The sequence below is a fragment of the Streptomyces sp. Ru72 genome, assembly GCF_002920635.1.
Classification (GTDB): Bacteria; Actinomycetota; Actinomycetes; order Streptomycetales; family Streptomycetaceae; genus Streptomyces.
Genome location: NZ_PQSR01000020.1, coordinates 1 through 55763 on the forward strand (window position 1 = coordinate 1; position 55763 = coordinate 55763).

Here is a 55763-nt window from a genome sequence, read left to right on the forward strand (position 1 = left end):
GCGTCACGGTGCCCTTGTACGGGGCTGCCTCGTCCACGCCGCTCCTCCAGTCGCCGGGTGCGTCGCAGTGTAACCACCAAGGTGGTCGGACCACAGAGGCCCGATGGCGCGAAAAACTGCCGTCAAAGGGTGTTCCGCTGGGCAAGTGGTCTGATAAGTATGCGGGCATCTGCTCGAACACCTTGAGCGAGGAGATATGAGATGCCTGGCAGAAGACCGAGGAAGCGGAACAGTCCCCGGATCATCGGCGCGGCCGTGTGACGGGACGCGGTCGCCTTCGCGGTGACCGGGCTCCGAGAAGGGCGTGATGCACATGGCGATCGGCGCGGTCGTCAACGCGGTCTGGGACCCGGCCGCCCGGCACGCCGGCCGGCCGCTGTGGCGGCGGCTCGCCGAGGCGGGCCCCGAGGAGCGCACCGCCCACCTGCCGGCCCGGGGCCACCCCGCCTGCACCGCCTCCGCCGGCCGGCTACGGTGCGCCGACGACAAGCTCACCCGTCTCGCCGACTTCGTCGTGCTCTCCGGCACGGACGAGGACCGGATGATCGAGTACGTGGACCATGTGCACGAACACTTCCTCGACCCGGTGGTGATGCGGGAGGGTCACTGCACGGCACCCGCCGAGCCGGGCTTCTCCGCCGCGATGCGGCCCGAGTCCATCGCGGAGTACACGTTCCCCGGCGGCACCTTCCGGGCCGCCGACCTCGAGGGCAAGAAGGGGCAAGCTGCATGAGCGACTTCGAGGGCCTCCGGGCCGTGGTGACCGGCGGGGCCTCCGGCATCGGGCGGGCCACCGCGGAGCTGCTGGCGGAGCGGGGGGCCCAGGTGGCCGTCCTGGACCTCGACCCCTCGCAGGTCGGCAAACCGCTGCTCGCGCACCGGGCGGACGTCGCCGACGACGCGTCCGTACGGGCCGCCGTGGCCGCCGCCGTCGCCGACCTCGGCGGTCTGGACGTGCTGGTCAACAACGCGGGCATCGGCGCCCAGGGCACGGTGGAGGACAACGACGACGAGCAGTGGCGGCGGGTGTTCGAGGTCAACGTGCTCGGCATCGTCCGGACGACCCGCGCCGCGCTGCCGCACCTGAGGAAGTCCGCCCACGCGGCGATCGTCAACACCTGCTCCATCGTCGCAACGGCGGGCCTGCCGCAGCGGGCCCTGTACAGCGCCAGCAAGGGTGCCGTGTACTCGCTGACCCTCGCCATGGCCGCCGACCACGTCCGCGAGGGCATCCGCGTCAACTGCGTCACCCCCGGCACCGTCGACACGCCGTGGGTCGGCCGCCTCCTCGGCGCGGCCCCGGACCCGGCCGCCGAACGGGCGGCGCTGGAGGCCCGCCAGCCCACCGGCCGCCTGGTCACGACCGGTCAAGTGGCGGGCGCCATCGCCTACTTGGCGAGTCCCCTGTCCGGCGCGACCACGGGCACGGCGCTCGCCGTGGACGGTGGCATGCAGGGCCTCAGGTTGCGGCCGGTGGGCCGGTGAGCGCGCTCGGCGGGAGCGGTGTCGAGGTCAGCCCGCTGGCCTTCGGTGCCGCCGGCATCGGCAACCTCTACAGCGAGGTGAGCGAGGAGCAGGCGTACGACGCCGTCCAAGCCGCCTGGCAGAGCGGGATCCGCTACTTCGACACCGCCCCGCACTACGGGCTCGGCCTGTCCGAACGCCGCCTCGGGGCGGTCCTGCGCGAGCACCCCCGCACGGCGTACACGGTCTCCACCAAGGTGGGCCGCCTGCTTGAGCCCACGGACGAGGGCGGCGACGACCTCGCGAACGGCTTCGCGGTCCCCGCCACCCACCGCCGCGTCTGGGACTTCAGCGCGGACGGCGTACGACGCAGTCTCGAGGCCAGTCTCGACCGGCTCGGCCTGGACCGTGTCGACGTGGTCTACCTGCACGACCCGGACGACCACGCCGGGCAGGCGTTCCGCGAGGGCTACCCGGCGCTGGAGAGGCTGCGCTCGGAGGGCCTGGTGGGCGCGATCGGCGCCGGCATGAACCAGGCCGGGATGCTGACCCGCTTCGTGCGCGAGACGGACGTGGACGTGGTGCTGTGCGCGGGCCGGTACACCCTGCTCGACCAGCGCGCGCTGACCGAACTGCTGCCCGCGGCGGCTGAACGCGGGGTGTCGGTCGTCGTCGGCGGCGCCTTCAACTCCGGTCTGCTGGCCGATCCGCGGCCGGGCGCCACGTTCAACTACGCGACGGCCCCCGAGGAGCTGCTCGACCGCGCTCTGCGCCTGAAGACGCTGGCGGAACGCCACGGCACCACGCTGCGGGCAGCCGCCCTGGCGTTCTGCTCCGCGCACCCGGCCGTGGCGAGCGTCCTGGTGGGCGCCCGTTCGGCCGGCGAGGTGCGCGACTGCGCCGAGCAGTTCGCGGCGACGGTACCGGCCGGATTCTGGCAGGAGCTGAGAGAGGCCGGCCTCCTGCCCCCGCACGCCCCCGTGCCCACCGAGGAGCCGTGACGACTACTCGGCCGAGGGCGCGGACGCGGGTCTGCCGGTGATCTGGCGGCTGTCATGAGCGTGTCGCGGACGTCGGCCTCGTCTACGACCCGCCGGCACCGCCCACCAGCTCCCGGCGTGCGTTGATGCGGAGCCGGCCCCCGACCTGATCGCCGAGACGGTCGTGGAGCTGCTGCCATGTCGCTGACTGCTCGATTGCAGACCTCCGCCGGGGGGCATCCCGAGCGGGGGCACCCTCCCTCCTCGTGGCGCGGGCGGCCTGGAGCCACCGCACCCTGAGCCCCCGCTGCCTTTGGGCGGCGAAGGGCGACGCCTCGCCGTGCTGCCGGTAGCGGCCACACTTCGAGATCACTCAGCCGTGCCGTCCGTCACCGTAGGCCACCGGCGCGGCCAGCCGGGTCGGTGGCAGGAACTCCCGGACGTAGGTGCGGTGCCAGCAGGCCCCGGTCTCCCGCAGTTCACGCCACGTCGTGTACCGGTAGCGGAAGAGGCGGGCCCGGACGTAGCGCGGCGGCTCGTCCGGGGGGAAGGGGGAGCGGCGCAGGAGCTTCAGGGTGTGGCGGTCGTTCTCCAGGAGACGTTCCACCAGGCCGCCGAACCAGGACCCCGCGTACGCGGGGGAAAGCGCCGCGAACCACATCAGCCAGTCGAGCCGCAGGTGGTACGGGGCGAACTGGCGCGGCCAGTGCCGTGGATCGCCCGGCTTTCCCTTGAACTCGTACTCCCGCCACTCGGAGTCCTCCCGCGGCACGTCGTCCGCCGTACCCTCCACCACCACCTCGTACCGGATCCGGCTGACGCTGCCGAACGCGCCGTAGGTGTTGACCAGGTGCAGCGGGTCGAAGGACCGGTTCATGATCTGGCCGCGGGAGATCATGTTGCGCACCGGGTGGTAGCCGAGGGCGAGCAGGCCCGCGCCGACCGCCAGGACCAGGACCTCGTACCACAGGGGAGCAGCGGGGACCTTCGGGGCCGTGGTGGGGAACAGGACCGCCGACAGGCCCAGCACGATCGTGATCCAGTTCAGCCAGGAGAAGTTGCCCGAGAGGACCAGCCACAGCTGCGTCACGATCATCAGGGACGCGGCGGCCGTCGCGACCGGCTGCGGGGTGAACAGCAGCACGGGGACGACCAGTTGGGTGACGTGGTTGGCCGCCACCTCCACCCGGTGCAGCGGCTTCGGCAGGTGGTGGAAGAACCAGCTCAGCGGCCCCGGCATCGGCTGTGTCTCGTGGTGGTAGTCCAGACAGGTCAGCTTCCGCCAGCAGGCGTCCCCGCGCATCTTGATCAGCCCGGCGCCGAACTCCAGACGGAACAGGATCCAGCGCAGCAGGAACAGCACCACGATCGGCGGCGCCACCTCGTCGTTGCCCAGGAACACCGCCAGGAAGCCGACCTCCAGCAGCAGCGACTCCCAGCCGAAGGAGTACCAGGTCTGGCCGACGTTGACGATCGACAGGTACAGCAGCCACGGGATCAGCCACAGCGCCATCCCCGCCCACAACGGCACCAGCGAGTCGGCCCCGGCGACCAGCGCCGCCGACACCGCGCACCCCGCCCAGGCCCAGGCGGCGAAGAAGCGGTCCGAGTAGTGGAGGTGGAAAACGCTGGGCGCCAGTCTGAACGGCACCCGGGCGACGTACCGCGGCACCGGCAGCATGCCGCGCTCCCCGATCAGCGCCCGGAACTGCAGAGCGGCGGTCAGGAAGGCGACCAGGTACACCACCGCCAGAGCCCGCTGGAAGACCAGCCGGCTCAGCCAGTACTCCGGTGCGACGAACCAGTCCACGGCAACCGCTCCTCTCCCTCCAGTGTCACCGGTACCCCCGGCCGAACCGGTCAGCCCGTCACACCGTGTACACCCCGGCTCGGGCTGTGTAACCCGGCGACGCGGCGGCGCCCCGGCCCACTCGGCCGAACCGCACCGCCGGGCCGGGGCCCTGGACGACCGAGCCGGCAGAAGTCGAAGAATCCGGCAATCCCTGGCATGGTGGCCCCATGGTTGATCGGGGAGGGAGCACCCTGTCACTCCCGAAGGACTGGCCCGCCCACCCGGATCCGATCCTGGCGCTCAACCGCATGGGCAGCTTCGACTGGGACCTGGACACCGGGCTGTTCCACATGGACGCCCGGGCCCACGAGATCTTCGACGTACGCCCCGAGGAATACGACGGCCGCCCCGAGAGCCTGCGCTCGCGCGTTCCGCAGTCCGAGGGCCGCCGTGTCGACGCCCTGGTGGCCCGGGCCATCAAGGACGGCAGCGAGAACTACGGCACCTACTTCCGCATCCGCTGCCGCGACGGCACCCTGCGCTGGACCCACACCCAGGGATACATCAGGCGCGACGAGACGGGCCGCCCGCGCCGGATCATCGGCATCGTGCGCGACGCCACCCAGGAGCTGCGCGACGGCCTGGCCCACAGAGAACAGCTGGCCCAGGAGGAGGCGCTGCGCCGGCAGACGAACATCGTCGAGTCCACCACCGCCGCGCTCGCCCACGCCCGCACCGTCCAGGACGTCATCGACGTCCTCAAGGACAGCCACGGCCTCACCCACCTGGGTGCGGCCAGCCTCGTCATGGGCCTGGTGGAGGCCGGCCGCATCCGCATCGTCGCCGAGGGACCCGCGGGCAGCTCCGTACCCGGCACCCAGGTCACGCGCGTCGACGAGCCCTACCCGATGAGCGAGGTGGTCCGCACCCTCCGCCCGAGGTTCATCGAGTCGCCGGAGGAGTTCGCCGAGCGCTACCCCATCCTCTGGCCGCACCTGACGGACCTGCGCGTCACCTCCGCCGCCTATCTGCCGCTCGTCGCGCAGGCCCGCCCCATCGGCGCCATGGGCCTGCTCTACGACGACCGGCGCGGCTTCACCCCCGACGAGCGCAACGTCCTCGTCGCGCTCGGCAGCAGCATCGCGCAGAGCCTGCAACGCGCCATGCTCTACGAACAGGAGAAGGACCTCGCCCAGGGCCTCCAGCAGGCGATGCTGCCGCGCTCCATCCCCAGCGTGCCCGGCGCCGACGTCGCCGTCCGCTACCGCTCGGCGTCCCTCGGCCGGGACATCGGCGGCGACTGGTACGACCTGATCCCGCTGCCCGGGGACCGGGCCGGCGCCGTCATCGGTGACGTACAGGGCCACGACACCCACGCGGCCGCGGTCATGGGCCAGCTGCGCATCGTCCTGCGCGCCTACGCCGCCGAGGGCCACCCGCCCGCCACCGTGATGGCCCGCGCCTCCGTCTTCCTCAAGGAACTCGACACCGAACGCTTCGCGACCTGCCTGTACGCCGAGGCCGACCTGGCCACCGGAGTGGTGCAGCTGGTCCGCGCCGGCCATATCGATCCGCTGCTCAGGCTGTCCGACGGCGGCTGCCGGCGGCTGCCCGTCGAGGGCGGACTGCCGCTCGGGCTGTCCGCCGAGTTCGACCGCCTGGAGTACCCGGTCACCACGATGGAGCTGGACCCCGGCCAGACCCTGGTGCTGTGCACCGACGGCCTGATCGAAGAGCCGGGCGCCGACCTCGACGAGGGCGTGCACACCCTTCAGGAGCTGGTCTGCGCCGGCCCGAGCGATGTGCGCGACCTCGCCGACCGGCTCATCGACGTGGCCGAGGAGCGGGGCGGCGACGACGACGTGGCCCTGTTGCTTCTGCGGCGCCGGGGGCTCGCCAAGCGGTCCGGCGACCGCCTCCGGCAGCACGTCCCGCCCGGTGACCCGGAAGCCCTCACCGCCGCCCGGCACATGATCCGCGCCGCCGTCCGCGCATGGGGCGCGGGCGAGCGCTCCGACGAGATCGAACTGGTCGCCGACGAGCTGATCACCAACGTCCTGGTGCACACCGAAGGCACCGCCGTCGTCACCCTGCGGGTCCACACCGGCCACGCCCGCCGCTTCCGCGTCGAGGTCGAGGACGCCTCCAGCGCCCTGCCCCGCCGCCGCGACGCGGGAGAGTCGGAGGTCTCCGGCCGGGGCCTGCTCCTCGTCGACCGGCTCGCCGACGTGTGGGGCGTGGAGGCCCGCGGCGGCGGCAAGGTCGTATGGGGCGAGTTCACCGTCCGGGAACGCGGCTGACGGATGCGACCGGTGGCGATGTCGGTGGCGGGTGGCACCCTGGACACATGCCGGAACTGCCCGAGGTCGAAGCGCTCAAGGAGTTCCTCGCCGACCGTCTCGTCGGCCACGAGGTGGTCCGGGTGCTGCCCGTCGCGATCAGTGTCCTGAAGACGTACGACCCACCGGTCACCGCCCTCGAGGGACGCGCGGTGACCGCCGTCGCCCGGTACGGCAAGTTCCTGGACCTGGACGCGGGCGGACTGCACTTCGTGACGCACCTCGCCCGGGCCGGCTGGCTCCAGTGGAAGGACCGCCTGCCCGACGGCGCACCCCGCCCCGGCAAGGGCCCGCTCGCGCTGAGGGTGGCGCTGGAGACAGGGGAGGGCTTCGACCTGACGGAGGCGGGCACCCAGAAGCGGCTCGCGGTGTACGTCGTCAGTGATCCGCTCCAGGTGCCGGGCATCGCCCGCCTGGGTCCCGACCCGCTGGCCGACGGCTTCGGCGAGCAGCGCCTCGCCGGACTCCTCGCCGGCGAGCGGCGCCAGATCAAGGGCGCGCTGCGCGACCAGAGCCTGATCGCGGGCATCGGCAACGCCTACAGCGACGAGATCCTGCACGCGGCCCGGATGTCCCCGTTCAAGCTGGCCTCGTCACTGTCGCCGGACGATGTGCACCGCCTGTACGAGGCACTGCGCACGACGCTGACCGAGGCGGTCGAGCGTTCGCGCGGCCTGGCCGCCGGACGTCTGAAGGCGGAGAAGAAGACCGGCCTCAGGGTCCACGGCCGCACCGGGGAGCCCTGCCCGGTGTGCGGCGACACGATCCGCGAGGTCTCCTTCAGCGACTCCTCGCTTCAGTACTGCCCGACCTGCCAGACGGGCGGCAAGCCGCTGGCGGACCGCAGACTGTCCCGGCTGCTCAAGTAGAGGGCGGGGCGACCGGGCGGCCGGTCAGCGGACGCGGCGACCGCGCACTCTGCCGGGCGAGGGGTCAGCCGGCCGTCCCGGACCACGGCCGCAGCTTCTCCGGGTTGCGGACCGCCCAGATCCGGGTGACGCGCCCGTCGGAGACGTCGAACGAGGCTACGGTCATGACGACGCCGGCACGCCGGGCCACCAGGCCCGGCACGCCGTTGACCGACCGCTCCAGGAGTTCGAGCCCCGGAGCCTTGTCGGCGATGGCGACCATGTACTGGGCGATGCGCGCTCCGCCCTCGACTGGGCGCAGGACGGTGCCGACCATGCCGCCGCCGTCGGCTGTCATCACGGCGGCCGGGTCGAGGAGACCGACGAGGGCCGCGATGTCCTTGGTCTCCCATGCCTCTTTGACGTGCCTCACCACGTCGGCCCGGCCGGTCGCCGTCACCGGAGCGCGCGCGACGCCCACCCGCCGCCGGGCGGAGGCCGCCAGCTGCTTGCAGGCCGCGGGGGTCCGGCCGAGCACGTCGGCGATCTCGGCGAACGGGTACCGGAAGACGTCGTGCAGGACGAACGCCACCCGCTCGGCGGGCGTCATCGACTCGAGGACGACGAGGAAGGCCATGGTCACCGACTCGTCCAGGACGATCTGGTCTGCCGGGTCCGCGGAGGCTGCGGTGCCGGTGGAGCCGGTGGCGCCCGCGTGGTCCCACTCGCTGCGGTCGGGCAGCGGCTCCGGCAGCCACGCGCCGACATAGCGTTCCCGGCGGGCCCGCGCCGAGCCGAGCAGGTCCAGGCAGATGCGGCAGGTCACCGTCGTGAGCCAGGCGCCGGGGGACAGGATCTCCTCCTGCCGGCTTCGTGACAGCCCGTACCAGCGTGCGTAGGCATCTTGTACGGCGTCCTCGGCCTCGGTCACCGAACCGAGCAACCGGTAGGCGACGTTGATCAGTTGGCGTCGCTCGCCGGCTATGTCGTCTGCGCCGCTCCCGGCAGTCCCCATGCTTCCGGCCGCCCCCTCGCCTTACCTTTCGCGGGCCCGCGTCGTCGGGCTGGTGAGACCTTATCGATCCACTGCCCGAGGGCATGAAAAGGGGACTGTGACATGGCCACTCAGGTGACGACGACGGCGAACGCGCGGCGCGGCTCCTCGTTCCTGCGGTTCGCGATCGCCCTGCAGACCCTGACCATATTCCTTCAGGCGGTCTCCGCCGGGCTGCTGCTGACCTCGTCCTACGGAGAGACGCTGCACAGTGTCGGCGCCCGTGTGATGTACGGGGCGTCGATGCTGTACGTGCTCGCGGCGGTGCTGGCGTGGAAGCCGGGCGGCGGCTCGCCCCGGCCTGTCCGGCACGCGTCGGGTTTCCTCGCACTCGCCTCGGTCCAGGTCGTGCTCGGCATCGCGCACGTCCCGTCGGTCCATCTCCCCCTGGGTGTGCTGATGTTCGGTCTGAGTGTGCTGGCGCTGGCCCGGCGCTGAGGTCCGACACGGGACCCGAGGTGTTTCCTTCAGCGACTCCTCGCCGCAGTGCCGGCGGCCTGCGGACGGGCGGCAGGCCGCCGGCGGACCGCATAGCGTTCCGGCTGCTCAAACAGAGGGGCGGGGCAGCCGGGCGGCCGGTCAGCGGGTCTTCAGCGTGACCAGGCGCTGCCCGCTTTTGGTACGCACGTCGAAGTGGTCGATCTGGTCAGAGCGCATGCCCGTGCCGCCCTGGAGCGTGGTCGGCTCCCCGTCCTCCGCGGGGACCATCCAGCTCGCCACCGTCTGCTCCGAACCGTCCTTGCCGACCGCGACGAGCCGGCAGGGATGCGGTCCCGACCGGTCCTTGACCGTCACGTCGATCTGGCTGCCCCAGACCTCGTCGTGCGCGGTGATCCGCGCCCATACGCCCGTGTCCGGGTCGGTCGCGGTCATGGCCGTCGTGGTGGCGGACGTCGAGCCGTGCCCGGTGACGAGCGCCGTCGTCGGCCCTCCGACCGCGAACACCGCGGCCGCCGCGACCGCGTACAGCCACCGCCTGCGTCCGCTGCGGTGCTTGGTCGCCACCTCGTCGAGCAGCCGCTCCAGCAACCGGGGCCCCGGTGCCGCGAAGGGGTGCACGGACCGTGGGGTCGCCCTCCGGTAGAGCATCAACTGACGTGCGGCGGGGCGGAACTCCGTCACGTGCGCCGCACACGTCGGGCACTCCATGAGGTGGTCCTCGAAGCGGAAGGCTTCCGCCTCGTCCAGCACGCCCAGCGCGTAGGCGCCGACGTCGCGGTGGCGTTCCAGGGACCTCATACCAAATCCTCAGGCCGGTGGGCGGGGTGGGGGTGGTGCTGCTGTTGCCCACCGGTACGGACCAGGCGGCCGAATCACTCAAGGCCGTTACCGAATCGCGGCCGAGAAAGGTGTTCGGAGCCGCCGGGCCGGCGGATTGGTCGTCCCGGGAGACTTCTTCAGAAGAGATGGATGGCGAGATGTCCCAGGGGCAGCCCAAGCTGCCAGGCCGGCGTCCACACCTTGGGGCCGTCCTCCTCGCCGACCACCGGGCCGCCGCCGGGCACCGCGTCCAGATCGGGGGCGAGCAGCTCGGTCTCCTCCAGCCAGCGCCAGGCCGCCGCGGCCAGCTCGAGGTCCGGCGCCGGGCCGCCGGAGCGGGCCGCTTCCGCGGACAGCTCCGCCATCCGCTCGCACACCCAGTCCTGCCAGGGCTGGTCGTACGCCGTCAGCGAAAGCCAGGTCTCCAGCTGTGAGACGACCCGGATGCGGGAGAGCTCGCCACCGGTGTCGGACAGGAAGATCGTCAGCGCCAGGGCGTCGCGCCCGGCGCGGAACTCGAAGGACGTCGGCGGCATCAGGTCGCCGGTCCGCAGCAGTTCGTCCGCGATGTACTCGGCGTACAGCCATGCCATGGGGACGGTCAGTTCACCGCCGTCGGTGCCGTCCGTGCTCTCGTGGCCTCTGTGCAGCATCCCTTCCTGCCTTCCTCCGGTGCGTGCGCGTCGCCCGAGACTCGGGCCCCAGTCCGCAACACGGATGAGGCAAGCCCATTGCTCAACCATGGTCCGCAGCAAGGCGCTTTACGAAGGCTTGACTCTGACTTCGGTTTCACCGCAGGTCCGCCGCGTATCCCGGAAGGACCCGGCGCAGGGCGCGCAGGGCGTAGTACGCACGGGACTTCACAGTACCGGGCGGAATACCCAGGGTTCGGGCGGCCTCCGCCACACTGGCCCCGTGGAAGTACACCTGCACCAGGACTTCTCTGTGCTCGGGAGTGAGTGTCTTCACAGCCTGCCGTACGTCGAGCGTCGCGACGGCCCGTTCGGCGTGGTCGGTGATCACGCGGGCGTTCTCCGGTACGGCGTCCCCGACCTCGGCGGGTCGGGCCTGACGCGCCCGCTTGGCGTCGATGGCGAGCCGCCGGCCCACGGTGAGCAGCCAGGGGCGCACGGAGTCGAAATCGGGCGCGCGCAGCGCTTCGGGGTGTTGCCAGGCGCGTACGAACGTCTCCTGGAGCAGGTCCTCGGCGCGCTGTCGGTCACCGTCCGAGAGCCTGAGCAGCAGCGCGAAGAGGGGACGACCGTGCTCGCGCTGCAGCTCGGCCAGCTCGTGCTCGGCGGTCGTCCCGGTGGCGGGGGTGGTGCTTGCGGCCGTCATGGGCGTATGGCAACGCGCCTTGGCCCGCCGGGACAGGGCCGGGACGGCGCGGTGCGGTGGGCGGTCGCTGTTCGTCGGTGAACGGTGCGGTGAGCGGTCGACCGGAGAGGCGTACCCGGCTTCCCGGTGTCGGTTCAGGGGTGGTGCGGGGCCTTGGCCAGCTCGGACCGCCGGTAGGAGTAGCCGAAGTAGACGATCTGGCCGATCAGGAACCACACGGCGAACCGCACCCATGTCTCCCACCGCAGGAACGTGATCAGCCAGAGCGAGAAGACCACACCCATCGCGGGCAGGAACGGCATCCACGGCGTCCGGAAGGTGCGCGGCAGGTCCGGCTGCCGGTAGCGCAGCACGATCACCGCCGTGCACACCACGACGAACGCCAACAGGATCCCGATGTTGGTCAGTTCGGCCACCTGTGCGATCGGCAGGAACCCGGCGATGAGGGCCGAGGCGATCCCGACGATCCATGTCACACGGGTCGGGACGTGACGCGTGGGATGCGTCTTGGCGAACCACGAGGGCAGCAGTCCGTCGCGCGACATGGAGAACCACACCCGGGTGACGCCCAGCATGAACGTGAACATGACGGTGAGGATGCCGATGATGGCCCCGACCGCGATCACGTCCGCGAGCCCGCTGAGGCCGACCGCCTTGAACGCGCTGGAGAAGCCGCTCTCCTTGTCGATGTGCTGGTACTTCTGCATGCCCGTCAGGACCAGGCAGGCCGCCACGTACAGCACCATCGAGATCGCCAGCGAGTAGACGATCGCCTTCGGCATGTGCCGCTGCGCGTCCTTGGACTCCTCCGCGGCGGTCGACATGGCGTCGTAGCCGAAGACCGCGAAGAACACGGTCGCCGCACCGGTGAACGCGCCGCCGACGCCGTAGGGGAAGAACGGGTGGTAGTTGCCGCCGTCGATGTGGAAGACGCCGACACCGATCACCAGCAGCACGACGAGGATCTTCAGCGCCACGACGAACGTCTCGAAACGGGCCGCGTTGCGGATGCCGAGGTTCAGCAGGTACGCGATCAGCAGGCACAGCACCAGCGCGAACAGGTCCACCCGGTGCCCTGCGCCCGTGCCCGGCGCCCCCAGCATCCACGCCGGCAGGTGCGCACCCGTCTCGCCCACGAGGAAGCCGAAGTAGCCGGAGATGCCGATGGCGACCACCGAGACGATCGCCGTGTACTCCAGCAGCAGGTCCCAGCCGATGAACCAGCCGGCGTACTCGCCGAGCACCGCGTAGCCGTACGTGTAGGCCGATCCCGCCTTCGGGATGAGCCCGGCGAACTCGGCGTACGACAGGGCGGCGGTCGCGCTCGCCAGGCCCGCGATCAGGAACGACACCAGGACCGCGGGTCCTGCGGTGCCGTTCGCGACCGTGCCGGCCAGGGTGAAGATTCCGGCGCCGATGATCCCGCCGACGCCGATCGCGGTCAGCTGCCCCAGGCCGAGCGAGCGCTCGAGCCGGGTGCCCTCGCCGACCTCCGTCTCGTCGATGTGCTCGATGGGTTTGCGGCGGAGAATTCCCTCGCCCTTGCGGAGTCCGGCCATGAGCCTCACCTCTTCGCGGACGTCTTCGCGGACGGCAATGCGCTGGCCGGATCATGATGGCGCAGCCCCCACCGGGGAGGGAAGACGGCGACGTCCCTACGGTACGACTGTCACGGGCCAGCGGCCCGCCTTCACCAGGCGGATCGCCACCGAGCCGATGATGCGGTGGCCGGCCTGCTCGGAGGCGCCGACCACGACGGCGTCCGCCTTCAGCTCCTCGGCGGCCTTGACCAGGCCGTTGTACGGGTCGCCGCGGAAGGTGTGGAACTCCCAGCGCACGTCGAATATGCCCTTCAGCCGCTCGGCGGCCTCACGGATCTGGGCGACCAGTTCCTCGGCGATCTGGTCGGTCGTCTCCGCCACCGGAGCCCCGAGTGCCGCCCCGGCCGCCATCACCGGCTGTACGTACACGGCCGCGAGGAGCGCGTGCTGGCGCCGGGCGAGACCGCCGGCGTAGGCCGCGGCCCGCAGCGACGAGTCGGAGCCGTCCACCCCGACGAGGATGACCTTGGGCCCGTCCGTGCCCCGCTCGAACTGGTGCGAGTGCTGTTCCGTCACATCGGCGAGGCTATCGGAACCCGCTGGCCCGGGCCGTTGCGGCCAGGGATCACGGGCCGGACGTCCGCTCAGGTCCGTACATCCCGGTACGTGGGTCCCATGGGGTGATCTCCGCCGCCGTGGTCGGTGTTGCGCGGACGCGGGCTCACCGATCCGCGCCACTGATGAATCATGAGAAAGGATCAGCTGCTCTCACGGCGCCGCCTGCTGCTCGCCGGAGCCGCCGTCCTGGGCGCGGCCGGGGCGGCCGGGGCGGCCGGGCTGCTCCTCGAGGACGATCCGGTACGGCCGGCCCGCGGCGCCCTCGCCGCCGCGGGCCCGGGGGCCCGCGGCCCGCACGAGTCGTCCGCCTTCCGGCTGCGCCCCATGACCGGGTCCTGGCCGGCGAGGCGCACACCGGTGCGGACCGCCGTGCGTCGTGAACCGATCCTGCGCATGCCGGACCGCGGCAGGAGCATGGTGCTGACCTTCGACGACGGCCCCGACCCCCGCTACACCCCCGGCATTCTGCGTACCCTGCGCGAGTACGACGTGCGCGCGATGTTCTTCGTCTGCGGGGAGCCGGCCGCGGACCACAGGGACCTGCTGCGCGAGATGGCCGACGACGGTCACATCGTCGGCAACCACACCTGGACCCACCCGCTGCTGACCCGGCTGACCCGCCCCGCGATCCGCTCCGAGATGGAACGCACCTGCGAGATCGTCCAGGAGGCGTACGGAGAGGCGCCGCTGTGGTTCCGCGCGCCGTACGGGGCCTGGAACCGGGCCGCCTTCGAGCTCGGCGCCGAGCTGGGCATGGATCCGCTGGCCTGGACGCTCGGCAGCGGCGACTGGACGACCCCGCCGCCGGAGGCGAAGGCCATCGTGGAGCAGGTGGAGGGCGGCGCCGCTCCGGGCGTCATCGTCCTCTCGCACGACGCCGGTGGCGACCGTACACAGACGGTGGCGGCGCTGCGCGACTGTCTGCCGTTCCTGCTGGACGCCGGCTACCACCTCACCGTGCCCAGGAGGCGGCCGACCTGAGCACCCTGCCGGGCATGTACGCCGATCCCGGCCGTCCCCCGCTCAGCGCACGGCGATCATCCGGGCGAAGACCACCACGTTCCCCGCGTAGTTCCCGTCGACGAACTCTCCGCCGCAGGTGATGACCCGTAGTTCCGGGGCGCCCTTGCTCCCGTACACGCGGTCACCGGGGAAATGGGCCTTGTCGAAGACCTCGTTGCCGTAGACCTCGAACACGGCGGTCCTGCCGTCCTGGCGCCGGACCTCGATGTGATGGCCCTTTCCCAGCGCACCGAGCCCGTAGAAGACGGCCGGCCCCTCATGGTTGTCGACATGGCCCACGATCACGGCCGTGCCCTTCTCGCCGGGTGAGACCGCGCCGGTGAACCAGCCCGCCAGGTTCGGATCCTCAGGTGGCGGGGCGGCGACCCAGCCGGACGTGTCCAGGCCCACCGGTATGACGGGGGCGTCGATCTGGAGCGCGGGGATGCGGACGCGCCCGACCGCGGAGTACGGCAGCGGATCGGGCGTCTCCGAGACAGTGGAGCCCGAGCCCGAGCCCGAGCCCGAGCCCGACCCCGAGCGGGAGTCGGGGGCCGCCGCCCTCACGGGCTGGGGCGGGCCCATGGGGGACTCGCCCGAACCGTTCCGCACCAGGGCGAGACCCGTCAGCAGCGCCAGCGCGATCACACCCCACGGGGCGCGCTTGCGCTGGCGCCCCTCTCCTCCGTCGGCCGGCCCGGAAGCAGACATTCGCCATCCCCTCCCGGCGCCGCCGTCTCGCCGCGCCGTTCACGCTGTGACGGTCAGGAGGTGCTGCCGCGGCCACGGCGGCGCGTGAGGTGCCAGGCCGTGCCGACCGAGACCAGGACGAGGGCGGCACCGAGGCCGGTCTTCTTCAGGTCGAAGCCGCCGATGCTGCCACCCTCACCGGCGTGCACTCCGTGCTGTGGCCGCTCCGCCTCGCCGCGTCCGTTCCCACGGCCCGAGCCCTCGTCCCGCGACTCCTCGTCGCGGTCGTTGCGCCCGGAGGTCATGACGAGCTGCCGGTGGCCGGCCTGGTGGCCGCACTGGAACAGCACATCGAACGTGGTGCCCGGCAGAGCGTCCCGGCCGACCGTGGCCGTGGCCGAGTTCCGGCCCCGGGGAATGGTGACGTCGTCGAAGGCGCCCGAGAAGACCTTGGCGTCCTGGTTGCAGCCCCGCACCGGCAGGTTGACCCGCCCACCGGGGGCGACCGCGGCCGGTTCCAGGTTGTAGGAGAAATTCGAGTGGCCGGCGCCGGCCTCCCCGCCTCGGGCGACGGCCGTCGTACACGCCGTGAGGGCCAGGGCACTGACGCCCAGCATTGCGGCCGAAGCGAGGCGAATCGCGCGCATGGTGAGCCTCCAGGTCTCCGAGGAGCCGTGCCGCGGACCTGTTCCGCTTGCTTCGGAAATGCACCTCGTTGCCCGAAACGCTAAGAAAAGGGGTCGCCGGGCGCGATCGCAGTAGAGCGAATGGGGTACGGGTGTGTGCCGCACAGGGGAGGCGGGGCCGTACGGGGGCGGGCGCGGAGGGCGCCCGCCCCCGTGAGGGCTCGCTGTGCCCGCGGCCTCTTGAGGCTCGGTGGGCACACCCGCTTGAGGGCCGGGTGGGCCCGCCCGCCTCCTTGAGGCTCGGGACCCGTCAGCCGTGCAGCTGCGGGAACAGCGCCAGGAACGGCTCCGAGGAGGCCGAGACGCCCCGGCTGTAGGGCGCGTCGAAGTCCCAGATCAGGAAGAGCAGGAAGGCGATCAGCGCCGAGAAGAGCCCTGCCAGGAGGAGTTCGCGCGCCGTACGCCGGATCTGCAGCGCGAACACCATCCCGATGGTGACCACCGCCCCCGCGATCAGCCCGAACCACACCACCGGCGGCATCGTCGAGCCGGTGGAGCCGGCGCGCGCGTTGCGCGCCGCGTCGGCCGCCGTCACCTGGTCCACGAGCGGCTGGTAGGCCTGCGCCTCGTAGTCCGTCTTCGGGTGGTAGTCGGTGACGTCCTGACGGATCCGCTGGAACAGCTCCTGGCCGCGGGCGGTCACCTCGCCGTGATCGGCCATGGCCTTCCACTCGGTGGTCACGACATGACCGACATAGGCGTTGACGTCGGCGCGGACACGGTCGCGGACGTCGGCCGGATAGACGCGGACGCGCTGCGAGATCTCGTGCAGCGCCTGCGCCTCGGCCTGCACATGGTCCTGGGCGGCGCTGCGCGCCTCCCACACCCCGGCGATGGCCAGGCCCAGCACGATGGCGTACACCACGCCGATCCACATCGTCATGTACTCGATCACGTCCGGGGTCTCGGACGGGTCCTCGTCCACGGCGGCCGTACGGGCCCGGACCAGGGTCACCACGACCACGACGGCGCACGCGGCCGCCATCGCGAGGGTGAGAACAAGCCATTCCGACAACAGGTGCCTCCAGAGGTCAGCGCGGACGCAGCGCGGCGATGGCGAACACCGCGGGCGCGACGATGAGCAGGGTGAACGTGAGCGGTGACGGCCCGTCATGGGGCGGCCGTGGGTGGGACACGGGGTGGTAGGCCGGATAGCGCACCGGAGTCGGGGCGGGGTGCGGGCTCGGCCTCGGCGGGGGGCGTCGGGGGACGGCGTCGGCGCGGGGGAGGGGATGTGGACGGGGACCGGGGCAGGTGTCGGGACCGGCCGCGGGGCCGGCGGAAGGGCGCGCGGCGGCGGGGGCGGAGGCACGGGCTTCGGTGTGGGGTGCGGCGGCGGGGGCGGCGGGGGCTCGGGTGGCGGCTCGGGGGTGGGCGTCGGAGGCGGCGTCGGTGTCGGGCTGGGTGGCGGCGTGGGGCTCGGGCTCGGTGCGGAGCACGGCGGCGTGGGCCAGAGGTCGCCGCCCGCGACCGCCACCGCCTCCGTGCCGCCCGGGCCGGTCGAGGCGTACGCGCACGCGTCGGCCGACGCCACCCCGGCGGGAACGCCGACGAGGAACCACGCCAGCGTCACCAGGGTCAACCCCCGGGTGACGAGGGTCGTTCGGGGCCGTTGGGGTCGTTGCACGACCGAGATCATCGGCTTCGCCGCGCCCCCGCACGCCCGGCCCCCGGCGAATTGCCTCGAAGGAGGGAGATCCGTCGTGGTGGCGTTTTGAGCAACCACGCCCGGTCCACGCCGAGTTGGGCACATCTGTGCGAGGCGTGCCGGGGGCGGGCCGGGACGCCGGCCGGAAACGCGTCACAGCTTCCGAAAAGAATTTCCCGGTCCGATTGAACACACCGGGCACTCCCGCCCGTACCCATGGCCACACAGCGGCGCACAGAGGACGCTGCAACACCGAAGCTGACAGCGGGAGTTGAGAATGAAGACATCCTGGCGGAGCGCCTCCCTCGTGGCGACCGCTGCCGCCGTGCTGGCGCTCACGACGGCGTGCGGTTCGCAGAGCGGCACCCAGTCGGCGGGCAGTCAGAACGTGGGGGCCACCGCCCTCCCGGGCGGCCTGGGTTCCAGCCCCTCCCTCCCCGGCAACGGCTACGGCGCCGACTCCACCGCCGCGCCGAGCGCCTCCGCCTCCGCGGGCGGGCAGTCCGCGGGTCAGCTGGCCGTCGTCGAGAACGCGAAACTCGGCAAGATCGTCACGGACGGCGCCGGCTTCACCCTCTACCGCTTCGACCAGGACACGGCCGAGCCGCCGAAGTCCTCCTGTGACGGCGACTGCGCCAAGGCGTGGCCGCCGGTCCCCGCCGAAGGGGCCACCGTCGCCTCCGGCATCGACACGTCCCTGCTGGGCGAGGTCACGCGCTCCGACGGCACCAAGCAGCTCACCATCGCCGGCTGGCCGATGTACCGGTACGCCAAGGACACCAAGGCGGGTGACGTCAACGGCCAGGGTGTCAAGGGCACCTGGTTCGCGACCGCGCCCACCGGCAAGAAGGCCGGTGCCGCGTCCTCCCTGCCCGGCCTGTCGGTCCGCAACGACCCGAAGCTCGGCCCGATCGTCGTCGACAAGAACGGCATGACGGTCTACCGCTTCCTGAAGGACAAGGCATGGCCCAAGCCGGTGTCGAACTGCACCGGCGCCTGCCTGGAGAAGTGGCCCGTCGTCGCCCCCGTCTCGGTCGAGGACACCAAGGGCGTCCAGAAGAAGGGCCTCATGGGCTTCACCCGCCCCGACGGCGCCAAGCAGATGACCGTCAACTGCTGGCCGATCTACACCTTCTCCGGCGACAAGGCCCCCGGAGACACCAACGGTCAGGGTGTGGGCGGCACCTGGTACGCCGTATCGCCCGACGGAAAGCCGGTCGGCGCGCCGAAGTAGAGATCACACCTCCCCAGGGTTGATCGACCGCCTCACCCAGTCAGCGACGGAAACGCGGAAGGGAGTGGACACTCAGCCGGACGAACGGGACACAGGCGCGCACGACCGGGTCCACCCCCTCCGCACCGCACGGAGGGGGTGGACCCTTCGGCGTGGGCGGCGGCGAGGCGTGGACCCTTCGGCGCGGGCGGCCGCGCGCGTCCCAGGCCCTCCACGGAAACACCACGTCGTGACCGGGAACGGACGGTCAATTTCCGTTTTTACTCGCTCCGTTGGCGGACGATCAGTAGCCTCAGCTCGAACACCGGATCGCCTACACCGTCGTCAACGCCTTGGAGACCTGCATGGAGCGCCCCGCCTGGGCCCCTCGGAGCATCGACATCTCCGTGCCGAGTGTCGCCCGTATGTACGACTTCTACCTGGGCGGCTCCCACAACTTCGAGGTCGACCGCGAAGCGGCGCGCAGGGCCATGGAGTACATGCCGGGACTCCCCAAGATCATGCAGGCGAACCGGGCGTTCATGCGCCGCGCCGTGCGCTTCGCCGTGGGTGAGGGCATCACCCAGTTCCTCGACATAGGCTCCGGCATTCCGACCTTCGGCAACGTCCACGAGGTGGCGCAGCAGGCGCACCCGGGGGCGCGCGTGGTGTACGTCGACCACGACCCGGTGGCGGTCGCGCACAGCCGCGCCGTGCTCCAGGGCAACGAGCACGCGGACGTCGTCGCTGCCGACCTCCGCAAGCCCCAGGAGATCCTGGCGAGCCCTCAGGCGGAGCGACTGATCGACCGGAACCGGCCAGTCGCGCTCCTTCTCGTTGCCATACTGCACTTCGTGGAGGACACGGACGACCCGTACGGTGCGGTGGCCGAGTTGCGCGACGCGCTCGCGCCGGGCAGCCTGCTCGTTCTCACGCACGCCTCGTACGAGGGGATCCCGCTGCCGAAGGAGCGGGCCGACGGCGCGGTCGACGTGTACAACACCATCCGCAATCCGCTGATCATGCGCTCGCGCGACGAGATCGCGCGGTTCTTCGAGGGGTACGACATGGTGGAACCCGGGCTGGTGCCGATGCCGAAGTGGCGGCCCGACACGGCACCCGAGGACGAGGACCCCTATTCGTTCGCGGGGTTCGCCGGCGTGGGGCGCTCGGCGTGACCGCGGGACCGGGTGGACCGGAGGACAGACTGCGCAGGTTCGCGACGATCTGGAGCCGGGCCGTCTACCCGGTGACCTCGACGTCGTTGACGCGGCCGGAGTTCGAGGAGCGACTGCTGCCGCTGGCCCGGCAGTTGAGCGAGGCGCTGCGGGCCAGGGCGTTCGACGCCGCCGCGGCCAAGGGGATCGGCGCGGCGCTCATCGACGCGCACTGCACCGACCCGGAGGCCCTCAGCCGCACCCTGGACTGCGTCGACGCCTACCTCGTGCTCTACTGCGGCGACCCGGACGCCCCCGCGCAGACGCAGGAGGCCCGGCGCTCCCGCTGCTCACGGCTGCAGCACGCGATGGCCGCCGGATTCGCGGCGGCACTCAAGGAGCGCACGCTGGCCGAACAGGAGGCCATCGCACAGGCCGCCCTCACCGCCCAGGGCGAGGTGGCGGAGGCGCTGCACGCCACGGAGGCCCGCTTCCGCGCGGTCTTCGAGGGCGCCGCCATAGGCATCGGCATCGCCGACCTCGACGGCAACGTCCTCCAGGTCAACGGCGCCCTGCTGCGGATGTTCGGCGGCTCCGAGCAACTGGTGCGAGGCCGCAACGTCGCCGAGTGGACCCACCCCGACGACGCACCGCAGGTCTGGCACCTGTACGACGAGCTGGTGCGCGGCGAGCGGGACCACTACCACGTGGAGAAGGCCTTCTACCGGCCTGACGGAACGGTCCTGTGGACCAACCTCACGGTGTCCCTGCTGCGCGACGCCGACGGCAATCCGCAGTACCAGCTCGCGCTCATGGAGGACACCACCGAGCGGCGGCTGCTGAACCTCCGGCTGCGCTACGAGGCCACGCACGACGCGCTCACCGGCCTGCCCAACCGGACCCTGTTCTTCGAGCGGCTGGAGAAGGCGCTGGCGGCGGGGGAGGGCCGGCGGTTCGGCCTGTGCTACCTCGACCTGGACGGCTTCAAGACCATCAACGACAGCCTGGGGCACGCGGCCGGGGACCGGCTGCTCGTCGAGGTCGCCGACCGGCTGCAGGCCTGCGCGACCGGCCCCGGCGAGATGGTCGCGCGCCTCGGCGGCGACGAGTTCGTGGCGCTGACCACCGGGCCCGACACCGAGCGCGGAGTCGACGAGCTCGCCGGGCGCATCATGAACGCGCTGGTCACCCCGATCAGCATCGACGGGCGGGAGCTGACCGTGCGCGGCAGCATCGGCATCGTCGAGGGCCCGGTGGGCGAGCGCGGCCCGGCAGAGGTGCTGCGCAGCGCGGACATCACCATGTACCGGGCGAAATCGGCGGGCGGCAACCGCTACGAGCTGGCCGACCCCGAGGCCGACGCCCGGGCGATCACCCGGCACGGGCTGACCACGGCCCTGCCCACGGCCCTGAACCGGGGCGAGTTCTTCATCGAGTACCAGCCGCTGGTGCACCTCGGCGACGGCAGGGTGCACGGCGCCGAGGCGCTGGTGCGCTGGCTGCACCCGCAGCACGGGGTGCTCGGCCCCGACCGTTTCATCCCGCTCGCCGAGCGCACCGGGCTGATCGTGCCGCTGGGCCGCTGGGTGCTCGAGGAGGCGGTACGGCAGGCCCGCGCCTGGCAGGAGAAGCAGGACCAGCCCGGCCCGCTGCGCATCAACGTCAACCTCTCGCCCTGCCAGCTCACCCATCCGGGGCTGGTCTCCGACACCGTCGAGATCCTGGAGCGGGCCGGTCTCGAGCCGGACGCGCTCTGCCTGGAGGTCACGGAGTCGGCGCTCATCGGCGCGGACGACGATCTGCTCAAGCCGCTGCGCCGGCTGGCCGAGATGGGCGTGGACATCGCCCTCGACGACTTCGGCACCGGCTACTCGAACCTCGCCAACCTGCGCAGGCTGCCGGTGCGGGTCCTCAAGCTGGACCGTTCCTTCACCCAGAGCATGCAGCAGTACCCGGCGGACCCGGTCGACCTGAAGATCGTGGAGGGGATCGTCTCCCTGGCCCACAGCCTCGACCTCGCGGTGACGGTGGAGGGCGTGGAGACCGGCGCCCAGGCCGAACAGCTGCGGATGATGGGCTGCGACACCGCCCAGGGCTGGTACTACGCCCGCCCCGGCCCACCCGAGCGGCTGCACGAACTGGCCCTGGTGGACGCGACGGGTTGAGTGCCGCGGCCGTACGGACCGCGCCCCGGCGGCCCGCTCGTGCCCTGCCATGTCTCACGCATGCGCAGACAACCGACACAGCCATACCGCCGTCTTCGCCTGTGACCGACGGCTGGGGGATGCGATGAACTGGTCCAGGCTGGTGGGGGTTGCCGCGGCCGGTCTCGTACTGTGCGGGTGCGCCCATTCGGCGAGCACGTCCGCAACGGCGCAGAGCCCGGGAGTGTCCGCGCACGGCGAGAACGGGACGGCGGGCGCTCCTTCCGGCACGCCCCGCAAGCCGACGTTGACCGTCAACGGCAATCTCGACGCCCGCCCCGGGCAGCTGGTCGACATACGGCTCGACGACGTCCAACGCGCCCAGGGGCACGACGCGGTGACCGCCCGGTCGCCGGCGTTCAGCGGTCCCGTACGGCTGCGATGGCAGGATGGCTCCTACGGGGGTACGCCGGCCCTGGCGATGACGGACAAGCCCGGCTGGTACCCCCTCTCGGTCGCCGTCGCGGGCCGCACCGTCGCCCGCGACAGCATCCACGTGGTGGCTTCCCGACGTCCTTCCTTCACCCTGACGTCGGGGTCCGACGTGGCCCGGCCCGGGGAGCCCGTGTGGCTGGCCTTCGACGACCTGTACCCCGGTGAGCGGGGCACCGACTTCACCGTACGGTCCGCGGCTCTGTCCCGGCCGGTGCCTCTCGTCCACAGCGGGCGGTCCGACTTCTACAACCCCCGGGAGTTCACCGCCAGGCCGGAGCTCAAACCCGCCCTGGCGGACGGCGAGTACACCGTCGAGCTGTACGGCCCGCACGGTCACCGCATCGCCGGGAGGCATCTGACGGTCCGCGCGTCGCGTCCCGGCGACCGCGACTACTTCGGCAAGGCGCACGGCCCCGACCTGTACGACCCGCGCATCGGCTACGCCGACAGCCCTCACAGGCGGGACTTCGAGGCCGCCGCCGGAGGACAGGTCGCGGTCATGTGGCACGACTCGGATCCGGACCCGGGCGAGGAGTCGAGGCTGACCGCGACCTCCCCGGCGTTCACCCACGTCCTCCACCTCAGGCCCGACGACAGCAAGGCCGCCGACGGCGACGAACCGCGCTGCATCGGCACCGCCACCCTCCGCGGCGACCTCGAGCCGGGCCGCTACCCCGTGACGGTCGTCGCCCACCACGGCCGCGTGAGGAAGACCGGCTACCTGACGGTGACGCCGCGATAGGTGGTCCGGCGACAACCTCACCGCTCCAGCAGCATCCGCTGCAGCTCCCGTGCCGCCCGAGGCGGAGCCACATCGCTGCGGTGGGCCAGCGCGATCGTCCGGTACAGTCCCGGCCGGGCCAGCGGGGTCACCCGCAGCCCGCGCCCGGAACGGGTGGCGACCATCCGCGGCACCACGGCCACGCCCAGGCCCGCCCGCACGAAGCCCAGCACCGCGTCCATCTCGCCGCCCTCCACGGCGAAGACCGGCTCGAAGCCCTCGGCTCGGCACGCCGCCACGGTGAGTTCCCTCAGGTCGTAGCCGTGCCGGAACATCACCAGGCGCTCGCCCTCCAGATCCGCGATCCGGACCGTGCGGCGGCCGCCGCCGGGCCGTGGCGCGTCCGGGGAGGACACCACCACCAGGTCCTCGCGCAGCAGCTCCACCGTGGTCAGGGCGGGGAGGGGTGGGCAGCGGCAGCACGATCAGCGCCAGGTCGAGGGCGCCGCGCGCGAGCTCCCGTACGAGGTCGTGGGAGCCGCCCTCCTCGATCAGCAGCCGGATGCCGGGGTAGCGGTCGTGGAAGGCGCGCAGCACATCCGGCAGCAGGCCGGTGCACAGGCTCGGGGTGGCGCCCAGGCGGATGCGGCCGCTGCGCAGCTGCACCAGCTCCTGCACCTCGTGCCGGGCCGTGTCCGCGTCGGCCAGGATCCGGCGGGCCAGTGGCAGCAGCGCCTCCCCGGCGTCGGTGAGCGTGATGTTGCCGCGCGCCCTCAGGAACAGATCCGCTCCCAGCTCCCGCTCCAGCGCCCTGATCTGCTGCGACAGCGAGGGCTGGGCGACATGGACCAGCTCCGCGGCGCGGGTGAAGTGCCGGGTCTCGGCGACGGCCACGAAGTACTGGAGCTGCTGGAACTGCACCCACCCATCATAGGAGACGCCTATCGAAACGAGCCGGACCATGTCTTGGACCGATGGGGACCTTCGGCCCTAGCGTCATGTGCCATGGCACTGGCAACGCGGACGGACCGACGGCCGTCCATGGCACGCACCGTGTGGGACTCCACCGTCGGCAAGAAGACCGTGATGGCGGTCAGCGGCCTGATCATGCTGCTGTACCTGGTCGCCCACGTGATCGGAAACCTGAAGATCTACTTCGGGGCGGGCGAGTTCAACCACTACGCCCACTGGCTGCGCACCGTCGGCGAGCCGTTCATGCACTACGAGTGGACGCTCTGGCTCATCCGGATCGTCCTGATCGTGGCCGTCGTCGCCCACGCCGTCTCCGCCTACCAGCTCAGCCGCCGCGACATCAAGGCCCGGCCCAGCAAGTACGTGCACAAAAGGCCGCGGGCGAGCTACGCCACCCGCACCATGCGCTGGGGCGGGATCATCCTCGGCCTGTTCATCGTCTGGCACGTCCTGGACCTGACCACCGGCACCGTGCACCCGGGAACCTTCCAGCCCGGGCACCCGTACCAGAACGTCGTCGACGACTTCTCCCACTGGTACAGCAACGTCATCTACATCGTCGCGATGCTGGCGCTCGGCCTGCACATCCGGCACGGCTTCTGGAGCGCCGCCCAGACCCTAGGCGTCGGCAGCCGGAGGCGCGACCGCGCCCTGAAGACCGTCGCCAACGTCCTCGCGCTGCTGCTCACGGCCGGATTCATCGCCGTACCCGTGGGCGTCATGACCGGAGTGGTGAGCTGACATGACCGACTACGTGAACTACACATCCGGCGACCCGCTCGTCGACGGCAAGGCCCCCTCCGGACCCATCCACGAGCGCTGGGACAAGCGGCGCTTCGAGGCCAAGCTGGTCAACCCCGCCAACCGCCGCAAGCACACGGTCATCGTCGTCGGCACCGGCCTCGCCGGCGGCTCCGCGGGCGCGACCCTCGCCGAACAGGGCTACCACGTCGTCCAGTTCTGCTACCAGGACTCCCCGCGCCGCGCCCACTCGATCGCCGCGCAGGGCGGCATCAACGCGGCGAAGAACTACCGCAACGACGGCGACTCGATCCACCGGCTCTTCTACGACACCGTCAAGGGCGGCGACTTCCGTGCCCGCGAGTCCAACGTCCACCGTCTGGCCCAGATCTCGGTGGAGATCATCGACCAGTGCGTGGCCCAGGGCGTGCCCTTCGCCCGCGAGTACGGCGGCCTGCTCGACACCCGCTCCTTCGGCGGCGTCCAAGTCTCCCGCACCTTCTACGCCCGCGGCCAGACGGGTCAGCAGCTCCTCCTCGGCGCCTACCAGGCGCTGTCGCGGCAGATCGCCGCCGGGAACGTCGAGATGCACCCGCGCACCGAGATGCTCGACCTGATCGTCATCGACGGCCGGGCCCGCGGCATCGTCGCCCGCGACCTGATCACCGGCAGGATCGACACGTACTTCGCGGACGCCGTGGTCCTGGCCTCCGGGGGCTACGGCAACGTCTTTTACCTGTCGACGAACGCCATGAACTCCAACGCGACCGCCATCTGGCGGGCACACCGGCGCGGCGCCTACTTCGCCAACCCCTGCTTCACACAGATCCACCCGACCTGCATCCCGCGCACCGGCGACCACCAGTCCAAGCTCACCCTGATGAGCGAGTCCCTGCGCAACGACGGCCGGATCTGGGTGCCCAAGGCCAAGGGCGACAACCGCCCGCCGAACGAGATCCCCGAGGACGAGCGCGACTACTACCTGGAGCGGATCTACCCGTCCTTCGGCAACCTCGTGCCCCGCGACATCGCCTCCCGCGCCGCCAAGAACGTCTGCGACGAGGGCCGCGGCGTCGGCCCCGGCGGGCAGGGCGTGTACCTCGACTTCGCCGACGCCATCCGGCGCATGGGTCGCAAGGCCGTCGAGGCCAAGTACGGCAACCTCTTCGACATGTACCAGCGGATCACCGACGAGGATCCGTACGAGGTGCCGATGCGGATCTACCCGGCCGTGCACTACACGATGGGCGGCCTGTGGGTCGACTACGACCTGCAGACCACCATCCCTGGCCTGTTCGCGATCGGTGAGGCCAACTTCTCCGACCACGGCGCCAACCGCCTCGGCGCCTCCGCGCTGATGCAGGGCCTGGCCGACGGCTACTTCGTCCTCCCGGCGACCATCAACGACTACCTCGCCCGCAACCCGCACCAGGGCGAGGTGACCGGCGAACACCCCGTCGTGCAGGAGGTGCTGGCCGAGACCGAGGACCGGCTGAACCTGCTGCTCTCGGTCGACGGCGACCGCACCCCGGACTCCTTCCACCGCGAACTCGGCGAGCTGATGTGGGAGTTCTGCGGCATGGCCCGCAGCGACTCCGGTCTGCGCAAGGCCCTGGAGCGTATCCCGCAGATCCGTGAGGAGTTCTGGCGGCGGATCAAGGTGCCAGGCACCGGCGAGGAGCTCAACCAGTCGCTGGAGAAGGCCAACCGCATCGTCGACTACCTCGAGCTCGCCGAGCTGATGTGCCTCGACGCGCTGCACCGCGCCGAGTCCTGCGGCGGCCACTTCCGCGAGGAGTCCCAGACCCCGGACGGCGAGGCCGCCCGCCAGGACGACGAGTTCTCCTACGCGGCCGCCTGGGAGTTCACGGGTACGGGCGAGGCCCCGACCCTCCACAAGGAAGACCTGGTCTTCGAGTACGTCCACCCCACCCAGCGGAGCTACGCATGAAGCTCACCCTGCGCGTCTGGCGGCAGAAGAACGCCGACGCCGACGGCGCCATGTCCACCTACGAGGTGGACGGCATCTCGCCCGACATGTCCTTCCTGGAGATGCTGGACGTCCTCAACGAACAGCTCATCCTCTCCGGCGAGGACCCCGTCGCCTTCGACCACGACTGCCGCGAGGGCATCTGCGGAGCGTGCAGCCTGGTCATCAACGGTGACGCGCACGGCCCGGAACGCACCACCACCTGCCAGCTGCACATGCGGTCCTTCAAGGACGGCGACACCATCGACATCGAGCCCTGGCGGGCCGCCGCCTTCCCCGTGGTCAAGGACCTGGTCGTGGACCGCTCGGCCTTCGACCGGATCATCCAGGCCGGCGGCTACATCACCGCCCCGACCGGCTCCGCGCCCGAGGCCCACGCCACCCCCGTGCCCAAGGCGGACGCCGACTACGCCTTCGAGCACGCCGAGTGCATCGGCTGCGGCGCCTGCGTGGCCGCCTGCCCCAACGGCGCGGCGATGCTGTTCACCTCCGCCAAGATCAACCACCTGAGCGTCCTGCCGCAGGGCGCGCCCGAGCGCGAGACCCGCGTCCTGGACATGGTGGCCCAGATGGACGAGGAGGGCTTCGGCGGCTGCACCCTCACCGGCGAGTGCGCCACCGCCTGCCCGAAGGGCATCCCGCTGGTCTCCATCACGAACATGAACAAGGAGTGGCTGCGGGCCACCCGCAAGGTGGCCAAGCGGTAGGGCCGCCCGTACCGGAGACGTTCGCCGGCAGGGTGCGGACGGGCGGGACCGGGTGTGGTGCTCAAGACCCGGTCCCGCCAGGCACCGTCCGGGCACCCCTGGCATTCAACAACCTCACACCAGCTCTCCCTTCGTGGGTCACGCGCAGGCCAACCGGCATCGGAAGAACAGGAGCGCGCAGACCGAACCGCCCAGGTCTGCTTCCCCCAAGCTCTCAACTCCGTTCGAGCAGGGGGTACCCCCAGCACCGCCGAACCGGCCCGTGACCAGGAGAGAGCCATGACCGGCGTTTCCACCCTCGCCAGCCCCCCACCGCCGCTGGCGCCCACCCGCTACACCGTCTCCCTCGCCCGTGACGAGGCCGACGTCCGGGCCGCGCAGCGGCTGCGCCACGACGTCTTCGCCGGGGAGATGGGCGCCCTCCTGTCCACCCCCCAGCCCGGCCTGGACATCGACCCCTTCGACGCGTACTGCGACCACCTGCTCGTGACGGACAGGGTGACCGGCCAGGTCGTGGGCACCTACCGGCTGCTGCCGCCCGAGCGGGCTGCGATCGCCGGGCGGCTGTACTCGGAGGGCGAGTTCGAGCTCGGTCCGCTCGCACCGATCCGCTCCGGACTCGTCGAGGTGGGCCGCTCCTGCGTCCACCCCGACCACCGCGACGGCACGGTCATCGGGCTGATCTGGGCCGGCATAGCCCGCTACATGGTGGACGGCGGCCACGAGTGGCTGGCCGGCTGCTGCTCGCTGCCGCTCGCCGACGGCGGTGCCCTCGCCTCGGCCACCTGGGAGCGGGTGCGGGCCAAGTACCTGGCGCCCGAGGAGTACCGGGTACGGCCGCTGCTGCCCTGGCGCCCCGGGACGCCGGCTCCCGAACGGCACACCGAGCTGCCCCCGCTGCTGCGCGGTTACCTCCGCCTGGGAGCCTGGGTCTGCGGGGAGCCCGCGCACGACCCGGACTTCGGCGTCGCCGACCTGTACGTGCTGCTGTCGATGCGCCGGGTCAACGCGCGCTATCTGCGGCACTTCCTCTCGCTCGTCCCGGCGTGATGAACACCCCCCGGACCGCGGTGACGAACGTGTCCCGTGCCGGCTCCGCCCTGCGACCGCGCAGCGGCACCCCGGTGCTCGCGAGCACGACGGCGCTGCCGGCCCCGTCGGCGGTGCCCGGGCCGCGGCGCGTCGAGGTGGATGTGCCGGCGCCCGCCCCGGCGAGCCCCTGGATGCCCAGCGCTCCCTGTTCGCCGCAGGCCTGCGTGGACGCCGCGGCGTCGGCGGCCGCGGTACCGCGTGCCGTCCTGCGGTTCGCGGCCGTACTCGCGTTGATGGTCACCGGGCTCGCCCTCTTCCCGGTCGTCCGCCGGATGCCCGTCGCACCGCGCGAACGGGTCGTCCGGGCCTGGTGCCGGTCGGTCGTGCGCGCGACCGGCGTCCGGGTGCGGATCACCGGGGCCGCCCCGCCGGACGGCGGCCTGCTGGTGGTCGCCAACCACATCTCCTGGCTGGACATCCCGCTGCTCGCCGCCGTGCGGCCCGGCCGGATGCTCGCCAAGTCCGACATCCGGCAGTGGCCGGTGGCGGGTGCGCTGACCGCGCTCAGCGGTGCCCTCTTCATCGACCGCGACCGGCTGCGGGCACTGCCCGACACGGTCGCCCGGATCGTGGACGGCCTGCGCGGTGGTTCGGCGGTCGTGGTGTTCCCCGAGGGGAGCACCTGGTGCGGCAGGGCGCAGGGCCGCTTCCGGCGCGCCGCTTTCCAGGCGGCACTGGACGCCGGCGCGCCCGTCCAGCCGGTACGGCTCCACTACCGGTACGACGGGGGCCCGGCGAGCACCGCGCCCGCGTTCGTGGGCAGCGACTCCCTGCTGACCTCCGTGTGGCGCGTCCTCACGGCACGCGGCCTCGTCGCCGAGGTCCGGGTGATGCCGGTGCTGGCGCCGGGCAGCGGGCCGGACCGCCGCGCCCTCACCCTGGCCGCCCAGCGAGCCGTCGGACTCCCGGAGCGTGCGCTACCGGACCCGCACGCACACCTTTGAGGCACCCTCGCCGCTCCGGTGCGCCGTCGATCATTGCTACGGTGCACCGGTGTCCGAATCCTCACGCGATACCGCCGAGGGCGCCGGCTGGGGCGCCGTAGAACGCGGCAGTTACCGGGACTTGATGCCCGGTCATGTCGAGAAGCTGTCCTGGCTGAACCCGAGGACTCTCTGGGCGGCACGCAACGGCGTGCTGGCCTCCTGGTTCGGCGACCCCACCGGTCGTACCCGGAGCCGGTGGGCGCAGCAGTGCGAGGCGGCGGGCGCGCCCGCGGACAGGGTGATCCGGCGCGACGACCCGGACCGCTTCTCCTTCATGGTCCTCGGGGACACCGGCGAGGGGGACGACCCCCAGTACGCCGTTGTACCGGGCTTCCTGAAGGTGGGTCAGGACACCCGTTTCACCGTCATAGCCAGCGACGTGATCTACCCGGTCGGCGCGACCGCCGACTACGGGACCAAGTTCTTCCGCCCCTACCAGGACTACCGGGCACCCATCTACGCCATACCCGGCAACCACGACTGGTACGAGGACCTGTACGGGTTCATGAGCGTCTTCTGCGACGCCCCACCGCTCGCCCCGGACCCGGCCTCCCGCCCGCCGCTCCGCGCCCGGCTGCGCTCCGTGCTGTGGCACCGCCCGGGCGCACAGGACGAACAACGCCTGGCGGGGGCACGCGCGTTGCGCTCGGCACCCGAACAGCAGGCCGTGCAGCCCGGCCCGTACTGGGCCATCGACGCCGGAGGCGTCCGTATCGTCGGCATCGACACGGGTCTGCTCGGCACCATCGACGCCGAACAGGGGCGGTGGCTGCGGGAGGTCTCCCGAGGCCCCCGCCCCAAGATCCTCGTCACCGGCTCGCCGCTGTACGTGGACGGCGAGCACCGCCCCTGCCCCATCGACGGCGGCGGCACGGTCGACGACATCGTCCGCGACCCGGACCACCGCTATGTCGCGGCGATCGGCGGAGACATCCACAACTACCAGCGCTACCCGGTGGACGTGGACGGCCGCACCATCCAGTACGTGGTCTCCGGCGGCGGCGGCGCGTTCATGCACGCCACCCACACCATCCCGCGCGTGTCCATCGCGAACGTCACCGAGAAGGACTTCCGCTGCTACCCGCTGCGCGGCGACTCCCTCGCCTTCTACAGCAGGCTCTACGGACGCCGGCTGCGGCTGCGCCGCTTCTTCACCCTCAGCGAGGCCGAGGCGACCGCCGTCATCGCCGAGCGCCTGGGCATCCCCCCGACCCGCAGTCAGGCGACACCCGCCCGGGTCACCTGGCGCACCCGCCTCGTCGCCGGTCTGCTGGGCGCCGGAGGCCGCCCCGACCGGACCTCCCGTATCCGGCTGCCCGTCCGCAAGATCTACACCCAGCTCTTCTCCCCGAGTTCGGCCACCTACAGCCCGCCGTTCTTCAAGAGCTTCCTGCGCCTGGACGTCACCCCGGAGGCGGTCCGGCTGCGCTGCTTCGCGGCGACCGGCAACCGGCGCGAGGAACTCGAACCGCCCGTCGAGGACGAGGTGACCATTCCGCTCGTGTGAAGGCGAGAAGCTGGGCGGGGTGTTGCGCGTGCGTCCGGACTGTCGCTGCTGCCGGGGGGACCGGTGGTCTCGTACCGTGGTCGCCCGAATAGGGCACCACCGGTCCGACCTTCGCGGAGGCGATATGACGCACCCACCCCGCCCGCCGTTCCCGCCGTTCACCCACGCCACCGCCGAGGAGAAGGTGCGGCTCGCGGAAGACGCCTGGAACACCCGCGACCCGGAGAGGGTCGCACTCGCCTACACGGTGGACTCGCGCTGGCGCAACCGGGCGGAGTTCGTCACCGGCCGCGACGAGATCGTCGCCTTCCTCACCCGCAAGTGGCGCCGTGAGCTGGACTACCGGCTCATCAAGGAGCTCTGGGCCGTCGACGGCAACCGCATCGCGGTGCGGTTCGCTTACGAGTGCCACGACGACTCGGGCAACTGGTTCCGCTCCTACGGCAACGAGAACTGGGAGTTCGACGACAACGGCCTGATGCGCCGGCGGCACGCCTCCATCAACGACCTCCCCATCCAGGAGCAGGACCGCCTGTTCCACTGGCCACCGGGACGCAGGCCCGACGACCACCCGGGGCTGAGCGACCTGGGCCTGTGACCACTTGGCGGCGCGCTGAAAGCCACTGGCCACCGGCCCCGTCGATCAGTGCTGGGGGTGCGGGCGGGCGTGGAAGAGGGGGCGCCGCTGGGTCGATGTGCCCGCAGCGAGTTGGCCGATCTCGATGCGCGTCCTGATGGCGCGGACCACTTCGGTCAGGCCCAGGACGATGGCCATGACGCCCACGACCAGGGTGAGTGTCGCGATCGAGGCGAACGGCATGATGATCATCACGATGCCGGCCAGAGCGCCGATGACGCCGAAGGCCACGTGCCAGCCGCGCGCCGGCATGTCCTGGACGGATGCCGCCGCGGCCGTCTCCGTGGTGCCGCGCAGCAGCCAGCTGAAACCGATCCACAGGGCGAGCAGCAGGAGCGACTCCAGGGGGCCCCGGAAGCAGATCAACCCCAGCAGGATGGAGGCCGCACCGGTGATGAAGTGCAGTACGCGAAGGTGCCGGGGCACGTGGGTGCCGAAGGCGGCGGCGAGCTCGAAGACGCCGGTGACCAGCAGATAGATGCCGAAGAGCACGCCGGCGACGCGTAGCGTCGCACCCGGCCAGACCAGGGCGACGACGCCCAGGGCGATGCTGGCGATGCCCATGGTGAGCAGGATCTGCCAGCCCATGTTCGCCAGGGCGGCCATGCCCTCGGCCAGGGGAGTCTCCTGTGTTCGGGTTGTCTGTTGCGTTCTGGGTGTCTGTTGCGTTCCGGGTGTCTGTTGCGTTCCCGGTTCTGTGCCGCGCGCGGGAACGGCGCCTGGGGAATCGGAAGGAGATGTCATGACACCTGCCTCCTTCTGGGAGCGGCGTGGTCACGTCAGTACGCATCCATCGTCACCCGATCGGCCTCCTGCCGCTCGGTGGGACGGAGAGCGCGGAGGTGGCCCGTATCGCACGGCCACTCCTCGACCGCGAAATCGGTCCGCCCTGAGGCGCGCCCTCTGGAGGCCCTCGGCCCGACGGGCCCGGTCCCCGGCCCTCGGCCCGACTTGCCCCCCGTCGGCCCGACGGCGACCCGTTCGGTCGACGCGGCTCTACCCACCCAGCGGACGCGCCCCCGCTCAGCCGACGTGGACCCGCGGTCGCCGCTTGCGGTCCGGCTCCGCTTCGCGCAGGACCTCCCGGGTGACCGGGGCCACCTCGCCCTGGCCGAAGAGGAAGAAGCGCAGGAAGTTGGCGAACGGGCCGCCTTCGGTCCACTCGAAGTAGATGTGCGGGATGCAGCCGGTCCTGTCACGGACGTGAAGCAGCAGCGCAGCCAGGGCGTTGGGGATCGAGGACGACTCCAGCGTCAGGACGCGGTAGCGGCCGTGCAGCACCTCTCCCCGCACGACCAGCCCCGCTTCGAACTCCGAGGGGTCGCCGACGGTCACCTCCACGAAGACGAAGTCCTCCTGGGCCGTGACGTCGTTGTCCGCCCGGATCTGCTCCATCTTCTCGCGGTACTCCGCGATGTCGCGCCGGTCCGGCTCATTGGCGACGAAGCGGATACGGCGGCTGGCGACATCCCTGATGAAACGTTCCGCCATGTCGTCGAGCGTCACGCTGGTCACCCGGAGCTCGAAGGCACGGGCCAGCCGCGACAGCAGCGAGACGAGGATGATCCCGGCGATGAAGCAGGCGCCGATCTTCACACCGTCCGGCCGTTCGATGACGTTGACGACGGTGACGTACAGCAGGACCGCCGATACGACCGCGAAGCCGATGGTCCAACCCCGTTGGCGGGCCTTGCGCGCTGCGATGGTCACCGCGATCGCCGCCGACGACATCAGCACCAGGACGCCGGTGGCGTAGGCGCCTCCCTGGGCGTCGACGTTGGCGTCGAAGGTCCAGGTGACCAGGAAGGCGATCAGGGTGAAGACGATGACCATGGGGCGCACCGCGCGGGCCCAGTGCGGGGCCATGCCGTAGCGGGGCAGGTAGCGGGGCATCAGGTTGAGCAGCCCGGCCATGGCGGAGGCACCCGCGAACCACAGGATCGCGATCGTCGAGACGTCGTAGAGGGTGCCGAAACCGCCGCCCAGATACTCGTGGGCGAGGTACGCCAGCGCACGGCCGTTGGCCTGGCCGCCCGGCTCGAACTCCTTCGCCGGGATCAGCACGGTGGTGATGAAGCTGGTGGTGATCAGGAAGACGCTCATGATCAGCGCGGCGGCCGTGAGCAGCTTCTTGGTGTCGCGGATCCGGCCCGCGGGCTTGTCCTCGCTGTCGCCGGGGTCGCCCTGGACATGGGGCATGACGGCGACACCGGTCTCGAAGCCGGACAGGCCGAGCGCGAGCTTCGGGAAGACGATCAGTGACACGCCGATCATCGCGAACACGTTGCCGTGCTGGACGGTCAGGGCGTTGCTCCAGTCGGTCACCACATGCCCGGCGGTGACCACGTGCCACAGGCCGACGGCCACCACGACGGTGTTCAGGCCCAGGTAGGTCACCACCAGGGCGACCGCGACGCCGATCGCCTCCAGGAAGCCCTTGAGGAAGACCGCGCCCAGCAGCGCCACGAGGAACAGGGTGATCCACATCTGCTGCCCGTGCAGCACACCCGTCAGATGCGGGTTCTCCACCAGGTGGGTGGAGGCGTCGGCGGCGGAGAGGGTGATGGTGATCAGGAAGTCGGTGGCGGCGAAGCCGAGCAGGGTGAGGACGAAGAGCTTGCCCTGCCAGAAGGAGAGCAGGCGCTCCAGCATGGCGATGGAGCCTTCGCCGTGCGGGCTCTCCTCGGCGACGCGGCAGTAGACGGGCAGGGCGCCGGCCAGGGTGACGGCGACGAGGACGACGGTGGCGACGGGGGAGAGCAGGCCGGCGGCGAGGGCGGCGATGCCGGGCTGGTAGCCGAGGGTGGAGAAGTAGTCGACGCCGGTCAGGCACATCACGCGCCACCAGCGCTGGCCCTTGTGCGGGGACGCGGGCTGGGCATGCGGGCCCGGCACGGCGTCCTTGCCCATGTCGGAGAGCCCTTGGAGCATCCACGCCCGCAATCGACTCGCAGGTGGGTGTTCGGTGGTCGCGGCCATGGACGTGCTCTCCTATTGTGCGGCGTGCGCCTGATGTGTGGTTTGGTGCGGGAATCGGCCCTCACACGGACGGCCGCACCAGCGTAAGCAGAGAGTGACGCCAGGGCCCACGGATGAGGGGCCTGGAGGCGTCAAGCTTCCGTTAAAAACGGCTGCCAGACGGCCGATCGCCCGGAAGGACGCTCCCTGGGGCAGATGCCGGCGAGTCGGGCCTTCTCAGATCGGTGCGGACCCGCCGGGTGCGCAGCAGTCCGCGCGAGGCCGGCCGGCCCTCGCCCGCGGAGAGCCGCCGCGGGCACGGCACCGGGAAGAGGAGCAGGGCTGGGGGCGTAGCAGCCGGCGACCTCGTGCAGTTCGCCTCGCGCCTCGTCCCGGCCTCGCATACGGCCGGCGCTGGACGTTCCCGGAGCCGAAAGGACCGGCCGTGATACGCCCCTGACGGTCGTTCGAGCTTTCCGACACCGTCCTCATGCCGTGAGCGCCCGCCCCGTGCCGCAACTGGCCGGCCCCACCGCAGGGGCGCCGCCACCTTCCGCGGTGCACCACTCGTGGCCCGATTTCATCGAAACCGCCTTCACCAGGACCGTCGAGGCCCTGCACGCCCTGGCCCACCGGCGGTCCGGGAGCGCGACCGCACCGGGCAACGCCGACACGCGTGTAGTCGATAATGCAGTCGACGTGCTCGTCGGAGACACCGCGCCGGCTCGGCGGTGTCCGGATCCGGGAGGCCCAGTGGGTGTGACATCGGCGCGACAGGCGCCGGGGCGGGCCCGGATGGGCCCGTGGCGGTTCGTGGTGTGGTTCGGCACGGTCAGCCTGCTCGCCGACTTCGTGTACGAGGGCGCCCGCTCCGTCACCGGTCCGCTGCTGGCGTCGCTCGGCGCCTCCTCTCTCGTCGTCGGCGTGGTCACCGGCGCGGGTGAGGCCGCCGCGCTCGGCCTGCGGCTGGTCTCCGGACCGCTCGCGGACCGCACGCGCCGGTTCTGGGGCCTGGCGGTGGCCGGGTACGCGCTCACGGTGGTCTCCGTTCCCCTGCTCGGCGTGGTCGGGACGCTCTGGGTGGCGTGCGCACTGGTGATCGCCGAGCGGGTCGGCAAGGCGGTGCGGTCCCCGGCGAAGGACACCCTGCTGTCGCACGCCACGGCGGTCACGGGACGGGGCCGCGGCTTCGCCGTCCATGAAGCGATGGACCAGGTCGGAGCCCTCGTCGGACCGCTGACCGTCGCCGGGGTGCTCGCGCTCACGGGCGGGGACTACGGGCCGGCACTGGGCGTGCTGGCCCTGCCCGGCGCGGCGGTGCTCGGCCTGCTGGTGTGGCTGCGGGCCCGGGTGCCCGACCCGGAGGCGTACGAGCGCGGGATCACCCCGCCCTCGGCCGCACCCGGGACCCCCGGCGGCCGCCTGCCCACCGCGTTCTGGACCTACGCGTCCTTCACCGCGGCCACCACCGCCGGCTTCACCACGTTCGGCCTGCTCTCCTACCACCTCGTCGAACGGCACCTGGCGCACACGGCATGGGTGCCGCTGCTGTACGCGGCCGCCATGGCCGTCGACGCGGTCGCCGCGCTGGCCACGGGGTGGGCCTACGACCGGTACGGGCCCCGGGTGCTCGCGGTGCTGCCGCTGCTGTCGGCGGCCGTCCCGGTGCTCGGGTTCACTGACACGGTGACGGTCGCCATGGCCGGATCGCTGGTGTGGGGCGCCGCCATGGGCGTGCAGGAGTCCACGCTGCGGGCGACGGTAGCGGACCTGGTGCCGTCCGGGCGGCGGGCGACCGCGTACGGGATCTTCGCCGGTGTGGTCGGCGCGGCGAGCCTGGCGGGCGGCGCGCTGACCGGAGCCCTGTACGGGTCCTCGATCCCGGCCCTGATCACCGTCGTCGCCGTGGTCCAGGCCCTCGCACTGATCCTGCTCGCCGTCACCCGGCCCGGCCGCGCGCGGGCCCGGCGCTGAGAGCTGCTCCGCACCTCCGTCAGCCCTCCGATGCGCGCCGGCGGGAGGCCTCGATCTCCGCGTACGCCTCCTCCCGCCCCTCCCAGTGGGACCCCTCGACCGACTTGCCGGGCTCCAGGTCCTTGTACACCTCGAAGAAGTGGGTGATCTCCAGCCGGTCGAAGGCGGGCACATCACCGATGTCCTGGACCCCCGCATAGCGCGGATCGTGCGCCGGGACGCACAGGATCTTGTCGTCGGGGCCCTTCTCGTCCTTCATGACGAACATGCCGACGGCGCGGCACTCGATCGCGCATCCGGGGAACGTGGGCTCGCCGACGATGACGAGAGCGTCGAGCGGGTCGCCGTCCCGGCCGAGCGTGTGGTCGATGTAGCCGTAGTCGGCCGGGTACTGGGTGGAGGTGAACAGCATCCGGTCCAGACGGATGCGGTGCTGGGCGTGGTCCATCTCGTACTTGTTGCGCGATCCCTGCGGGATCTCCACGATCACGTCGAATTCCACGACGGCCTCCTTGCCTGGTCGGTCGGCAGGCCGGGGCGCGGGCCGGGTTTCCAGTGTGCCCCGGCCTCCCGCACGGCGGCATCCGAGGGCCGACCGTGTGAGAGCGCCGGACGCCGGGTACCCGCCAGCGCCGGAAGGAGTACCCGCCGACTGCCGGAGCTGTCCCGCGGCGGTGTCACGCGACCGTGAGGAGGAGCGGGAGTGCCGCGGATCGAAGAGGACGAGGCACGGCGACGCTTCACCGACGCCCGGGTGGCACGCCTGGCGACGGTGGACCCCGAGGGGCACCCCCACCTCGTACCGGTCGTGTTCGCCGTGCGCGGCGACGACGGGATCGTCATGGCCGTCGACCGCAAGCCCAAGAGCTCCCGGCGTCTGAAGCGGCTGCGCAACATCGCCGTCCACCCGGCCGTGAGCCTGCTGGTGGACGTGTACGACGAGGACTGGGAGCGGCTGTGGTGGGTACGGGCCGACGGGGGCGCCCGGGCCGTGCCGCCGGAGGCGTCCGAGGAGCACGATCGCGGCGAGTACCAGGCCGCGCTCGCCCTGCTGGGGCGGAAGTACCCCCAGTACCGGGACAGCCCGCCGGACGGACCGGTGGTCGTGGTCACCGTCCACCGCTGGAGCGGCTGGCACGCCGGTCCCGGGTCCGTGGCGGCCGGCCGGGAGCCGCACTCCGACACGACGAAGCAGGAGGTTTCCCATGACCAGGCAGGTACGTGACGTGATGTCCCGTGGCACGGTCGCCGTCGAGCCGATGACCTCCGTGGCACGGGCGGCCCGCCTGATGCGCGACGAGAACGTCGGCGACGTGCTGGTGACGTACGACAGCGACCTGTTCGGGGTGCTCACCGACCGCGACATCGTGGTCCGCATGATCGCCGAGAACGGCGACCCGGACACCACGACCGCGGGCGCGGTGTGCAGCCGTCCCCCCGTGGTGACGCTCGCGCCCGACGACACCACCGACCACGCGGCCGCCCTGATGCGCCGCCACGCCGTGCGCAGGCTGCCTGTGGTCGAGAAGGGCGGCTGCCCGGTCGGCATCGTCAGCCTGGGCGACCTCGCCGCGGCCGAGGACCCGCGTTCGGTTCTGGCGGACGTCAGCAACGCCCGGCCCAACCGTTGAGGGTCTCTCGTCAGCGCCGGGTGTCGGGTCCGCCCAGATCGTCGACCACGGTGGTCCGGCGGGTCCTGCGCGCGCCCCGCGGCCGGTGCGTCGCCGCGCTCACGGCCGTGGCCAGGCCCAGCGCGAAGATCAGGGCCAGGGCGAGACCGGCGCAGAAGATGGAGAGGGTGTTCATGGTGGCGATGTTCTGACCGAGCATCGACACGGTGTAGTGCGGGCCGCCGCCCAGATTGTCGGCGATCACCAACCCGGTGAAGGCGGCGGTGGCCGCGAGGAGGAGCAGTCCGAGGAAGCGCATCCGAGTCATCTCCCCATAGAGTCGTGACACCCTGCGGGTACCCGCCCCCGCACGGGCCAGACAGCGGCGAAACCACCCCCCAAGGCACCGTCGGTGACGGCACAATGGCCGCCGGCGGCGGCGCCGCCGCCCAGGCCGAGGGGAGACGGACGTGAGCGAGCACCAGCGCCAGTCGGGCGGGCCGACGCGGGTGGACACCCAGGTGGCCCACAACGCGCGGGTGTGGAACCACTGGATCGGCGGCCGGGACAACTACGAGATCGACCGGAAGGTCGGCGACCAGGTCGCGTCGATGTTCCCGGTGATCCGCGACGTGGCCCGCGCGGATCGCGCCTTCCTGCGGCGGGCGGTCCGGTTCCTGGCCGAGGAGCGCGGGGTGCGGCAGTTCCTGGACGTCGGCACCGGGCTGCCGACGCTGGACAACACCCACGAGATCGCCCAGCGCATCGCGCCCGAGTCCCGGATCGTGTACGTCGACAACGACCCCGTCGTGCTGGTCCACGCCCGCGCGCTGCTGACCAGCACCCCCGAGGGAGCGACCGACTACGTCGACGCCGACGTGCACGACCCGGACTCCGTCGTCCGCCGCGCCGCGGCCACCCTCGACCTCACCCGGCCCGTCGCCGTCATGATGCTCGGCGTGCTCAACTTCGTCCTGGACACCGACCGGGCACGGGACATCGTGCGCACCCTCATGTCCGCGGTGCCGTCCGGCAGTTGCCTCGTCCTGACCCACCCCACCACCGAGGCCGACCTCGGCGGGCAGGGCAACGTCGAGGCGATGCGGTTCTGGAACGACAACGCGACCCCGCCCATCACCGCCCGCACCCGTGCGGAGGTCACGTCCTTCTTCGACGGCCTGGACGTCCTCGCACCCGGCCTCGTCTCGTGCGCCCACTGGCGGCCAGAGGCGGACTCCGAATCCGCGGTCACGGTCCCGCAGTTCGGGGCGGTCGCCGTCAAGCCCTGAAGTGCCCCGCTCACAGCGGGGTGCGGCTGGTCGTCATGAGGTACGTCCCGTAGGTCACGGAGAGCAGGGTCAGCGCGATGCCGAGCAGGCAGGCCTGTTTCGGCCGCACCCGCCAGGTCCGCACCAGCCCCCGTGCGAGCGGGATCAGCAGCGGGAACGCGGGCAGCAGGAAACGCGGCTTCGACGCGTAGGGACCGGAGCCGCCGACCGTGATCAGGAGCAGTATCCCGGCGTAGACGATCAGCGCCAGCGGCGCCCGGTCGACGCACAGCAGGCAGAACAGCAGGATGGCCGCGGCGACGATCACCAGCGCCAAGGGGTAGACGACCCGGCCGCCGTGCACCAGCAGTCCCTTGAGGAAGTGCAGCGAGCCCGCCCCGAAGTCGAAGCGGGAGTCCCAGGCGCGCTGCACGGTGAAGTAGCCGCCGAACAGATCACCCATATGGGCGCCCACCCACAGCACGAAACTCACCCAGCCGAGGGGCGCGATGGCGGCGCCGAACCACAGTGCGAGCGGGACTCGGCCGCGCCGCCTGACGATCTCGTGCAGGGCGACGAAGACCACCGCGGCGGCCACGGAGAACCCCGTGGGCCGGGACAGGCCGGCCAGGGCCGCCAGGACACCGGCCCACAGCCAGCGGCCCGTCAGCACCGCGTACAGCGCCCAGACGGCGAGCGCGGTCATCAGGGACTCGGTGTAGGCGAGGTCGAGGACGACGGAGTGCGGCATCGCGGCCCACACCCCGACGAGGACGGTGGCGACCGCGCGCCCGTACAGGCGGTGGCCGATCACGTAGATGCCGTACGCCGCCACCCCGGCGGCGCTCCAGGCGACCAGCAGGGCGGCGGCGCCCGGAGTGATCGGCAGGACGGTGTGCACGGCGCGGATGAGTCCCGGGTACAGGGGGAAGAACGCCCAGTCCCGCTGGACGGCACCGTTGTGAAGGACGTGGACGTACGTGCCGTAACCGTGCTGTGCGATGTGCAGGTACCAGCGGGAGTCCCACGAGTGGGCCAGACCCTTGAGCATCGGGTGGCCGGCGAGGTGGTTCGCCACGGCGATCGCGACGATACCGGCCATGCGGATGGCGGCGAACAGCGCGAGGGCCGACGCGGCGCCGGGCGGAAGTCGGTTGTCGAAGAGAAGGCGGATGCGACGGGCACCGCCCCCGGTGCGCGTGGGGACGGGGGCGGGCGAGAGTGCGCTCACCCTCTGACCCTGCGATACCGGCGCATGGTCCGCAACGTGAGGTTTGGCCATGGTTGGGTCATATACCACTGCTGTACGAGAATCTGGCGTGACGGAGTGTTGAAGCAGGTGAGTCGTGCACGCCTGAAAGGACGAAGTTCCGTGGTGGGGAGGTTGCCTGGCGGGCGGATGTTCTCACTCTTCCGCGTGACAAGTGGCACCGGCGTGGTCCCTGCCACTTGACTGGGAAGTGAACGCCCCTGCCCCTGACGGAAGGAGGACCCGCATGGATTCCCGCCCCCAGCGGATACCCCTGCCGCCCACCAGATCCCCGGCGCTGGACGGCCGCGCGGCGGTCTTCTGGAGAAACCGCGCACTGGGCCTGTTCGACCGGCTCCCGCTGCCCACGGCCTACTGCACGATCGACGGCACCATCCTGCGGGTCAACGCGGCCATGGCGGGGGAGTGGGGCACACTCGCCGGCCCCCTGCGCGGGCGCAGCATCCTCGATCTGTTCCATCCGGAGACCAGGGACGAGTTGCGCGCCGTCACCGAGGCGATCCGCCTGCACCGCAGGTCCCGTTACACCGTCGCGGTCGGCTGGACCACCGCGGCCGGCGTGGAGCGCCGCGGCGAGATGACCGTCGACCTGGTCGGCGAGGCCTCCACGGACGCCCCGGACCTGCTGCTGATGCTTCCCGTCCGCGAGGACGTCCCCGCACCGGCGCAGGGCCGCGGCGGCCCGCCCGTCAAGGCGGACGAGATCGAGGCCCGGATCCTCGCGCTGGCGGCGGCCGGTTCGACGACCGGCCAGATCGCCTCCGCCGTGGGACTGACCGTGGACGGCGTCAACTACCACTTCAAGCAGCTGTCCCGCCGCTGGGGTGTGACCGGCAAGGCGGCCCTGGTGGCGCGCGCCTACGTCGAGGGCGTCCTCGCGCCCGGTGTGTGGCCGCCGGCCCCCGCAGGACCGGAGAACTGACGGTGCGACAGGGGCTTTTCCCCACAACGGCTGGCGCAGTGACGTGAGTTGTCGGTGAGGGACCAGGCGGCAGGCGAGTTTCGGCAACGCTTCATGGCTCTCCTGGCCCTGGTCGCCGTACTCCTGGCCGTCATCGGCGGATTCCTGGTCTTCCCAGGCGTGGCCATGCTGGTCCGAGCCGGTGCTCGGCGAGCGGCCGGCCGCATCGATGCAGGGGAGCAGGCGCATCTGCGACGTTCACGCTGCTCCCTCACGCGCTCCTTTGGCAGTCGGCAGGGAGGGGATGTTCAACGTGCGCCCAGGGGGCCCGGAGCTTTGGCGATGAAGCCGGTGACGGTGACGGTGACGGTGACGGGGTCCGTCGCGTGGTGTTCTCTCAGGTGCGTTTGGGCGGCGCTGAGGACTCGGGAGCGGACTTCGCGGGCCACGTCCAGTGCTCGGTGGCCTTCGGACAGGACGCAGCGAACGTCCACGCGCCAGCCGGAGTCGTCGGGCGTCCGGGCGGCTCGGACGCCGGCCTCGGGCGGCGTGGCCCTGGTCGCTGTCCGGGGCCAGGCGTGAGTGGCGGCTCGTGCGAGCCGGTCGGCCAGTCCCGGCTGCAGCCCGGCCACGCCCGGGACGGTGAGCGCTGCTCGCGCCGCGGCACTGCGGAGGGTGGGGGGAGCGGAGGAGGTCATCGTGCACCGCCGGGCTCCCGAAGCAGTACGTCGACCGCGGTGAGGTCGACGTCTGTCACGGCCAGCCCCAGGACCCGGCCGGCCGCATCGATGACCGATCGGCGGACCTCCTGGGTTCGGTCGGGCAGTGGTTGGTCGAGGGCCACGACGAGGGTCATGGCCACACGCACGCTGGTGCCGTCTTGCTCAGGAGACAGACGGCAGCTCGCAGCCTTCGTCCCGGGCACTGTGTCGGCGGCCCACCGCAGCACCTTCGCCGCGGCGTGCTCGCAGATGCACAGATCCAGCGCGGGGTCGTCCAGCGGCACCAGGCGCCCGAGCCGGACCTCGCACCGGACGATGTCCATGACGCGGTTCGCGAGCACGCCGAATCGGGTGGATTCCTGAGCGCGCAGTACCTGCGTGGCTTCGTCCAGCGCGGCCAGCTCGTCCGCGGCTTCGCGGCAGTGCGGGCAGGTGGCGCTGTGCCGATCCGGCCCGGACGCGGTGTCCCGCGCCTGTTCCCAGGCGTAGCTGAGCGGGCGGCCGCAGGGCAGCCGCTCGTCCCCGGCCGGGAGTGCCAGGTCGGGTAGGCGGCTGTCGTGGCTTCGCGTGTGCTGGTCCTCTATCGCCACGGGGCCATCGCCTCCTTCAGGGACCGGCGTGCACGGAACAGTCTGCCGCGCACCGTCTCCTCACGGGTACCTGTCACGTAGGCGATCTCTGCATAAGGCAGTCCGTGCACCTCCCGGAGGATCCAACACGCCCGCTGATCGGCGTCGAGCTCGCCGAGTGCAGTGGCGAGGGCGGCCACGGCGGCGTTCTGTTCAACGGCCCGGCTCGGTGAACTGCGCGGCTCCTCCGTGGCTGGGTCGGGCACCGCGTCCAGCGGAAGCGGAGGCAGCCGGTGGCGCCGGGCATTGAGGCAGCGGTTGACGGTGATCCGGTACATCCAGGTGCTGAATGCCGCCCTGTGGCGGAATTCCGGAAGTCGTCGCCACGCGCTGACGAAAGCATCTTGGACGGCTTCTTCGGCGTCTCGTGGGTCGCCGAGCAGGTGGGTGGCGAGCATGAGGAGGTTGCGGCTGTGGCGGCGCACGAGATCGGCGAAGGCGTCCTCGTCGCCTTCGCCGGCTCGCACCGCCAGGAGTGCGTCGGGGAGCCCAGGCTCCGGTGTTGCCGGTCCGGCCTGTCGTGTCATCGTCGGCTCCCGGCCTGAATGCCGGTTGGGAGGCGCCTCCGCGCGCTGGGACGCCGTATCCGCTCCCATCTCGCTCATGCCCATATCGGGCATATGTGATGCAAATCACACAAAAGGGATGTGAGGAGGCTGTGCGGGGGCGTGTCCAATGCTCGACGGGCATCACCCGGATGTCCTCAGGACGATCGAGGCGACTGTCATGACGGAGACCACCAACCGAAGCAGCAGCGTCGGCCAGGACAGGTCGTCCGCAGGGACCGGTGCGACATTGCAGGGCCGTAGCGGCGTCGATGTTCCTGCTGAGAGCCGGGGGAAGACCACCATCTCGGACACCGTGGTGGCGAAGATCGTGGGCATGGCTGCCCGTGAGGTACCCGGCGTCCACAACCTCGGCGCAGGCGTGGCGCGGGCGCTGGGAGCCGTACGGGAACGCGTCCCCGGCGGCGGTACCGGAGTGACCCGCGGGGTCAAGGTCGAGGTCGGGGAGCGTCAGGCCGCTGCGGACCTGGACGTCGTCGTCGAGTACGGCGTCTCCATCGTCGACGTCGCCGGCGATGTACGCAGCAACGTCATCGCCGCCGTGGAACGGATGACGGGGCTCGAGGTCGTCGAGGTGAACCTCACGATCGACGACGTGCACCTGCCCGAGGAGGAGTCCGAAGCCGAGGAGGGCCGCGTCACATGAGCGCCGACGGTGCCGCCGCGCCCGGTGCGGTGGCGCGGAGTCCAGAACAGATCAGGCGCGAGACGGGTGAATGAGCGATGGACACAGCGATTGCGGGACTGGCAGCCGGGATAGCGCTCGGCTTCGCCGGCTACTTCGGTGGTTTCTGGGCGTTTCTCCTGGTCGCCGTCCTGGGCGGCATCGGGCTGGTGGTCGGCCTCGTCCTGCGGGGCGACATCGACCTGCGACGGCAGCGGTGAACGCGCATTCCTCCGGTGTCACCGGCAACGCTTCGGGCTTGCCGGGGCCGGACATGCCTCTTCCGCCGCCGGCGGAACGGGGCGCGACCGTCATCCCCGACCGGGTGGTGGCCCGCATCGCCACCCGGGTGGCCCGGACGGCCCTGGCACGGCGTGCCGCCCCGCCACGAGGAGGCCACCCGGAGGCCGTCGCTCCGCCTGACGCGTCAGCGGCCACGCGCGGCGGCACGACGCGTCTGCACCTGGCTGTGGATCTGCCCTATCCCACGGACATCCCGGGCGTGTCACTGGACATCCAGCGTGATGTCGCCGAGCGGGTGACCGAACTGACCGGCCTGCCGGTCACCGAGGTCACTGTGACCGTCCGGCGTCTGGTGCCCAAAGCCGGCTTTGCGCGAGGCAGGGTCCAGTGACCCGGCTCGGGCTCTTACCGGAAGGGAGACCGCAATGACATCCGACCCGGGACCTGGCGTCGGTGCCGACCCGGCGCATACCCAGGACGATGCGGCGGCCCTCACTAAGGCCGGCCCGCCCACCGCCGACGCGTCGGCGGAGCCCGCGAGGGGGGCCCGCCGCAGGACCCACCGCCCGTGGTCGGTGCGGCGCATTCCGGCCGCGCTGACCGCCCTGGTCCTCGCGGCCGCCACGGGCACCGCTCTGGTCGACGCCGTCGCAGTACGCGCGGGACACCACGCGACGGTCTGGCGCAGCACGCTGGCACACGAACTCGCCTCCCGCCCCGTCGACGATGTGTGGATGCTCACCGGAGCCGCCGTCGCCGCCGCCCTCGGGCTGGCGCTGGTCGTCCTGGCACTCGCCCCCGGTCTGCGCCACGCGCTGCCCCTACGACCGCCCGCAAACTGTCCCCCTCGGCAACTGTGGGCCACCTTGGACCGGGATGGCGCCGCCGTCCTCCTGCGCGACGCAGCGATGCGGGTCCCCGGAGTCAGCAGGGCCCGGGTGCGGGTGCGCCGCCACCGCATCACGGCCCTGGCCGACGTCCGCTTCCGGGATCCACACCAGGTCCACGACGACCTGGTCGCCCTCCTGCGGGAGGAACGCGACCGGCTCGCCCTGGTCCCTTCCCCGCGACTTGCCGTACGCGTGCGGCAACGCGCCACCTGACCCTCCCGGCGCCGGGAGCACAAGCCCATGAAACCGCAATCCGCGCTCACTCGACTCAACCGAACCCTGCTGGCCGTGGTGGGCCTGGCCTTGTTGGGCGGGGGGCTGCTGATTCTCTCCGCCGGCCTCGACCTCTACCGGCGCTGGCACCTCACACCACCCGCCGGCTGGCCCCTGACATCACCCGGCGACGTGCTGCTCAGTGCCGCTGACCGGACCCGCTGGAGCAGCCAAGGCTGGTGGTGGCTCGCGGCCATCGCCGCCCTCACGATCGCCGCCGCACTCGCCCTGTCGTGGCTCATCGCCCAACTGCGCCGTCCACGCCCCGGCGCCATACCCGTCGGGGGGACACCACCCGCTGAGGGAGTGGAACTACGCGACCGCGCCCTCAGCGACGTGATCACCGCCGAGATCCGCAGCCTGCCCGGCGTCCAGACGGCACAAGCCCGCATGACCGGCAGACCACAACACCCCCACAACCGCCTCGACCTCACCCTTACCCCGCACGGTGCGCCCAGTCGGGTACTCCAGGAGCTGTGCGACGGACCGCTGCCACACGCCCTCCGCTCCATCGGCGCGGACCAGTTGCCCACGGAGGTGCGCCTGCGCGTCGCCCGCCACAAGCCCCATCGCGCGGAGTAAGCCCGTCAGACGCAGATGATGTGGCATCGCACGCGCGCTCTGGGGCCGGCCCGCCCGCCCACCTCGCCGCCGGGCCTGAGAAGCGGTCCGCTTTCCGGTCAACCGGCTTGATCAGTCGAACAGGGACGAAGGACTGGGAGCGGAGTGATCCAACCACCCTGAAGGTCACTTCGTCAGGAGTTCTTAGAGTGGGTGCGTGACCAACGACAGCAGGCCCGTCGCCGTCTTCGACCTGGACAACACCCTCGCCGACACCGCGCACCGGCAGCGCTTCCTTCGGACGAGACCGCGTGACTGGGACGCCTTCTTCGCCGCCGCGCCGCAGGACCCGCCGCTGGCCGAGGGGATCGCACTCGCGCTGAGGACCGCCGAGGAGTGCGAGCTGGTCTATCTGACCGGGCGGCCCGCGCGCTGCCGGCGCGACACCCTCGACTGGCTCGCCACCCACGGGCTGCCTGAGGGACGTCTGTACATGCGGTCGAACGGCGACCGCAGGCCCGCCCGCGTCACCAAGCTGGAACTGCTGCGCGAGCTGGCCCGCGGCCGGGAGGTCCGTGTTCTCGTCGACGACGACGAACTGGTCTGCCAGGAAGCCGAACGAGCGGGTTTCACCGTCGTCCGTGCCCGCTGGGCCTCCCCGTCCGCCGCCCTGAAGGACGCCCAGGAACGGGAGGGGCGGACCTGACAGGCCCGCCCCTCGCCTCCGCTACTCGCCGTCCTCGAGCCGGAAGCCCACCTTCAGACCGACCTGGTAGTGCTCGATCCGCCCGTTCTCGATCCGGCCCCTGACCTGCGTGACCTCGAACCAGTCCAGGTTGCGCAGGGTCTGCGAGGCGCGTTCTATCCCGTTGCGGATGGCCTGGTCGATGCCCTCGGGCGAGCTGCCGACGATCTCGGTGACCCGGTAGATGTGATCGGTCATGCGGGTGCTCCTCTCCTTGACGGGTATCCGCTGGTGCCCGTGGATGTGTCGTGCGCGCCGGCTCAGCCGGCCGGGCGCGCCGAGCTCAGTGACAGGGCGAACCTCCCTTCCCGGTCGGTCCACCAGTGCGTCAGGTCCAGTCCAGCGTGGGCGAGTTCACGGCTCACACCGTCCTTGCGGAACTTCGCCGACACCTCCGTGCGCAGTTCCTCGCCCTCGGCGAAGTCGACCTCCAGGTCGAGCGCGGGAACCTTCACGATCTGCGCGGTGCGCGCCCGCAGCCGCATCTCGATCCACTCGTTCTCCGCGTCCCATAGCGCCACATGGTCGAAGGCGTCCGGGTCGAAGTCGGCGCCCAGCTCCCGGTTGACGACGGCCAGCACGTTCTTGTTGAAAGCGGCCGTCACCCCGGCCGCGTCGTCGTACGCCGCCACCAGCACCGAGGGGTCCTTCACCAGGTCGGTGCCGAGCAGCAGCGCGTCCCCCGGCGCCATCAGGGCCCTGACAGCCCCGAGGAAGGCCGCCCGCTCGGCGGGCACCAGGTTGCCGATGGTGCCGCCGAGGAAGGCGACGAGCCGCGGTCCGGGTGTCTTCGGAAGCGTGAGGCCCGCCGTGAAGTCGGCGATGAGCGCGTGGACGTCGAGACCGGGCCGCTCGGCGGCCAGCGCCTGCCCCGCCTGGGTGAGCGCGCTCTCGCTGACGTCGACGGGGACGTAGGTGTGCAGTCCGCTCATCGCGTCCAGCAGGTGCCGTGTCTTCTCGGACGAGCCGGAGCCCAGCTCGACCAGTGTGCGCGCGCCGGCCGCGGCCGCGATCTCCCCGGAGCGGGCGATGAGGATCTCCCGTTCGGCGCGTGTGGGGTAGTACTCCGGCAGTTCGGTGATCTTTTCGAACAGGTCGCTGCCGTGGGCGTCGTAGAACCACTTCGGCGGCAGGGTCTTCGGACTGCGGGTGAGGCCGTCGAGGACATCGGCGCGCAGCGCGGCGTCCGTGGCGTCCTCGGGCAGGGTGCGGGTGAGATGGAACGGGCTCACGTGCGGGGCTCCTCGGGTGATGGGGGTCCCCCCGCTCGAGCGGTGTCGAGAGTGGGGGAGGACGCCATGTCGTCGCGTGGGTCCTTCAGCGGTGTCAGCAGGACGTCGGTGCTGTCGGCCGTGAGCAGCGTGCGGTCGGGCACCTCCCGCCAGCGCGCGTCGTCGTCGTAGGGCTCGGAGGCCACGGCGATGCTGCTGCCCGGCTCGGCGAGGTACCACAGGGTGTCGCCCCACGCGGTCGCCGCGATCGCCGAGCCGTTGGTGAGCAGGAGGTTGAGCCGGGAGTCGGGGGCCGCCGCGGCGACCTCCAGCACGGTGTCGGCCAGGGCCTGCCCGCCGTCGTCGCCGGTGCGCAGCCGGTTGAGCACGAGCGCCCAGACGAGGGCCGAGTCGGTGCGGGCCTCCAGCGACAGCAGTTCGGCCGGCGGCAGGGACCGGGCCAGGGCGGCGACGGAGCGCGGCCATCCGGGCACCGCCCCGTTGTGGCTGAACAGCCACCGGCCCGCCGCGAACGGCGCCGCCGCGGCCTCTCCGGCGGCGCACCCCTCGGTCGCGTCCCGCACGGCCGCCAGCAGCGCGCCGGAGCGCACGACGCGCGCCAGATCGGCGAAGGACGGGTCGCTCCAGATGGGCTCCATCCGGCGGTACCGCGCGGGCACCGGATCACCCTCGGCGTACCAGCCGACCCCGAAGCCGTCGGCGTTCACCGTGCCGTACCGCTGCCGCCGCGGCTCCCAGGACTGCCGGTACAGGCTGTGCGACGGCTCCTTGAGGAGCCGGCCGAGCGGCTCCTCGGGTCCCAGGTAGGCGATGTGACGGCACATCACACGTCCCGGGCGGTGCGGAAGCCGGAGAAGATCTGGCGCCGGATCGGATAGTCCCAGTTGCGGAAGGTGCCCCGGCAGGCCACCGGGTCCACGGCGAACGAACCGCCGCGCAGCACCTTGTACTCGGGTCCGAAGAACACCTGCGAGTACTCCTTGTACGGGAACGCCGTGAACCCCGGGTAGGGCAGGAAGTCGCTCGACGTCCACTCCCACACGTCGCCGATCAACTGCCGTACCCCGAGCGGGGAGGCGCCCGCCGGATAGCTGCCGACCGGCGCGGGACGCAGGTGCCGCTGCCCGAGGTTGGCGTGCTCGGGCGTAGGGTCGGCCTCGCCCCAGGGGTAGCGCCGGGACCGTCCCGTGGCCGGGTCGTGGCGGGCCGCCTTCTCCCACTCGACCTCGGTGGGCAGCCGGCGCCCCGCCCAGCGCGCGTACGCGTCCGCCTCGTACCAGCACACGTGCAGCACCGGCTCGTCGGGCGGTACGACCTCGGTGACACCGAAACGCCGCCGCAGCCACTGCCCGCCCTCGCGACGCCAGAACAGCGGGGCCTCGATGCCGTGCTTCCGGATGTGGGCCCGGCCCTCAGGGCTCCACCAGCGCTCGTCGCCGTATCCGCCGTCCTCGATGAAGGCCGTGTAGGCGCCGTTCGTCACCGGGACGGCGTCGATGTAGAACGGCGGCACCTGCCGCTGGTGGGCGGGCCGTTCGTTGTCCAGCGCCCACGGCTCGGTGGAGGTGCCCATGATGAACGGGCCGCCGGGCACGAAGACCTCGGCCGGGCCGTCGTACGGCGCCACCGGCTCCGGATCGGGGGCGGTGAGCGCCTGCGGGCCCTTGCGGAGCTGGTGCGTGATCAGCATCGTCTCGTCGTGCTGCTGCTCGTGCTGGGCGATCATGCCGAAGGCGAAGCCCGCCTGGGTCAGGCGCCGGCCCGTCAGCGGCGTGCGCTCCAGCACGTCCAGGGCCCGTCCGCGCACCTCGGCGGCGTAGCGGCGGGCCTCGTCGGGCGGCAGCAGCGGCAGTGAGGGCCGTTCTGCGCGCGGGTGTTCGAAGGCGTCGTACAGCCCGTCGATCTCGGGGCGCATCGCCTCGCGGCCCGCGACCTCGCGCAGCAGCCACAGCTCTTCCTGGTTGCCTATGTGCGCGAGGTCCCACACCAGCGGGGACATCAGCGGCGAGTGCTGGGCCGTCAGATCGGGATCGTCGACGCAGGTGGTCAGGAGCGCGGTGCGGTCGCGGGCCGTGGTGAGGGCGTCCAGCGCGCGCTCCCGGAGTATCTCGGGGTCGATCGGGGACCGTTCGTCGGTCATGTGCGCATGTCCTTCCCGTGGAACCGGAGCAGCAGGTCGTCGGCGGGGCAGCGGCCCCGGGCCACATAGCGGTCGGTGAACTCGGCGACGGCACCCAGCACATCGGCGGTGGCGCCGAGCCTCGGCAGCGCCTCGGCGGCGGCCGCGAAGCAGGCCACGGCGGCCTCGTGCAGCTCGGGGTCGGCCAGACCGTCGCGGGCCGCGGCGATCCACAGCGGGTTGCACGGCGGCGGCAGGGGGCCCGCCCGCTCCGCGAGCGGTTTGACCGACCGGTAGGCGGTCTCGGCGGCCTCTGGGTCGTCGAAGAGCGCGGCCGTGACGGCGAGCGGCACGATCCAGCCGTCGTCACCCGGCTGCGCGTCGATCATGCGCAGTTCCAGATGGCCCCGCGGTCTGACCGGAGGGAACAGCGTCGTCAGGTGGTAGTCGAGGTCACCCCGGTCCGGCGGATCCGCGGACCGGGTCCAGGCCCGGAAGCTCAGGCCCTGCGGCACCCGCCAGGGACCGCTGCCGTCGCGGACGCACATCACCGGCGCGTCCAGCACACGCCGGGCCCAGGCGGCCCGCGGGTCGCCGTCGAGCGGGGGCGCGCTGGAGCGTCCCGGGTCCATGGCCGTCCACAGGAACTGCCGCGTCGAGCGCCAGCCCGTGGGCCGGCCCCCGGCCAGCGGAGAGTGGGCGAACGCGGCGACCAGGACCGCGCCCAGCTGGTGCGCCAGCCGCCAGCGCCGCCCGAACCCCAGGGGCCCCGGTTCCTCGTGTCCGGCGTCCAGGCACACCTGCACGGAGGCGGAGGAGCACATCATGGACCGCCCCTCGGGCCCCGCACGGTCCAGGCAGCGCTCCATGGCGTCGTAGCGCGGCTCGCGGAGGTAGCGGCGGGGAGAGCGCCAGGGGTCGTGGCCGTGGCCGCTCAGGGCGAGGCCGGCCTCGTGCAGCACGGCACGCACCGCGTCGAGGTCGGCGGAGACGGACCCGACGCACTCCATGAGGGAGGCGGCCGGAGCGGAGCTGAGCTCCAGCTGACCGCCGGGTTCGACCGTGAGGGCCGAACGCAGGGGCAGGGTCCGCAGTGCGGCGTAGGCCGCGTCGAGACGTTCCCGGGAGACGGGGAGCCACGGCGTGCGCGGCTCGTGGACGAGCCATTCCACTTCGACACCGAGCGAGCGGGGCGGTCCGGTCTTGAAGCAGATACCGCGGACCAGCGCCTCCACGTCGGCTTCGGTGACGGCGGAGCGGTGCTCCGTACAGTCACTCGCCGAATCGGACATGTCAGGATCCCTCCTGAGGTTCCACCATGTCGCCGATCCGGGCCCCGGAAGGCCGGACCGGCATCGCTCGTCCCACCCAAGACGCTCCCATGCATTCGCACAAGGGTGCGCAGTGGGGCTTTCCGGACTGCTTTCCTCTTGTTGCGCGCGTTGCGAGACGTTGTTACCGGGACCGCGAAACTCTGTTGCGGCGTGAGACCAGCATCGCTCACCATGCGTTCATGAGCACGACGGGGGAGATCGGCGCCACGCCGGGGGAGCGGGCGCGCGGCGCGCTCACGGCGCCCACGGGGGTGGCGCCGTGAGCGCGCGCCTGCGCGGGATCGCGCGGCAGACGCAGGAGATCGTGGCGGCGGGCGCCTACCGCGCGCCCGACGGACGTTCGGTGGCCATCGCCGCGGTGGTCGAGGCCGCCCGCACGGGGACGCGGATGTACGGTCCGGACGCGGTGGACGTACCGCCCGCAGTCCCGGTCACCGGGGCCTTCGAGGTCACCGGCGAGAGCAGCCTGGAAGCGGCCCGGCGCCTTGTCGGCCGGTCGGGTGATCCGGTGGCCGTCCTCAACTTCGCTTCCGCCAGAAACCCGGGCGGCGGCTTCCTGAACGGCGCGCAGGCCCAGGAGGAGGCCCTGTGCCGGGCCTCCGCGCTGTACGCGTGCATCAGCGAGGTCAGGGAGTTCTACGACCACCACCGCGCGCACCGCGACCCGTTCTACACGGACCGTGTCATCCATTCACCGGCGGTGCCCGTCTTCCGCGACGACCAGGGGCGCCTGCTGGACGAGCCGTACGAGGTCGGCTTCCTGACCGCCGCCGCGCCGAACGCGGGAGTGGTCCTGCACAGGGCGCCGGAGCGCGCGACCGAACTGCCGCGCGCCCTCGCGACCCGCGCCGAGCGGGTGCTGGAGACGGCGGCGGCCTGCGGCTACCGGCGCCTGGTGCTGGGCGCCTGGGGCTGCGGGGTGTTCCGGAACGACCCGGCGCAGGTGGCCGGGGCGTTCCAGGGGCTGCTGGACGGGGGCCGGTTCGCGGGGTACTTCCAGGAGGTCGTCTTCGCCGTGCTGGACCGCACGCCCGGCGCGACGACACGGGCGGCGTTCGAGCGCGCCTTCGGCACCCGGGTGGGCGCCGCCTGACCCCGGGCCTCAGTTCCAGCCGTAGCGTTCCCGGAGCCGGTGCACCACGAGGTTGAACCGCATCCGGTCCAGCGCGCACGCCTCGCGCCGCATGCCGCCCTCATGCACCCGAAGGACACGATCCACGTCCACCCAGGACTCGCGCCCCGACCGGTCCCACGGCCCGCTGCCGATCGGCACCCACTCCCGGTCGCCGTCGTGCCGCTTGCTGGACAGCTGCACGGCCAGCAGCGTGCCCGCCGCCTCACGGGCGACGACGAGCACCGGGCGGTCCTTGCCGCGCCCGTCGTTCTCCTCGAACGGCACCCAGGTCCAGACGATCTCGCCGGGGTCGGGGTCTCCGTCGTGCGCGGGGGAGTACTCGGTCCGTACCCGGCCCACCTCTCGGGGGTCGGCCTCCGTGGTGGCGGAAGCGCCGTAGCGGCCGGGGACGTCTTCTTCGGTAAAGGCAGTCACGCGGCTCACGGTAGAGCGTCGCCGCGCACGCGTTCCGAGCGGGTCGGCTGGTGACGCCGCGTCAACTCGCCACGGCGCCTGCTACGGCTGTGGCGGGTTGTCCTGCTCGGGCCGGGACCGCATCTGTTCCCTCAGCGCGTCCGGACCCTTGTCGACCTGACCGGGCTGCGCCCCGTGAGGCTGCTCGCCTGCGGGCTGTCCCGCCTTGTCGTGGCCCTCGCCGATGCGTTCGCCATGGCCCTTGAGCATCTGCCTCAGCTTGTCCATCACGGACATGACACCCTCCTTCGCGGGATCTGCCCCCTCCTCCAAGGATCAGGGCCGTTCGCCAGGGGTGCATCCGCTGGGGGACGCCGTGCCGCGTACCCTCCGGGCATGGCTGACCACTGCTCGGTCCACGCCGGAGGCGTCCGGCTGGCCTGCCGGATCTCGGGACCGGCCGATGCCCCGCCCCTCGTCCTGTTGCACGCGCTCGGCGAAGACGGCTCCACCTGGGACGCGGTGGCGCCGCACCTCGCCCGCGGCCGACGCGTGCACGCCCTCGATCTGCGCGGCCACGGCCGAAGCGACTGGCCGGGTGTGTACTCGCTGGAGCTGATGCGAGGAGACGTGCTCGGCTTCCTGGACGCGCTGGGCCTTGGCACGGTGGAGCTGATCGGGCACTCCCTGGGCGGGGTGGTGGCCTACCTGCTCGCCCAGTACCGTCCGGGGCGCGTGAGCCGGCTCGTCCTGGAGGACGTACCGGTGCCGCGCCCCCGACGCCCGACCGCACCGGCCCGGCCGGACGGCGACCTGACCTTCGACTGGGGCGTGGTGACGGCCGTCAGACCGCAGCTCGACACGCCGGATCCCCGCTGGCTCGAGCGGCTCGGCCGGATCACCGCCGAGACCCTCGTGCTCGCCGGAGGCACCGGCAGCCATATCCCCCAGGACGGCGTCGCGGAACTGGCCGACCGCATCCCGCGCGGGCGGATGGTCACCATCCCGGTCGGGCACCTCATCCATGAGGCCGCCCCGAACGCGTTCACGGACGCGGTCTCGGCCTTCCTGCTGTGAGCCCTCTCCGGCATCAGCGCTTGTACAGGTCGCCGTGCGGCACTCGCCGCCGCTCTCGCCGCGGCGTCCTGGAACCTGCGTAGCGAGGAGGCCACGGCGCGCGGCCTCCCGCGACCCGGCCGGGAACGCCCGGCAGCCGCAGATGCGGCTCAGCCCGCGGGGACCGCCCCCGCCGCGCGGCCGGGGAGGGGTCCGCACCGCTGTGGTTCGGCGCGCTCTTCGTCAGCTACACCCTCGAAGGCGTCGGTTACATCGTCGCGGGCACCTTCCTCGTCGCCGCGATCGAGCAGAGCCCACCGGGCTGGCCCGGCAGCGGTGCCTGGGTGCTGGTCGGACTCGCGGCCGTCCCGTCCTCGGCGCTGTGGGCACGCCTCGGGCGCCGCTGGTCCCGCCCCGGCCTGCTGCTCGCCGCGCTCGTGATCCAGGCGACCGGCATCGCCCTGCCCGCTCTGCTCGGGTCGGTGGCGGCGGCCCTGGCCTCCGCGGTCCCGTTCGGCGCGACCTTCATCGGCGTCGGCACCCTGGCCCTGGCCACCGGCGCCCACCTGCGGTACCCGCGCTCCGTGGCGCTGCTGACCACCGGGTACTCCGTGGGCCAGATCCTGGGTCCCCTGGCCGTCGCCCCGCTGCTCCACCACGGCTACCGCCAGGCCCTGCCCCTGGCAGCCGCCGTGGTCCTCGCCGCCGCCCTCGCCGTGGGCGTCCTGCGCATCGGCTTCCCGCACCACCGGACGGTCGTACGGGGCGGCGCCCCGGGAGACAGGCCCGCCGCGGCGGACGCCGTACCGGCTTCGACGGACCGTCACTGACGCAGCCGCGCTACTGTCGGGCTGTCGGGACGGCCGCTCAACGACGTACCGCCACCGAAGCCACTGACGGGGAGCCGCACATGACCACTGCACGGGACCTGCTGATCGTCGCCCTGGACGCGGCACCCGGCCGTTCTGCCGAACCGGGCGATCTCTCGCTCGCGCTCGCGGGAGCGGAGCTGCTCGACCTCCGGGACGCCCGGGCCCTCACGCTGGACGGAGACGTCGTCGTGCCGGGCGACGCGCCGGTGACCGACGACCGCCTGGTGCGGGAGGCCGCGGCGTCACTCGTCCGGCAGACGCCCCACGAAACCGTCGAGGACTGGCTCTGGCGCCGGGGGCAGGGTCTGTCCTCGGCGTATCTGGCCGTCTTCGAGGACGAGGGACTGCTCAAGCGGCAGCACCGCCGCCTGCTGCCGTCCTGGACCGGTGAGGCGGTGCTGGCCGACTCCGCCGCCCGGCAGCGCGCGGCGGACCGATGGGCCGAGGACGAGCCCGTGCTCGCCGCTCTCGCCACGGCCGTCGGGATCCGTGAGACGCCCGCCGGAGAGCTGCCGGACGAGACCGACGAGGCGGTGACCACGGTGCTCGCCGCCGTCGACGACGCGGTGACGGAGCTGACGGCCGTACGACAACGACGAGCCATCGAGAAGGCGGCCTTCGACAACATCTGGAGGGGGAACTGACGCGGATGCGGGCCGCCCGCCGGTCCGTCACGGGGCGCCGTCGTCGAGCGGCTGGGACAGGGTCGCCTTGACCTGCCTCGTC

General features: G+C 72.0%; 59 protein-coding genes and 2 pseudogenes (1 of these 61 running past the window's edge). 33 read left to right on the forward strand and 28 right to left on the reverse strand.

Going from position 1 to position 55763, the window contains the following annotated elements; translation table 11 throughout:
* Positions 1 to 289: 289 nt before the first annotated feature.
* From C3488_RS12415 to C3488_RS12425, 3 genes and pseudogenes are all read left to right on the forward strand, one after another.
* Positions 290 to 733 (forward strand): annotated as a pseudogene (locus tag C3488_RS12415) (hypothetical protein); the annotation flags it as partial.
* A complete protein-coding gene (locus C3488_RS12420) occupies positions 730 to 1485 on the forward strand; it encodes an SDR family NAD(P)-dependent oxidoreductase (RefSeq protein ID WP_103839450.1) in 756 nt (251 codons plus the stop codon). The pseudogene C3488_RS12415 and the gene C3488_RS12420, both read left to right, overlap by 4 nt.
* Positions 1482 to 2465, forward strand: a complete 984-nt coding sequence (locus C3488_RS12425) for an aldo/keto reductase (RefSeq protein ID WP_103839451.1) — start codon at positions 1482 to 1484, stop codon at positions 2463 to 2465. The genes C3488_RS12420 and C3488_RS12425 overlap by 4 nt, the downstream gene beginning before the upstream one ends.
* Positions 2466 to 2817: 352 nt before the next feature.
* On the opposite strand, the gene C3488_RS12435 is transcribed toward C3488_RS12425, so the two are convergent.
* Positions 2818 to 4254, reverse strand: a complete 1437-nt coding sequence (locus C3488_RS12435; protein ID WP_103839453.1) for a lipase maturation factor family protein — start codon at positions 4252 to 4254, stop codon at positions 2818 to 2820.
* A gap of 209 nt (positions 4255 to 4463) precedes the next feature.
* Here C3488_RS12435 and C3488_RS12440 point away from each other — a divergent pair, with 209 nt between their 5' ends.
* Together C3488_RS12440 and C3488_RS12445 are read left to right on the forward strand one after the other, a co-directional pair.
* Positions 4464 to 6536 (forward strand): SpoIIE family protein phosphatase, encoded by a 2073-nt coding sequence (locus tag C3488_RS12440; protein WP_103839454.1) that lies wholly within the window; start codon positions 4464 to 4466, stop codon positions 6534 to 6536.
* Between the two features lie 47 nt (positions 6537 to 6583).
* A complete protein-coding gene (locus tag C3488_RS12445; protein WP_103839455.1) occupies positions 6584 to 7444 on the forward strand; it encodes an Fpg/Nei family DNA glycosylase in 861 nt (286 codons plus the stop codon).
* A 64-nt stretch (positions 7445 to 7508) separates the two neighbouring features.
* On the opposite strand, the gene sigJ is transcribed toward C3488_RS12445, so the two are convergent.
* Positions 7509 to 8438, reverse strand: a complete 930-nt coding sequence (gene sigJ, locus C3488_RS12450; RefSeq protein ID WP_103839456.1) for an RNA polymerase sigma factor SigJ — start codon at positions 8436 to 8438, stop codon at positions 7509 to 7511.
* Between the two features lie 102 nt (positions 8439 to 8540).
* On the opposite strand from sigJ, the gene C3488_RS12455 reads away from it, so the two are divergent.
* A complete protein-coding gene (locus C3488_RS12455) occupies positions 8541 to 8915 on the forward strand; it encodes a hypothetical protein (RefSeq protein WP_103839457.1) in 375 nt (124 codons plus the stop codon).
* Between the two features lie 141 nt (positions 8916 to 9056).
* Here the strand turns inward: C3488_RS12455 and C3488_RS12460 are convergent, their stop codons facing one another.
* The 5 genes from C3488_RS12460 to C3488_RS12480 form a co-directional block, all read right to left on the reverse strand.
* Complete coding sequence (locus tag C3488_RS12460; protein WP_103839458.1) at positions 9057 to 9716, reverse strand: zf-HC2 domain-containing protein; 660 nt, start codon at positions 9714 to 9716, stop codon at positions 9057 to 9059.
* A 158-nt stretch (positions 9717 to 9874) separates the two neighbouring features.
* A complete protein-coding gene (locus C3488_RS12465; RefSeq protein WP_103839459.1) occupies positions 9875 to 10390 on the reverse strand; it encodes a hypothetical protein in 516 nt (171 codons plus the stop codon).
* A gap of 136 nt (positions 10391 to 10526) precedes the next feature.
* Positions 10527 to 11075 (reverse strand): sigma-70 family RNA polymerase sigma factor, encoded by a 549-nt coding sequence (locus C3488_RS12470; RefSeq protein ID WP_103839460.1) that lies wholly within the window; start codon positions 11073 to 11075, stop codon positions 10527 to 10529.
* A gap of 134 nt (positions 11076 to 11209) precedes the next feature.
* Positions 11210 to 12634, reverse strand: coding sequence for an amino acid permease (locus C3488_RS12475; protein ID WP_103839461.1), 1425 nt, complete (start codon positions 12632 to 12634; stop codon positions 11210 to 11212).
* A gap of 96 nt (positions 12635 to 12730) precedes the next feature.
* Positions 12731 to 13192, reverse strand: coding sequence for a universal stress protein (locus tag C3488_RS12480; RefSeq protein ID WP_103839462.1), 462 nt, complete (start codon positions 13190 to 13192; stop codon positions 12731 to 12733).
* Between the two features lie 171 nt (positions 13193 to 13363).
* Between C3488_RS12480 and C3488_RS12485 the strand changes: the two genes are divergently transcribed.
* Positions 13364 to 14215, forward strand: a complete 852-nt coding sequence (locus C3488_RS12485; protein WP_103839463.1) for a polysaccharide deacetylase family protein — start codon at positions 13364 to 13366, stop codon at positions 14213 to 14215.
* A 42-nt stretch (positions 14216 to 14257) separates the two neighbouring features.
* Here C3488_RS12485 and C3488_RS12490 read toward each other — a convergent pair whose 3' ends face one another.
* The 4 genes from C3488_RS12490 to C3488_RS40460 form a co-directional block, all read right to left on the reverse strand.
* Complete coding sequence (locus C3488_RS12490; RefSeq protein WP_103839464.1) at positions 14258 to 14947, reverse strand: class F sortase; 690 nt, start codon at positions 14945 to 14947, stop codon at positions 14258 to 14260.
* A gap of 53 nt (positions 14948 to 15000) precedes the next feature.
* Positions 15001 to 15573, reverse strand: coding sequence for a hypothetical protein (locus C3488_RS12495; RefSeq protein WP_103839465.1), 573 nt, complete (start codon positions 15571 to 15573; stop codon positions 15001 to 15003).
* A gap of 289 nt (positions 15574 to 15862) precedes the next feature.
* The gene (locus tag C3488_RS12500) at positions 15863 to 16627 is read right to left on the reverse strand and encodes a DUF4239 domain-containing protein (protein WP_103839466.1); all 765 of its coding nucleotides are present in this window, start codon (positions 16625 to 16627) and stop codon (positions 15863 to 15865) included.
* Positions 16628 to 16643: 16 nt separating this feature from the next.
* Positions 16644 to 17051, reverse strand: a complete 408-nt coding sequence (locus tag C3488_RS40460) for a hypothetical protein (protein ID WP_181138994.1) — start codon at positions 17049 to 17051, stop codon at positions 16644 to 16646.
* 486 nt (positions 17052 to 17537) lie between these two features.
* On the opposite strand from C3488_RS40460, the gene C3488_RS12510 reads away from it, so the two are divergent.
* From C3488_RS12510 to C3488_RS12525, 4 genes are all read left to right on the forward strand, one after another.
* Entirely contained in the window at positions 17538 to 18494 is a 957-nt protein-coding gene (locus C3488_RS12510) for an SCO0930 family lipoprotein (RefSeq protein ID WP_103839467.1), read from the forward strand.
* 344 nt (positions 18495 to 18838) lie between these two features.
* Positions 18839 to 19651 (forward strand): SAM-dependent methyltransferase, encoded by an 813-nt coding sequence (locus tag C3488_RS12515; protein ID WP_103839468.1) that lies wholly within the window; start codon positions 18839 to 18841, stop codon positions 19649 to 19651.
* Entirely contained in the window at positions 19648 to 21795 is a 2148-nt protein-coding gene (locus C3488_RS12520) for a bifunctional diguanylate cyclase/phosphodiesterase (RefSeq protein WP_103839469.1), read from the forward strand. The genes C3488_RS12515 and C3488_RS12520 overlap by 4 nt, the downstream gene beginning before the upstream one ends.
* A 223-nt stretch (positions 21796 to 22018) precedes the next feature.
* On the forward strand, positions 22019 to 23011 hold the full coding sequence (locus C3488_RS12525; protein WP_258053382.1) for a hypothetical protein: 993 nt from the start codon (positions 22019 to 22021) through the stop codon (positions 23009 to 23011).
* Between the two features lie 17 nt (positions 23012 to 23028).
* Here the strand turns inward: C3488_RS12525 and C3488_RS12530 are convergent.
* Positions 23029 to 23911, reverse strand: a pseudogene (locus tag C3488_RS12530) (LysR family transcriptional regulator).
* 120 nt (positions 23912 to 24031) lie between these two features.
* On the opposite strand from C3488_RS12530, the gene C3488_RS12535 reads away from it, so the two are divergent.
* From C3488_RS12535 to C3488_RS12565, 7 genes are all read left to right on the forward strand, one after another.
* Positions 24032 to 24703 (forward strand): succinate dehydrogenase, encoded by a 672-nt coding sequence (locus tag C3488_RS12535; protein WP_103839471.1) that lies wholly within the window; start codon positions 24032 to 24034, stop codon positions 24701 to 24703.
* Position 24704: 1 nt separating this feature from the next.
* Positions 24705 to 26654 (forward strand): fumarate reductase/succinate dehydrogenase flavoprotein subunit, encoded by a 1950-nt coding sequence (locus C3488_RS12540; RefSeq protein ID WP_103839472.1) that lies wholly within the window; start codon positions 24705 to 24707, stop codon positions 26652 to 26654.
* Positions 26651 to 27400, forward strand: coding sequence for a succinate dehydrogenase/fumarate reductase iron-sulfur subunit (locus C3488_RS12545; protein ID WP_103839473.1), 750 nt, complete (start codon positions 26651 to 26653; stop codon positions 27398 to 27400). Before C3488_RS12540 ends, C3488_RS12545 begins: the two co-directional genes overlap by 4 nt.
* Positions 27401 to 27679: 279 nt before the next feature.
* Positions 27680 to 28450, forward strand: coding sequence for a GNAT family N-acetyltransferase (locus C3488_RS12550; protein ID WP_103839474.1), 771 nt, complete (start codon positions 27680 to 27682; stop codon positions 28448 to 28450).
* Between the two features lie 173 nt (positions 28451 to 28623).
* On the forward strand, positions 28624 to 29436 hold the full coding sequence (locus C3488_RS12555) for a 1-acyl-sn-glycerol-3-phosphate acyltransferase (protein WP_258053387.1): 813 nt from the start codon (positions 28624 to 28626) through the stop codon (positions 29434 to 29436).
* 49 nt (positions 29437 to 29485) lie between these two features.
* Positions 29486 to 30985, forward strand: a complete 1500-nt coding sequence (locus C3488_RS12560) for a metallophosphoesterase (RefSeq protein ID WP_103839476.1) — start codon at positions 29486 to 29488, stop codon at positions 30983 to 30985.
* A 124-nt stretch (positions 30986 to 31109) separates the two neighbouring features.
* Positions 31110 to 31583, forward strand: a complete 474-nt coding sequence (locus tag C3488_RS12565; protein WP_103839477.1) for a nuclear transport factor 2 family protein — start codon at positions 31110 to 31112, stop codon at positions 31581 to 31583.
* 45 nt (positions 31584 to 31628) lie between these two features.
* Here the strand turns inward: C3488_RS12565 and C3488_RS12570 are convergent, their stop codons facing one another.
* The gene (locus C3488_RS12570; protein ID WP_103839478.1) at positions 31629 to 32366 is read right to left on the reverse strand and encodes an HdeD family acid-resistance protein; all 738 of its coding nucleotides are present in this window, start codon (positions 32364 to 32366) and stop codon (positions 31629 to 31631) included.
* Between the two features lie 279 nt (positions 32367 to 32645).
* A complete protein-coding gene (locus C3488_RS12575) occupies positions 32646 to 34601 on the reverse strand; it encodes an APC family permease (protein ID WP_103839479.1) in 1956 nt (651 codons plus the stop codon).
* A gap of 738 nt (positions 34602 to 35339) precedes the next feature.
* Between C3488_RS12575 and C3488_RS12585 the strand changes: the two genes are divergently transcribed.
* Positions 35340 to 36554 carry an MFS transporter gene (locus C3488_RS12585; protein ID WP_258053383.1) on the forward strand — a complete coding sequence of 405 codons (1215 nt, stop codon included), beginning with the start codon at positions 35340 to 35342 and terminating at the stop codon, positions 36552 to 36554.
* 19 nt (positions 36555 to 36573) lie between these two features.
* Here C3488_RS12585 and C3488_RS12590 read toward each other — a convergent pair whose 3' ends face one another.
* On the reverse strand, positions 36574 to 37056 hold the full coding sequence (locus tag C3488_RS12590; RefSeq protein WP_103839482.1) for an inorganic diphosphatase: 483 nt from the start codon (positions 37054 to 37056) through the stop codon (positions 36574 to 36576).
* 201 nt (positions 37057 to 37257) lie between these two features.
* Between C3488_RS12590 and C3488_RS12595 the strand changes: the two genes are divergently transcribed.
* Both C3488_RS12595 and C3488_RS12600 read left to right on the forward strand, forming a co-directional pair.
* A complete protein-coding gene (locus C3488_RS12595; protein WP_103839483.1) occupies positions 37258 to 37779 on the forward strand; it encodes a TIGR03668 family PPOX class F420-dependent oxidoreductase in 522 nt (173 codons plus the stop codon).
* Complete coding sequence (locus C3488_RS12600) at positions 37760 to 38185, forward strand: CBS domain-containing protein (protein ID WP_103839484.1); 426 nt, start codon at positions 37760 to 37762, stop codon at positions 38183 to 38185. Before C3488_RS12595 ends, C3488_RS12600 begins: the two co-directional genes overlap by 20 nt.
* 10 nt (positions 38186 to 38195) lie before the next feature.
* Here the strand turns inward: C3488_RS12600 and C3488_RS12605 are convergent, their stop codons facing one another.
* Positions 38196 to 38492: a hypothetical protein gene (locus C3488_RS12605; protein ID WP_308460665.1), complete on the reverse strand. Its 297-nt coding sequence runs from the start codon at positions 38490 to 38492 to the stop codon at positions 38196 to 38198.
* A 142-nt stretch (positions 38493 to 38634) separates the two neighbouring features.
* Between C3488_RS12605 and C3488_RS12610 the strand changes: the two genes are divergently transcribed.
* Positions 38635 to 39453 (forward strand): SAM-dependent methyltransferase, encoded by an 819-nt coding sequence (locus C3488_RS12610; RefSeq protein WP_103839486.1) that lies wholly within the window; start codon positions 38635 to 38637, stop codon positions 39451 to 39453.
* A 10-nt stretch (positions 39454 to 39463) separates the two neighbouring features.
* Here the strand turns inward: C3488_RS12610 and C3488_RS12615 are convergent, their stop codons facing one another.
* The gene (locus C3488_RS12615; protein ID WP_374955410.1) at positions 39464 to 40663 is read right to left on the reverse strand and encodes a hypothetical protein; all 1200 of its coding nucleotides are present in this window, start codon (positions 40661 to 40663) and stop codon (positions 39464 to 39466) included.
* A 265-nt stretch (positions 40664 to 40928) separates the two neighbouring features.
* On the opposite strand from C3488_RS12615, the gene C3488_RS12620 reads away from it, so the two are divergent.
* A complete protein-coding gene (locus C3488_RS12620) occupies positions 40929 to 41624 on the forward strand; it encodes a helix-turn-helix transcriptional regulator (RefSeq protein ID WP_107528743.1) in 696 nt (231 codons plus the stop codon).
* A 287-nt stretch (positions 41625 to 41911) separates the two neighbouring features.
* On the opposite strand, the gene C3488_RS12625 is transcribed toward C3488_RS12620, so the two are convergent.
* From C3488_RS12625 to C3488_RS12635, 3 genes are all read right to left on the reverse strand, one after another.
* Positions 41912 to 42235, reverse strand: a complete 324-nt coding sequence (locus C3488_RS12625; protein ID WP_258053384.1) for a hypothetical protein — start codon at positions 42233 to 42235, stop codon at positions 41912 to 41914.
* 62 nt (positions 42236 to 42297) lie between these two features.
* Positions 42298 to 42915, reverse strand: a complete 618-nt coding sequence (locus C3488_RS12630) for a hypothetical protein (protein ID WP_103839488.1) — start codon at positions 42913 to 42915, stop codon at positions 42298 to 42300.
* The gene (locus C3488_RS12635; RefSeq protein WP_103839489.1) at positions 42906 to 43481 is read right to left on the reverse strand and encodes an RNA polymerase sigma factor; all 576 of its coding nucleotides are present in this window, start codon (positions 43479 to 43481) and stop codon (positions 42906 to 42908) included. The genes C3488_RS12630 and C3488_RS12635 overlap by 10 nt, the downstream gene beginning before the upstream one ends.
* A gap of 199 nt (positions 43482 to 43680) precedes the next feature.
* On the opposite strand from C3488_RS12635, the gene C3488_RS12640 reads away from it, so the two are divergent.
* The 6 genes from C3488_RS12640 (at position 43681) to C3488_RS12660 (ending at position 46857) form a co-directional block, all read left to right on the forward strand.
* Positions 43681 to 44166, forward strand: coding sequence for an Asp23/Gls24 family envelope stress response protein (locus C3488_RS12640; RefSeq protein ID WP_103839533.1), 486 nt, complete (start codon positions 43681 to 43683; stop codon positions 44164 to 44166).
* Between the two features lie 77 nt (positions 44167 to 44243).
* Complete coding sequence (locus tag C3488_RS40465; RefSeq protein WP_181138988.1) at positions 44244 to 44405, forward strand: hypothetical protein; 162 nt, start codon at positions 44244 to 44246, stop codon at positions 44403 to 44405.
* Positions 44406 to 44458: 53 nt separating this feature from the next.
* The gene (locus C3488_RS12645) at positions 44459 to 44818 is read left to right on the forward strand and encodes an Asp23/Gls24 family envelope stress response protein (protein WP_103839535.1); all 360 of its coding nucleotides are present in this window, start codon (positions 44459 to 44461) and stop codon (positions 44816 to 44818) included.
* Between the two features lie 34 nt (positions 44819 to 44852).
* The gene (locus tag C3488_RS12650; RefSeq protein WP_219822308.1) at positions 44853 to 45530 is read left to right on the forward strand and encodes a DUF6286 domain-containing protein; all 678 of its coding nucleotides are present in this window, start codon (positions 44853 to 44855) and stop codon (positions 45528 to 45530) included.
* A 27-nt stretch (positions 45531 to 45557) separates the two neighbouring features.
* A complete protein-coding gene (locus C3488_RS12655; protein WP_103839490.1) occupies positions 45558 to 46172 on the forward strand; it encodes an alkaline shock response membrane anchor protein AmaP in 615 nt (204 codons plus the stop codon).
* Between the two features lie 196 nt (positions 46173 to 46368).
* The gene (locus tag C3488_RS12660) at positions 46369 to 46857 is read left to right on the forward strand and encodes a hypothetical protein (RefSeq protein WP_103839491.1); all 489 of its coding nucleotides are present in this window, start codon (positions 46369 to 46371) and stop codon (positions 46855 to 46857) included.
* A gap of 21 nt (positions 46858 to 46878) precedes the next feature.
* Here C3488_RS12660 and C3488_RS12665 read toward each other — a convergent pair whose 3' ends face one another.
* The 5 genes from C3488_RS12665 to egtA form a co-directional block, all read right to left on the reverse strand.
* Entirely contained in the window at positions 46879 to 47094 is a 216-nt protein-coding gene (locus C3488_RS12665; protein WP_103839492.1) for a dodecin, read from the reverse strand.
* 62 nt (positions 47095 to 47156) lie between these two features.
* Positions 47157 to 48128 (reverse strand): L-histidine N(alpha)-methyltransferase, encoded by a 972-nt coding sequence (gene egtD / locus C3488_RS12670; RefSeq protein ID WP_103839493.1) that lies wholly within the window; start codon positions 48126 to 48128, stop codon positions 47157 to 47159.
* A complete protein-coding gene (egtC, locus tag C3488_RS12675) occupies positions 48125 to 48952 on the reverse strand; it encodes an ergothioneine biosynthesis protein EgtC (RefSeq protein WP_103839494.1) in 828 nt (275 codons plus the stop codon). The genes egtD and egtC overlap by 4 nt, the downstream gene beginning before the upstream one ends.
* A complete protein-coding gene (egtB, locus tag C3488_RS12680; RefSeq protein ID WP_103839495.1) occupies positions 48952 to 50268 on the reverse strand; it encodes an ergothioneine biosynthesis protein EgtB in 1317 nt (438 codons plus the stop codon). The genes egtC and egtB overlap by 1 nt, the downstream gene beginning before the upstream one ends.
* Complete coding sequence (gene egtA / locus C3488_RS12685; RefSeq protein WP_103839496.1) at positions 50265 to 51539, reverse strand: ergothioneine biosynthesis glutamate--cysteine ligase EgtA; 1275 nt, start codon at positions 51537 to 51539, stop codon at positions 50265 to 50267. The genes egtB and egtA overlap by 4 nt, the downstream gene beginning before the upstream one ends.
* Before the next feature lie 301 nt (positions 51540 to 51840).
* Between egtA and C3488_RS12690 the strand changes: the two genes are divergently transcribed.
* A complete protein-coding gene (locus C3488_RS12690) occupies positions 51841 to 52674 on the forward strand; it encodes a TIGR02452 family protein (RefSeq protein WP_103839497.1) in 834 nt (277 codons plus the stop codon).
* 9 nt (positions 52675 to 52683) lie between these two features.
* On the opposite strand, the gene C3488_RS12695 is transcribed toward C3488_RS12690, so the two are convergent.
* Positions 52684 to 53130 (reverse strand): type II toxin-antitoxin system PemK/MazF family toxin, encoded by a 447-nt coding sequence (locus C3488_RS12695; RefSeq protein ID WP_103839498.1) that lies wholly within the window; start codon positions 53128 to 53130, stop codon positions 52684 to 52686.
* 81 nt (positions 53131 to 53211) lie between these two features.
* The gene (locus tag C3488_RS12700; RefSeq protein WP_103839499.1) at positions 53212 to 53406 is read right to left on the reverse strand and encodes an antitoxin; all 195 of its coding nucleotides are present in this window, start codon (positions 53404 to 53406) and stop codon (positions 53212 to 53214) included.
* A gap of 99 nt (positions 53407 to 53505) precedes the next feature.
* Between C3488_RS12700 and C3488_RS12705 the strand changes: the two genes are divergently transcribed.
* The 3 genes from C3488_RS12705 (at position 53506) to C3488_RS12715 (ending at position 55681) form a co-directional block, all read left to right on the forward strand.
* Positions 53506 to 54186 carry an alpha/beta fold hydrolase gene (locus C3488_RS12705; RefSeq protein ID WP_103839500.1) on the forward strand — a complete coding sequence of 227 codons (681 nt, stop codon included), beginning with the start codon at positions 53506 to 53508 and terminating at the stop codon, positions 54184 to 54186.
* Positions 54187 to 54437: 251 nt separating this feature from the next.
* Positions 54438 to 54995: a YbfB/YjiJ family MFS transporter gene (locus C3488_RS12710; protein ID WP_374955412.1), complete on the forward strand. Its 558-nt coding sequence runs from the start codon at positions 54438 to 54440 to the stop codon at positions 54993 to 54995.
* An 80-nt stretch (positions 54996 to 55075) separates the two neighbouring features.
* Entirely contained in the window at positions 55076 to 55681 is a 606-nt protein-coding gene (locus C3488_RS12715; protein WP_103839501.1) for a GPP34 family phosphoprotein, read from the forward strand.
* 27 nt (positions 55682 to 55708) lie between these two features.
* Here C3488_RS12715 and C3488_RS12720 read toward each other — a convergent pair whose 3' ends face one another.
* Positions 55709 to 55763, reverse strand: the end of a protein-coding gene (locus C3488_RS12720) for an SDR family oxidoreductase (RefSeq protein WP_103839502.1). Its footprint extends 641 nt past the window's final position; 55 of the gene's 696 nt are visible here — the last part of the coding sequence; its start codon lies off the right edge, out of view — the gene reads right to left on this strand; its stop codon occupies positions 55709 to 55711.

Coding starts and splice junctions, on each gene's coding strand:
- C3488_RS12700 (WP_103839499.1), bottom strand. CDS start 53,406: ATGTCCGTGATGGACAAGCTGAGGCAGATGCTCAAGGGCCATGGCGAA.
- C3488_RS12445 (WP_103839455.1), top strand. CDS start 6,584: ATGCCGGAACTGCCCGAGGTCGAAGCGCTCAAGGAGTTCCTCGCCGAC.
- C3488_RS12465 (WP_103839459.1), bottom strand. CDS start 10,390: ATGCTGCACAGAGGCCACGAGAGCACGGACGGCACCGACGGCGGTGAA.
- C3488_RS12460 (WP_103839458.1), bottom strand. CDS start 9,716: ATGAGGTCCCTGGAACGCCACCGCGACGTCGGCGCCTACGCGCTGGGC.
- C3488_RS12575 (WP_103839479.1), bottom strand. CDS start 34,601: ATGGCCGCGACCACCGAACACCCACCTGCGAGTCGATTGCGGGCGTGG.
- egtA (WP_103839496.1), bottom strand. CDS start 51,539: ATGTCCGATTCGGCGAGTGACTGTACGGAGCACCGCTCCGCCGTCACC.
- C3488_RS12540 (WP_103839472.1), top strand. CDS start 24,705: ATGACCGACTACGTGAACTACACATCCGGCGACCCGCTCGTCGACGGC.
- egtB (WP_103839495.1), bottom strand. CDS start 50,268: ATGACCGACGAACGGTCCCCGATCGACCCCGAGATACTCCGGGAGCGC.
- sigJ (WP_103839456.1), bottom strand. CDS start 8,438: ATGGGGACTGCCGGGAGCGGCGCAGACGACATAGCCGGCGAGCGACGC.
- C3488_RS12715 (WP_103839501.1), top strand. CDS start 55,076: ATGACCACTGCACGGGACCTGCTGATCGTCGCCCTGGACGCGGCACCC.
- C3488_RS12475 (WP_103839461.1), bottom strand. CDS start 12,634: ATGGCCGGACTCCGCAAGGGCGAGGGAATTCTCCGCCGCAAACCCATC.
- C3488_RS12420 (WP_103839450.1), top strand. CDS start 730: ATGAGCGACTTCGAGGGCCTCCGGGCCGTGGTGACCGGCGGGGCCTCC.
- C3488_RS12665 (WP_103839492.1), bottom strand. CDS start 47,094: ATGACCGATCACATCTACCGGGTCACCGAGATCGTCGGCAGCTCGCCC.
- C3488_RS12640 (WP_103839533.1), top strand. CDS start 43,681: ATGACGGAGACCACCAACCGAAGCAGCAGCGTCGGCCAGGACAGGTCG.
- C3488_RS12470 (WP_103839460.1), bottom strand. CDS start 11,075: ATGACGGCCGCAAGCACCACCCCCGCCACCGGGACGACCGCCGAGCAC.
- C3488_RS12635 (WP_103839489.1), bottom strand. CDS start 43,481: ATGACACGACAGGCCGGACCGGCAACACCGGAGCCTGGGCTCCCCGAC.
- C3488_RS12550 (WP_103839474.1), top strand. CDS start 27,680: ATGACCGGCGTTTCCACCCTCGCCAGCCCCCCACCGCCGCTGGCGCCC.
- C3488_RS12645 (WP_103839535.1), top strand. CDS start 44,459: ATGCCTCTTCCGCCGCCGGCGGAACGGGGCGCGACCGTCATCCCCGAC.
- C3488_RS12485 (WP_103839463.1), top strand. CDS start 13,364: ATGAGAAAGGATCAGCTGCTCTCACGGCGCCGCCTGCTGCTCGCCGGA.
- C3488_RS12535 (WP_103839471.1), top strand. CDS start 24,032: ATGGCACGCACCGTGTGGGACTCCACCGTCGGCAAGAAGACCGTGATG.
- C3488_RS12515 (WP_103839468.1), top strand. CDS start 18,839: ATGGAGCGCCCCGCCTGGGCCCCTCGGAGCATCGACATCTCCGTGCCG.
- C3488_RS12600 (WP_103839484.1), top strand. CDS start 37,760: ATGACCAGGCAGGTACGTGACGTGATGTCCCGTGGCACGGTCGCCGTC.
- C3488_RS12455 (WP_103839457.1), top strand. CDS start 8,541: ATGGCCACTCAGGTGACGACGACGGCGAACGCGCGGCGCGGCTCCTCG.
- C3488_RS12620 (WP_107528743.1), top strand. CDS start 40,929: ATGGATTCCCGCCCCCAGCGGATACCCCTGCCGCCCACCAGATCCCCG.
- egtC (WP_103839494.1), bottom strand. CDS start 48,952: ATGTGCCGTCACATCGCCTACCTGGGACCCGAGGAGCCGCTCGGCCGG.
- C3488_RS12605 (WP_308460665.1), bottom strand. CDS start 38,492: ATGACTCGGATGCGCTTCCTCGGACTGCTCCTCCTCGCGGCCACCGCC.
- C3488_RS40465 (WP_181138988.1), top strand. CDS start 44,244: ATGGACACAGCGATTGCGGGACTGGCAGCCGGGATAGCGCTCGGCTTC.
- C3488_RS12510 (WP_103839467.1), top strand. CDS start 17,538: ATGAAGACATCCTGGCGGAGCGCCTCCCTCGTGGCGACCGCTGCCGCC.
- C3488_RS12490 (WP_103839464.1), bottom strand. CDS start 14,947: ATGTCTGCTTCCGGGCCGGCCGACGGAGGAGAGGGGCGCCAGCGCAAG.
- C3488_RS12555 (WP_258053387.1), top strand. CDS start 28,624: ATGCCCAGCGCTCCCTGTTCGCCGCAGGCCTGCGTGGACGCCGCGGCG.
- C3488_RS12565 (WP_103839477.1), top strand. CDS start 31,110: ATGACGCACCCACCCCGCCCGCCGTTCCCGCCGTTCACCCACGCCACC.
- C3488_RS12570 (WP_103839478.1), bottom strand. CDS start 32,366: ATGACATCTCCTTCCGATTCCCCAGGCGCCGTTCCCGCGCGCGGCACA.
- C3488_RS12705 (WP_103839500.1), top strand. CDS start 53,506: ATGGCTGACCACTGCTCGGTCCACGCCGGAGGCGTCCGGCTGGCCTGC.
- C3488_RS12440 (WP_103839454.1), top strand. CDS start 4,464: ATGGTTGATCGGGGAGGGAGCACCCTGTCACTCCCGAAGGACTGGCCC.
- C3488_RS12650 (WP_219822308.1), top strand. CDS start 44,853: ATGACATCCGACCCGGGACCTGGCGTCGGTGCCGACCCGGCGCATACC.
- C3488_RS12545 (WP_103839473.1), top strand. CDS start 26,651: ATGAAGCTCACCCTGCGCGTCTGGCGGCAGAAGAACGCCGACGCCGAC.
- C3488_RS12655 (WP_103839490.1), top strand. CDS start 45,558: ATGAAACCGCAATCCGCGCTCACTCGACTCAACCGAACCCTGCTGGCC.
- C3488_RS12495 (WP_103839465.1), bottom strand. CDS start 15,573: ATGCGCGCGATTCGCCTCGCTTCGGCCGCAATGCTGGGCGTCAGTGCC.